Below are 55,636 nucleotides of genomic sequence, written 5' to 3' on the forward strand. Positions count from 1 at the left end.
ATTCGCGGGATCGCGCTAGTGCTGATGCTCGCGAGCGCCACGCTGTTCGTGTTTCACGGCGCAGCGTTCGTTCGACCCATCGCGTATCTCTTCGTGAGTCTCATCTTCACCATTTATGGCGTATCGGTCGCGCACGCGAACGACTGGATCGCTTCGCGTCAACGCGTCGCGGCGAGCGCGGGCCTGCTGCTGACGTTCGCGCTCGGCGGCAGTATCGGCCCGATCGCGGCTTCGTTCACGATGAGCTGCGTGGGTCCGGCCGGACTCTATCTCTTCTCGATGTGCGTGACCGCCGCCCTCCTCGCGCTCGCCTGGCGCAACCTGCGCGTGCGCCGCGATGCCGCATCGCATTGACCAGACCGTACAGTCAGACTGGCTCCATACTCGACTGATTTAAAAGAATAAATTTGAGTCACGCGTGCGTCATGCCGTTTTTGTGACAAACAATGTCGGCTCGATGTTAGCCATATATCCCCACTCCGCACTATCGTTGAGTCCATAGCAGGATCCAAACACAGACACGGCTCTTCAACGAAGGAGCTCAGGAGACATAGTGGAAACCCTTGCCTTCATCTGGGACAACCTGGCGAGCATCGCCAGGATGACCGCCGAACACATCGAGATCGTCGGAGTGGGCGTCGGACTCGCGATCGTTACCGGCGTGCCGCTCGGCATCGTCATCACAATCAACCAGCGCCTCGCGAAGATCGTGCTGTATGTCGCGGCGATCATCATGACAATTCCCTCCGTCGCGCTCTTCGGCCTGATGATTCCCATCCTCTCGGTAATCGGCCAGGGCATCGGCTTTCTGCCGACGGTCATCTCGCTCTTCCTCTATTCGCAACTGCCGATCGTGCGCAACACCTACACCGCGATCACCAACATCGATCCGGCTCTGCGTGAAGCCGCGCGCGGCATGGGCATGACGACCGGCGAGCGTCTGCGCAAAGTCGAGATCCCGATCGCATTGCCGATCATCATGGCCGGCGTGCGCATGGCAGTGGTGATCAACGTGGGCATCGCGGCGATCGCGGCGTATATCGGCGCGGGCGGCCTCGGCAAGCTCATCAGCCGCGGCATTTCGCAGTCGGACCCACGTCAGTTGATCGCCGGCGCGATTCTGGTGAGCGTGCTCGCCATCGCCGCCGATATCGGTCTTTCATGGGTTCAACGCTTCCTCACGCCCAAGGGTCTTCGCGCGCCTTCCCGCGCAGGCAGCCTCGCGCTGCGTCTCTCCGCCATGACGGGCTTTCGCAAACAAACCGGACACGCGCAATAGATCATGATCAAGCTCTCCAACCTTACCAAGCGATATGACGGCGCGGCGAGCCCGGTCGTCGACGGCATCAACATGGAAGTCGGCGCAGGCGAAATCTGCGTGCTGCTCGGGCCGTCGGGATGCGGCAAGACCACGACGCTCAAGATGATCAACCGGCTCGTGCGTCCCACCTCCGGCAAGATCTATCTGGAAGGACGCGACACGGACGAGTTCGAAGTCGTCGAGCTGCGTCGCCGCATCGGTTATGTGATCCAGCAGATCGGGCTCTTTCCGAACATGACGGTCGAGGAAAACATCAGCGTGGTGCCGACGCTGCTCGGCTGGGACAAGGCGAAGGCGCGCCGCCGCGCGGCGGAACTGCTGGAGATCGTGGCGCTCGATCCGGCCACCTATCTCACGCGCTATCCGAAAGACCTGTCGGGCGGTCAGGCGCAACGCGTGGGCGTGGCGCGCGCGCTCGCCACCGATCCGCCCGTCATGCTGATGGACGAACCGTTCGGCGCCATCGATCCGATCAATCGCGAACTGATTCAGGACGAGTTCCTGCGCATTCAGAAGCAGGTGAAGAAGACGATCATGTTCGTGAGCCACGATATCGACGAAGCCGTGAAAATGGCCGACAAGATCGCGATCTTCCGCAACGGTCATCTCGAACAATTCGATTCGCCGGACAACATTCTCGCGCGGCCCGCGACGCCGTTCATCGCAGGCTTCGTCGGCTCGGACCGGGCGCTTAAGCGTCTGCGTCTGCTGCGTGCCCGCGATGCGCTCAGCGCATGTGATTGTCTCGTGCGTGTCGGCGAAGACAGCACGCGCGCCCGGGCGATGATGGAAAAGCACGGCGTCGGACAGATCGTGCTCGTCGACGCCGCCGACAAGCCGCACGGCTATCTCACGATCGACCGCCTGCTGAAAGTCGAAGGCCCGATCACGGCGGCGCACGCGCTCCCCGTGCAGGCCACCGCGAGCCAGAAGGACGACCTGCGCACAGTCGTTTCGACGATGTTCGCGAACGGCGCATCGTGGATGCCCACCGTCGATGACGACGGCCGCTTCGTCGGCTATGTGAGCCAGGAGCGCATCGTCGATATGTTGAAGCTTCCCGCGGGAGAGCACGCATGAAACGCCTCTTGTCAGTCGCGCTGCTTGCACTGAGCACGCAGGCACACGCGGATAGCTGGTGGGAAAGCGTCGTGCAATATCGCAGCGACATCGTCTATCAGGGCGTGCATATGATGATGATGGTCGTGGTGGCGGGCGTGCTCGCGATCATCGTCGCGATTCCGGCGGGCGTCTATCTGAGCCGTCCTTCGCAGAAGCGCGGCGCGGCCATCGTGATGCAGTCGCTCAACGCGGGACAGGCCGTGCCGAAGCTCGCCCTGCTCGCCCTCGCGATGAGCGTGATGGGCATCGGCGCGGTGCCCGCCATCTTCGGGTTGTGGGTCGCGACGCTGCTGCCGATCGCATTGAACACCTACGAAGGCCTGCGCGCGGTGCCGCCCTCGCTGATCGAAGCCGCGACCGGCATGGGCATGACGCCGTGGCAGATTCTCTGGCGCGTCGAACTTCCCAATGCGCTCTACGTGATCTTCGCGGGCATCCGCACGGCACTGGCGATCACGGTCGGCACGGCGCCACTCGCGTTTCTGATCGGCGGCGGCGGGCTCGGCGAGCTGATCTTCACCGGCATCGACCTGAACGATTTCGGCATGCTGCTCGCCGGCGCCGTTCCGACCGCGCTGCTCGCGATTTTCACCGACGCGTTCGTCGGGCAGATGCAGCGCCTGCTCGTTTCGCGCGGCGTGAATCCGCAAACCTGACTCATTAACCTGAATCCGCAAAGAAGAGAGAGGCCATGAAAAAATTATTCGCAGTGTCGTTCGGCATCCTTATTTCCCTGTTTTCGAGTGTTTCGGCAAGCGCCGCATCGGTGGTCGTCGGCGGCAAGAACTTCACGGAGCAGCAGTTGATGGCCGAGATGACCACGCGCTATCTCGAAGCGAAAGGCTTCACCGTGACGAAGAAGGACGGCATGGGCAGCGCCGTGTTGCGTCAGGCGCAGGAGAACGGGCAAGTCGATGTGTACTGGGAATACACCGGCACGTCGCTCATTACCTACAACAAGGTCAACGACCGTCTCTCGCCCGACGATACCTACAAGAAAGTCAAGGAACTCGATGCGGCGAAGGGCCTCGTGTGGCTGAATCCGTCGAAAGCGAACAACACGTACGCGTTCGCGATGAATCAGGACGAAGCGAAGAAGCTCGGCATCGTCACGATGAGCGATCTCGCGAAGGCGATAAAGGACGGCAAGGAACTTACGTTCGCCTGCAACTCCGAGTTCTATGCGCGTCCGGACGGACTGCGCCCGCTGCAGAAGCAATACGGTTTCGAGTTCAGCCAGGGTGATGTGAAGCGCATGGACACGGGCCTCACGTATCAGGCGCTGAAGGATCGTCAGGTGAATGTCGCGCTGGTCTTCGCCACCGATGGCCGCGTGCCCGCGTTCAACTTCGTCCTGCTGAAGGACGACAAGGGGTATTTCCCTTCCTACGCGCTGACGCCGGTGATCCGCAAGGCCACGCTCGACGCGAACCCGACGCTCGGACCGTTGCTCAATGCGCTGTCGGCGAAGCTCGATGCATCCACGATGGCGCGCCTGAATGCGAGCGTCGACGTGCAGAAGAAATCGTTCTCCGATGTGGCGAATCAGTTCCTCAAAGAGTCCGGGCTGATCTGAGCCGCGCGTCTCGCAAAACCAAGGAACGATCTCATGACCACGATCAAGGTGGCGGCCGCGCAAACCGATACGGCGTACGGCGACATGCACGCGAATCTCGCGCGGCATCTCGACCATATCGGCGATGCGAAAAAGCGCGGCGTGCGTCTGCTCGTCTTTCCCGAGCTTTCGCTGCACGGCCATAGCGGCGGCAAGGACGCGCTGCGTCTCGCGATGACGCGCGACGATCCCGCGATCGCCCAGCTTGCGGAAGCGAGCGCTGGGATGCACGTGATGTTCGGCTTCATCGAGGAAGCGCCGGGCGGGCAGTTCTACAACAGCCAGGCGACGGTCGCGAACGGCAAGCTGGTTCACGTGCATCGCAAGACGATGCTCGCCACCTACGGAAAGCTGCGCGACGGTCTCTACTTCGCTGCGGGCGCGAAGCCCGAAAGCTACGAGATCGATGACGAATGGCGCATCGCGACGCCCATCTGCAACGACCTGTGGAATCCGGCGGTCGTGCACGGACTCATGTGCGACGGCGTCACTTTGCTCGCCGCGCCGATCAGCTCGGCGCGCGAGGCAGTGGGCGAAGGCTTCGACAATCCGGCGGGCTGGGACATCAATCTGCGCTTCTACGCGCTCACCTACGGCGTGCCGATCGTGATGGCGAACCGGGTCGGCACCGAGGGCATGATGACCTTCTGGGGCGGCTCGCGCATTCTCGATCCGTTCGGCAAGACCATCGCGCAGGCGCAAGACGAAGAGGAATGCCTCGTCGTCGGCGAACTCGATTACGACGCTGTTCGCCGCGCGCGCTTCCTTCTGCCGACGGTGCGCGACGCGCGCATCTACGCGCAGCGAACCTGAACGAACATACACGACAACCATGCGCGATTTTCTTTTAGACGATGCGGACCGGGCCTTCCGCACCGAAGTCCGCGACTTCCTGCAACGCGAGCTGGCGCCCCGCGCCGCGGATATCGAAGACCGTCAAAGCTGGGATGCGGTCAAGCATGTGGTGCGCGCGCTCGGCGCAGCGGGCTATCTGAAGCTGATGTTTCCCGATCTGTATCAGGGCAAGCTCGAACACCCCGGCCTCACACACGCGACGATCCTTTCCGAAGAAGCGTCCTACATCAACTACGCGTTCGAGACGACCATCGCGACGGCGCTCTCGTGCGCGTATCCGTTGCATCGTCATGCGAGCGAGCGTCTGCGCGATACGTATCTCACGCCGATTCTCGAAGGCACGGCGATCGGCGCGATCTGTGTGACCGAGCCGAACGTGGGCAGCGATTCGGCCGGCATGGAAACGCGCATCGAATTCGATGAAGCGCGCAACGAGTGGGTCATCAACGGTTTCAAGCGGTATATCTCGAATGCGTCGGTCGCGGATGTCTATATCGTGTATGGCCTGACCGATGACGGCATGACTGCGGTCGCCGTGCCGAAGCACGCGCGCGGCATCAGTTTCCCGCGCAACTATACGTTCATGGGGCGGCGCGGCTGCATCGTCGGCGAAGTCAGGTTCGAGGATTGCCGCGTGCCGGCCGATCATCTGCTCGGCGAACGAGGCGGCGGCTTTCGCATCATGCGCGGCATGTTCAACTTCGAGCGCGCGATTCTCGGCGGCTCGGGTCTCGGCGTCGCGCGCAGTGCATTCGATATCGCCACGGCGCACGCGCAGTCGCGCACATCGTTCGGTCAGCCGCTCGGCTGCAAGCAGCTCATCTGGGACAAGATCGCGCAGATGAGCTGGCGCATCGACGCATCGGAACTCATCACGTATCGCGCGACCAAGATGTACGACGCGGGCGCCGACGGCAAGGCGCTGATGAAGGAAGCCGCGATGGCCAAGCTGGTCGCGACCGAAACCGCGAACTACTGCGCGAATGAAACCGTGCAGATTCTCGGCGGCGATGGCATCACGAAGGAATACGGCCGCGCCGAACAGCTCTATCGCGATGCGCGCGCGTTGACCATCGTCGGCGGCACCTCAGAAGTCGCCAAGTATCTGATCGCGGGCCGCGATCTTCCCGACATCCGGATCACTCTCTAGAGAGCACCACCACGCATCATGCTCACGATCACGTCGCTCTTCGAAAACACGGTCGCCAAATATCCGGACCGTACCGCGCTCACCTGCGGCGCCGTTTCACTCACGTATGCGCAATGGAGCGTGCGCGTGCGCCGTCTCGCGCAGGCGCTGTTCGATCTCGGCGTGCGTCAGATGGATCGCGTCGCCATCCTGCAGAAAACCTCCGACGCGACGCCGACCGCCTACATGGCGTGCCAGTTGCTCGGCGCCATCGCGGTGCCGATGAACTTTCGCCTGTCCGCCAACGAAGCCGCGTTCATCCTGCGCGACGCCGGCGCGCGCGCGTTGATCTATGACGATTCGATGCTTCCGGTCGTCGGCAAGATCGAGTATGCGCTGCCGGATCTGCGCACCTATGTGTGCGTCGATAACGGCGCCGACATACCCGCGCATCACCATTCGTTCGAGGCGTTGATCGAACGCGTGCAGCTACTCGATGCACCGCTGCCGCGCCTCGAACCCGGCGATATCTCCGCGCTCGTCTACACGTCCGGCACGACGGGCCGCCCGAAAGGCGCGATCCACACGCACGGCAACGATGTCGCCATCGCGACGAACTGCGTGATGGAGTACAGCCTCACGAGCACCGACGCCGCGCTGCATATCGCGCCGCTTTATCACGTCGGCGGCATGCAGGCGTACTTCGTGCCGCATCTGATGGTCGGCGCGCATAACGTGATCCTGCCGCGCTACGAACCGCTCGCGACCTTGCAGGCGATCGCGCACTACGGCATCACGACGCTCTTCGCCGTGCCGACGCAGATTCAGGACATGCTGTTCCATCCGGACTTCGCCTCGATCGACACGCACAGTCTGCGCATGATCACGACCGGCGGCGCGGCGATTCCGGCAAAGACGATGCAACGCGTGATCGACGAGTTCTGCCCGAACATCTTCAACGGCTACGGCATGACCGAAGCGAGCCTTACGCTGCTGCTGCATCCGCGCGATGCGCTCACGTATCTCGGCTCGTGCGGCAAGCCCACGCTGATCAGCACATGCCGCGTGATCCGCAACGATCCGGAGCGCGTCGTGACGCCCGGCGAGACCGTCGCGGCGGGTGAAGTGGGCCAGTTGATCGTGAAGGGTCCGCAACTCGCATCGGGCTACTGGAACAATCCGGTCGAAACCGACAAGAAGTTCAAGTCGGGCTGGCTCTATACCGGCGATCTCTTCAGCATCGACGAAGCCGGTTACTTCCACTTTCAGGGCCGCGCCGACGACATGATCGTGTCGGGCGGCGAGAACATCTATCCGCGTGAAATCGAAGAGGTGCTGTATCACTGCCCCGGCGTGCAGGAAGCCGCGGTGATCGGCGTTCCCGACGACAAGTGGGGGCAGGCGGTGACGGCGTTCATCGTGCGCAGCGTGGCGACGCTGACGGAAGACGATGTCGTCGCGTTCTGCAAAAGCGGCGACGATCTCGCGCCCTACAAGCGGCCCAAGAAAATCTTCTTCGTCGAGAAACTGCCGCTGAATCCGAGCGGCAAGGTGCTGCGTCACGAACTCGCCGGACCCGTTTATCAAAGCATGCTATCAGGAGCCCCGCAATGAGCGAACCCGTACTGTACGAACAGGACGGCCACGTCGTCACGATGACGCTGAACCGTCCGGAGACGCGCAACGCCATCACCGAACTCGAAGTCGTCGATGCAATCATCGCGTGTCTGGAGCGCGCGCAAGGCGACCTGTCGGTGCGTGCAATCGTGCTGACGGGCTCGGGTCCGGCGTTCTCGTCCGGCGGCAACATCAAGCACATGCGCGATGAAGTCGGCACGTTTTCGGGCACGTCCGCGCATATCCGCGAGAACTATCGGCGCGGCATCCAGCGCATTCCGCGCGCGTTCCATGAACTCGACGTGCCGTGCATCGCGGCGGTCAACGGCCCCGCGCATGGCGCCGGCTGCGATCTCGCGTTGATGTGCGATATCCGCATCGCGGGCGAAAGCGCGCTGTTTGCCGAGAGCTTCGCGAAAGTCGGCATCATTCCCGGCGATGGCGGCGCGTGGCTGCTGCCGCGTGCAGTCGGCCTGTCGCGCGCCAATGAAATGATCTTTACCGGCAAGGCGATCGATGCGAAGCGCGCCGAGCAATGGGGACTCGTGTCGCGCGTCGTGCCCGATGCGGAACTGATGGACACCGCGCTCACGCTCGCGCGCGAGATCGCGAGCAACGCGCCCGATATCCTGCGCATGTCGAAACGCCTCGTGCGCGAGGGGCAACGCATGGACTTGCCGAGTCTGCTGGAACTGTCGGCGGCGTTTCAGGGCATCGCGCATCGCACGGCGGATCATCGCGAGGCGATCGCGGCGACGTTCGAGCGGCGCGCGGCAGTCTATACGGGAGACTGACGGATGGGCACATCCGCCATCGCCTTCATTCATGAACTGACGTTCGACGCGCTGCCTGAACGCGTCATCGAACAAGCCAGATTGTGCGTGCTCGATCTGCTGGGCGTCGCGCTCGCGGGAAGACAGACGGAACTGTCGCGCATCGCGGGCGATCACGCGGCCGAGTTCTTCGCGCCCGCCACGCTGCGCGCGCGCATGCTCTTCGATGGCCGCGCCGCCAGCCCGATCGGCGCCGGTCTCGCAGGCGCGATGACCATCGATAGCTGCGACGGTCACGACGGCCACTCGCAAACCAAAGGACATGTCGGCGTGACCGTGCTGCCGGCGTTGCTCGCGCTCGCCGACATGCGGCCCGGCATGAGCGGCCGCGAGTTTCTCGCGTGCATGGTGCTCGGCTATGAACTCGGTACGCGTGCGGGCATTGCGTTGCACGCGAGCGCCTGCGATTATCATACGTCGGGCGCGTGGAATGCCCTGGCCGCGGCGGCGCTCGCCGCGCGCGTGTTGCCGCTCGACATGCGGCAGACGCGCGAGGCGCTCGGCATCGCCGAGTATCACGGCCCGCGCAGTCAGATGATGCGCTGCATCGATCACCCGACGATGGTGAAGGACGGTTCCGGCTGGGGCTGCATGGCGGGTCTCTCCGCTGCTTTTCTCGCGCAGCGCGGCTTCACGGGCGCGCCGGCGCTCACTATCGAGCAGGACGAAACCCGCAGTCTATGGAGCGATCTCGGCGAGCGCTGGCGCATCATGGAGCAATATTTCAAACCGCAACCGGTCTGCCGATGGGCGCATCCCGCCATCGATGCGGCGCTCGCGCTCAAGTCGAAGCACGGCTTCACGAGCGCGCAGATTCGCGCGGTGAACGTGCGTACGTTTCACCACGCGACGCGTCTCGCGCACGCCGCGCCCGCATCGACGGAAGAGGCGCAATATAGTTTGCTCTTTCCCGTCGCCGTCGCGCTGAAGCACGGCGCGGTGCGTTTCGAGGCGCTTCACGGCGATGCACTGCGCGACAGCGAAGTGCTGCGCCTGAGCCATCTCATTCGCACCGAGGAAGGCGCCGAGTACACGTCGCGTTTTCCGGGCGAGCGCCTGGCCGAAGTGAGCATCGAGCTTGTCGATGGCGAGCGCTTCCACTCTGGCCCGACGCAGGCGCTGGGCGATCCCGACACGCCGCTCGATGAAGCTGCGATCCGCGCCAAGTTCCACGCTTTCGCCGATGCCGCATGCGGCGCGAACATGGCGCATCGACTGGAGCGCACCATCGACGCACTCGACACCGGCGACGTGACGCCCTTGCTCGATCTCGTGCTCGGGTCGATCCGCGTCTAGCGCATGAACGCGAACGACATCCCGCCGACCACGCGCCCGATCAAAACCGGGCGCGCGAGCACATCCATCGTCGGCGATGATGCGGTGACGCAACGCATGGGCTTTTTCCTGGTCCCGCATTTTTCGATGATGGCGCTCAGCTCCGTCACCGAGCCGCTGCGCGCGGCGAATCGCGTGAGCGGCAAGGCGCTGTATAGCTGGCATCTGATGAGCGCGGACGGCGAGCCGGTTTCGTCGAGCTCGGGATTCGCGCTGTTGCCGGACTTCGCGATCACGTCGTCGCCTGAGCTGAGTCATGTGTTCGTCGTCGCGAGCATCGGCGTTTCGAACTATCGCAATGCGCAGGTCTTCGACTTCCTGCGCCGCTATGCCGCGAACGGATCGACGATCGGCGGCATCAGTCTCGGCACGATGATCCTCGCGCGCGCGGGCCTGCTCGACAAGCGCCGCTGCACGATTCACTGGGAAGCGCTCAAGGAACTCGCCGACGAGTTTCCATCGCTCAACGTGAGCCGCGATCTTTATTGCATCGAAGGCGATCGCATGACGTGCAGCGGCGGCACCGCCGCCATCGACATGATGCTCGATCTGATCGCGCGTCAGCACGGGCATCAGCTCGCGGCTGAAGTGGCCGATCAGTTCATCCACACGCGCATGCGCACCGCGCAGGAAAGCCAGAAGATGGCGATTCAATGGCGCTACGGCGTGGAAGACCGGCGCATCGTTCATGCGGTCACGCTGATGGAACAGAACATCGAGCGCCCCATTCCGATGAAGACGATCGCATCGCTCGCCGGCATTTCACCGCGCACTTTCGAGCGCATGTGGATCAAGCATTTCAATGTGCGGCCTTCGCAGTTCTATCTGGAATTGCGGCTGAAGGCGGCGCAAAAGCTGATTCGCGAATCGTCGCTTTCATTGCTCGATGTCGCGATGCAATGCGGCTTCGCGAGCGCATCGCATCTGGGGCGCTGCTACAAGCAATTGTTTTCCAGAACGCCCGGACAGGAACGCGCCGCGAGTGACGCGCGCTGAATGGGTTATCCCGCATCGCCCGCGCTGATCGCCGATTGCATGCTCTTCAATAGCTTCGTCAGATAACGAAGCAAACCGACCGTATCGCCGAATGTCACGAAGCCGGGTTGGACGCCATCGCTGAAAAGCAGCGTGCCGTCCAGCGTATGCTCGACGATCAAGCCCGCGTAGGCCGCATGCGGCATGTATTCGTCGGTGGGAATGCTGAACGTGTTGCCGTTCACCGCGGCATCGCGCACACGCATGAGAAATTGCACTTCGGGCGCGCGCGACGCCGAAAGCCGATGAATATCGAAGTATTCGGCGACCGCGAGAATCGCGTTCGTGCAGGGAACGATCAACGCGAACGCGATGCGCTTGTCGGCGGTGTCGAAGGATGGCCACGACCAGGCCTCCTCCTGCGGCGGATTCTTCATCGGCGTGCCGTCTTCGCTGTGCGTATGTCCTTCCGGATGCGAATGCCGGTGCGCGAGTAGCGACTGCGCCTTGGCGAAATCAGGCGGCGGCGCGCCGCGCTCGATCCAGTCGGACAAGAGGCTTGCGTAGGCCGTCAACGCGGTCAGTTGCGCTTCGATGAAAGCGACGCCGATTCTGCAAGCGTCCGGGTGTTTGCTATCGGGCATGGCGTCTCCTTTTGCTCATTTCCGGCATCTGCAATGCAATCTTTGCGCCCAGTCGAAGTTGGATTTATCGATTGACAGTTAGTTGCGATTCAATTGCGAGAACGTGTTACGCCGCAATGACAATGCTGTGGAAGAAATACTACAGATTGCGTTACGCAAATTTACCAACGCCTGACGACGCGCTATATTGCCAACGCTATAACGCGAAGCAGCGGTCTGGCTGCCTTATCTCGCGAAAGCAGTGACCTCATATCATCACGTCCGACTCGACCTTCAAGCGATTACGCGCGAAGCCGGGATGGCAGCGTTCGCGCTTTGAAAAAGCGTCGAGGCGCTTCCCGAATCGAGCCGCGTCACGCGGACCACACCAAGGAAAAGAAGAATGAAGAAGCACATCGTAGCGGCGGCGGCACTCGGCATGTTTGCCATGTTCAGTGGCGCAGCGCATGCGCAAAGCAGCGTCACGCTGTACGGCATCATCGACGCCGGTATCACGTATGCGAACAAGGTCGCGACGGCCGGTGGCCACGACAGCGTCGTGAAGTACGCCGACGGCGTCGCGCAAGGCAGCCGCTGGGGCCTGCGTGGCACGGAAGATCTGGGCGGCGGTCTCAAGGCGATCTTCGTGCTCGAAAACGGCTTCAACAGCGGCGATGGCACGCTCGGCCAGGGCGGCGCGGAATTCGGCCGTCAGGCGTATGTCGGTGTATCGAAGAATGAGTTCGGCTCGCTGACCTTCGGCCGTCAATACTCGTTCTCGACCGATTATCTCGGCGGCAGCTACACGATGGGCAGCCAGACGCCCGCCGGCAACTACGCGTATCACATCAACGATCTGGATCAACTGACCTCGAGCCGCATCAACAACGCGGTCAAGTTCAGCAGCGCCAATTTCTACGGCGTGACGTTCGGCGCGATGTACGGCTTCTCGAACTCGACGAACTTCGCGGGCTCGCCCACGACCGGAACCGGCGCGACCGCGGTGCAGGGTTCGTCGAGCGCGTACAGCTTCGGTTTGAACTACGCGCAGGGACCGCTCGGCATCGGCGCGGCGTACACCAAGCTGCGTTATCCGAATGCCGCGACGCCGGCGTTCAGCGTGAGCATCGCCAACGTGAACACGCTCGGCCTGCATGATCTGGAAACCTTCGGCGTCGGCGCGCGTTACTCGATCGCCGCCGCAGTGATCTGGGCAAACTGGACGCACACGATGTTCCATCAGATCACGGCCGGATCGTCGACGCTGAACAACTATGAAGTCGGCGGCAAGTATGCGTTCACGCCGGCACTCAGCGCGGGCGTCGGTTACACGTTCTCTGACCTCAGCGGCAACTTCGACGGACGATGGAATCAGTTCAACGGCGTGGTGGACTACGCACTGTCCAAGCGCACCGACGTCTATGTGATTGGCGCGTATCAGAAGGCATCCGGCAGCAACCGCGGCGTGCCGGTGCAGGCGGAAATCGGTTCGGCATCGTCGTTCATCGGCAACGCGGGCGCGAACACGCAGTTCGTGACGCGCGTCGGCCTGCGTCACAAGTTCTGATCGACGTTTGATTCAATGGAAGCGCGATGCCCATAAGGCATCGCGCTTTTTTTATTCCTTCGATGCGCAACGCAGGCTCGCCGCCGCGATCATCGCGCCCGCGTTGCCCGGCGGCGGCGACCCGTTGCGCGGACTAAAAACGGGATCGCCCGCCTCGATCGGCCGCCCTGTCAGCACGCACGTTCCCGCCGTGCGCGCGCATCGCACGCGCCACGTCTGATAGCCGTAGTGTCCCGTGCTCGCATCGCACCATGAGACGGTCAGCGTGCGCGTCGTCGGCGTATCGAGCACGCGCACGATGGGCTGGCTGCATCCGTCCCAGCATCGCGCGATACGGTGCGTGATCTTCGCGCCGGTCCCGCGCGCGCCGATATCGTCCACCGTTCTGAGCCACGCGTCGACGTGCTTGTGCGTCATCGGTCTGTCAGAACGCGTGCCTCACGCCGACGATCGCGCCCAGTTGCCCGATGCCGGCCGCGGGCGTCGTGCCGCCACCGCCCGCGCTCACCGAGTAGCGCGCTTTCGCGCTGTTCCACAAGTACGCGACGTTGCCGTACACCGCTGTCCGCTTCGAGAGGAAATACGTCGCGCGCAGGCTCGCCACCGTCGCGCGCGTGTCGTGTTGCTGAACGATCACGCGATACCCTTCTCCATCGACGACGAACGCCGGCGTCACGTAGTACTGCGCGCCGAGGTAGAAGAGATTCGAGCGCACGCTGCCGCCCGCGCCCTCCGTTTCCACGCGACGTCCGATCCATCCGCCGCCGATCTTCACGCCCATTACGTTCACATAGCCGTTCGCCTGCAGACGCGCGTCCTTGTCGCTGCCCGACGCGATCGCGAAAGGCGGTACGCCGTCGAAAAAATTCGCGGCTGCGCTGGTGCCGCCGTGTTGCTCGTCGTAGGCAGTGGCGATGCCGAAATACGTGCCGTCGTATTTGAGCATCGCGCTCCATTCGCGGCATTGATTGACATCGCCCGGCACGGGGCCGAAGCAGGTGCCCTGCCCCGGCGAGTTGCCGGTGCCCGCGCTGTCGCGCCCGAACGAATACGAAGCGCCGAGCGTCACGCCATGAAACTTGCCCTTGTAGGCGACGGTGTTGTCGCTTCTTCCATTCGGCAGAAACGCATCCAGCGCGCCGATACCGTAGATGTCCGGGCCGAGGATATCGGCATCGGCCATCGCCCAGTAGGTCATCGTGTACTGACGCCCGAACGACAGCGTGCCCCACGGCCCTTCCAGACCGATGAACGACTGTCTGCCGAAGAGCCTCCCGCCTTGTCCCGAATCGCCGGCGCGCACGTTGAATCCGCTTTCGAGCACGAACACGGCCTTGAGCGCGCCGCCGAGATCTTCCACGCCACGCATGCCCCAGCGCGAAGGCACTTCCCCCGTGATGCCCGGCATGCGCACGATGTGATCTCCCGCAGCATTCGCGTGCGACACGTATTCGACGCCCGTGTCCATCAAGCCATACAGCGTGACACTGCTTTGCGCGAATGCGGACGCGCTGAACAACGCCGCGATCGATATCGCGTATCGGCCAAATCTCATGAACTCTCCTGTGTCTCCGTCGATTCGTTCGGATGACGAATCTTATGTCGATGGTTTAAACCATCGCGAAGAGCTTAGGGATCGAGTCTGAAGCCGGCAACGGGGGAGACAGCGAATCTCGCGCCGATGAAAAGCGAGGCAAGGCGTGTTGTTGCGTCGATGCCCGCGATCGGATGCATTCTCTTTTGTTCAGCGGCGCAAATGCCAACAAAAATTGCTGCGCACGCATCACACGCGCTTGTGTGAAATGTATTCAACCCTGTCTTGAACGAAATCGCGACTTGCACGGCGTTCACGTTTGCCTTGCAACAACTTCGCTTCTAACGCGCAAGTCGCTATGGCATCGTGCCTTCATTCGAATCAAGGAGAAGATCGATGGCCCCGACTCAAGCCGCACAAAGCAGCAAGGAAGCGCTCGTCGCGCGATGCCTGCCCTTTCTCGAAGAGGTCAAGGACATGACGACGGACACGAACGTCGAGCAATGGCTCAACACTCGATACGGCATGGATAGCGCGCTATACAACGATCTCGCGCGGCTGATCAGGCTCGGCGTCGAGGAAGGATGGGCGGCGGATGTCGAAATCTCCGGCCCGCGATATCGGCGCGCGCGTCTCGTCGCGCCGTGTCCGGAGACGTTCTTCTTCAGCATCACCGCCGTTCTGATGGACAGCACGGGCAACGAGCAGAGCAATCCGGAAGGCAGCTTCCGCGGCGACTATCACGCGCACCCGTATGGGGAATTCAACATGGTCGTGCCGCTCGATGAAGGCGCGGCGCTCGCGGGTCCAAACGGATGGTGTCATGGCGGCTGGACCGCACCCGCGCCGGGAAGTCATCACTATCCGGAAGCGAAGGGCGGCGCGGTGATCGCGCTGTTCTTTCTACCGGCCGGGCGAATCTCATACGACATCGCGCCGCCGCGATGAGACCTTCGCAAAAATAGAAAACGCCGCGCGGCAGACTGCGCGCGGCGTGTCGTGTTACTTGGCGGATTCCGCCGTCTTGGCCGATTCCGCCGTCTTCGCCGATTCCGCCGTCTTCGCCGATTCCGCTGGCTTCGGAGCCGCAGCGGACCGCGCAAGGCGATTCGCTTCCAGATAGCCGGCGCGTTCCGCATCCGCCGACGATACTTCGCCCGCCTGGCCGCCCGTCAGATCGATTCGAGGCGCGCCCTGCACGAGACAGGTCCAGTAACGGTTGCCACGGCACCAGACCTTGATCGCGCCACGCAATTCCTTCTCGTCGAGGCCGAGTTCCGCCGCATGTTTCACGAGGTCTTCGAAAATACCGACCTTGAGCGGAACCTTGGGCGCGGGATTCTTCGGAAATGCGAGCGGAAACCGCTTTTGCAGCTTGCCGATCGTGTGGACGACCGGATCCACCGGTTTCGATGGCGTCGCCGGCTTTTGCGCTGCCGCCGGCTTCGACGGATTCACCGGCTTTGCCGAGGCCGCCGGCTTTGCCGAGGCCGCCGGCGCGGGACGCCGCCCGCGCGGCGCCTTTTTCTCCGCTGCCTTGCTGGCAGCCTGTTTCTCGAGTTGCTTTTTCAGTCCGGCGAGTTGTTCGAAACCCATCACATCGTGCCCGTAAAAAACGTTGCGGGGATTTTAACAGCCTCCGATGACACCTACTCGCACGGCACCCGGCGGCCTTATCGGACGAGCTTACTCTTCCGATAGGCCGTCAGGGACATGACGCTCACTGTCCGCCACCCGAATAGGCGTTGCAGAACGGCCGCGGGTTGCATCCGAGCGCTGCGCCGCCAGACCACGTCGACGCGTTTCCGCTGGCGCTTTGACCGGCGGCCGCGCCGCCATAAGCGGCGTCGCCGGAAGGCGTCGCGCTCTGCGCGCTCTGCTGGCGCGGCGCGGGGATGGACTGCAAGGTGTCGGTGGTCTCTTCGGCCTGAGCCAGGCTTCCGAGCGTGCAGACGGCCACGAGCGTGGCCGAAACGAGAACGATCTTCATGACTTCCTCCTTCAACGAAGGCTTGCTGCCGATGCGTGTGCGCGGCGTGCGCGCACACTTCAACCATATACCTCGGCGCGTGCGAAGGGTAATGCCTTCATGTCATGCATCCGGGCCGTCGTTTCGAATTCGAGCATGAACGTTCGACATATCGGCGACGAAGACCCGCATTGCATCGTCAATGCGCGAGCGGCTGGGTATCCGCGACTTCGGTCGTCGCGCGAGGACTCGCCACCTGCTTGAGCAGCAATGCGACGCACGATGCCGCGCCCGCCATCGCCACGACGGTGAAGATGCCCGGCAGGCTCATCTGCTGCCGCGAAAGCTCGGCGACCAGAAACGAGCCCGCGATGCCACCGAACCGGCCCACGCCCAGCATCCACGCGACGCCGGTGCCGCGTCCCGAGGTCGGATAGAACGCCGCCGCAAGCGCGGGCATCGAAGCCTGCGCGGTATTCACGAGCGCGCCCGCCACGAAGACCGCGCACACGAGCCAGCCGAGATTGCCGACCGCCTGTCCGATCGCGTACACGCTCACCGCGCCGAGCGCATACGCGCCAGCCACGACGCCGTTCGGATTGAAGCGGTCCATCAGCATGCCGCACAGCACCGTGCCCGCGCCGCCGAGCGGAAAGAGCGCGGAAATCAGCGCCGCGCGCTGTGGGCTCAGGCCCGCATCCTTCAGCAACACCGGCATCCAGTTGATGAGGCCGTAGAAGATCACGAGGCCCATGAAATAGCACAGCCACAGCATCAGCGAACCGAATACATGCGTGCGCGACAGCACGATGCGCGCCCCGCCGCTGCCCGCTTCAGGTCCGGCGGTCTCACGCATCACGAACGTTTCCGCCGCCGCGACGTGCGGCGCGATGCGCGTCAGCACCTTGCGAATGCGCTCGACAGGCTTCTGCTTCGACACCATGTACTGGATCGATTCCGGCAGCGCGAGCACGAGCACCACCGCCAGCAACAACGGCACCGCGCCGCCGAAATGCAGCACGCTGCGCCAGCCGAAGTGCGGAATCATCCAGGCCGCGAGAAAGCCACCGAGTGCCGCGCCCAAAGGAAAGCCGCAGAACATCAGATTGACGATGGTCGCGCGGCGGCCATTCGGGCAGAACTCGCTCATCAACGTGACGGCGTTCGGCATCGCCGCGCCGAGGCCCACACCGGTCACGAAGCGCAGCGCGGTCAACGAAGTAAGATCGCTCGCCTGGCCCGAAGCGAGACACGCCACGCCGAATATGAACACCGCCGCGATCAGCACGCCGCGCCTGCCCCAGCGATCCGCGAGCGGCCCGGACAACAGCGCGCCGCATGCGAGCCCGAAGAGCGCCGCGCTCAGCACGGGCGCGAGCGCCGCGCGGCTCAAATGCCATTCGCCGACGAGCGAAGGCGCAATGAAGCCGATCGCGGCGGTATCGAAACCATCCATCAATACGATCACGAAGCACATCGCGAATACGAGCCATTGATAACGCGAAAACGGCCGTGCGTTGATGAGCGCCTGTACATCGACAACCTTTGTCTCTTCCATAGCATCCTCTCTGATCGACAGGCGCCCAGATTACGAGCGCGCATACCGGCGAACAACCCGGCAAGTTACGAACGCGCGGCGCGCAGCGCGCACCAACGCCTCGCGACGTTGCTCGCGATGTCACCATTTCGAATGAAAAAGCCCTTGTTTCAGGGACTTTCGACGACGTTCACACGCGCGCGCTCAGCAGCGCGCACGCAGTGAATCCTTTGCATGACGATCTTGCATGCCGCGCATCAGCGGCTTCGCACTTGCCGCGATACGTCGATGAGTTGCTGCCTGAGCCATTGCAGCCCGGGGTCGGCATCGTTGCGTTCGTGCCAGACGGCGCGCACGGTCACATCGGGACATGTATAGGGCGTCGCGCACATCTTCAGTTCACCGCTGCGTTCCAGTTCGCGGCCGAGCGACGACGGCACCAGCGCGAGCATGTCGCTATGACGCAGCAGCGCGGGAATCGCGAGCGAATGCGCGACGGCCATGCGCACGCGCGGCACATCGGCGCTATCGGCGAAGCCACGGTTGAGCGCATCGCGATCGAACATCTCCGATTGCCGCGCGAGTCCCCGTTCGACGATGAAGCCGCTCACCGCGCCCTCTTCCTCGCCGCCCTGCGATACCGCAACGAGTGGATAGGTCAGCAGATCCTCTCGCGTGAGCGGCCGCTCCGCGATCGCGTGCTCGCGATGCAGCAGCAGCACGTCGGTCTGCGCCCACACATCGATCGAGCGAAAGCGACGCGGCACATCGGCGAAAATCCCGATCGCGATGTCGATGCGGCCGACATCGATCTGGCCCGCGAGATCGAGGCGCGTCGACGGCCGCACCACGATATCCACGAGCGGCGCTTCCGCGCTCAGACGCTGGCTGAGCCGCCCGAGCAGCAGCGCCGTGATGTAGTCGTTCGCGGCCAGCACGAACGTGCGTCGCGCGATCGCCGGATCGAAGGTGTCGACGCCCAGCGCCGCCTTGATCTGCGCGAGCGCGCCGCGCACCTGTGTCGCCATGGCGAGTGCGCGCACGGTGGGCTCCATGCCGCGCCCGGTACGCACGAAGAGATCGTCGCCGAGCACGTCGCGCATGCGACCGAGCGCATGACTGATCGCCGATTGGCTAAGGTGCAGGCGCTTGCCCGCCAGCGCCAGATTGCGGTCTTCGAAAATGGCGTCGAAGACGCGCAGCAGATTGAGGTCGATACGCTCGGCCGACATCGCGTCACGCCTCGCCGCGCGTCGCGTAGCGTCTGCAACTCGCGCCGAATGACTCGAACAGCGCGCGGGAAAGCGCATCGCTCGAAACCATCGCTTCCGGATGCCATTGCACGCCGAGCGCGAACGGATGCGCTTCGAGCCGTATCGCTTCGATCAGCCCATCCGGCGCGCGCGCCTCGACCGCCAGTTGCGGCGCGAGCTTGGCCACGCCCTGACGATGCAGCGAGTTCACCTGCACGCGCCGCGCGCCGCCCGCGAGCGTCGCCAACGCGCCGTCATCGGCGAGTTCGATTTCATGACGATAGCGATAGCGCGCGAGCAATGCTTCGCGTTTGTCTTCGAGATGATCTTCCGAATGCCCCGACGCATGGATGTCGGGATGCAAGGTGCCGCCGAACGCGACGTTCATCTCCTGAAAGCCGCGGCAGATGCCGAAGAGCGGCATGCCGCGCGCCGCCGCGCCGCGCATCAGTTCCAGCGCGACATGATCGCGGTCGGGATCGACGAGCATGTCCGCGTCGTCCGCGCCGCCGTACAGGCGCGCTTCGACATTCGACGCGCCACCGGGAAACAGCAGGCCGTTCACGCCGTCGAGATAGTCCGCGACCGCTTCGACATCGCGCGATGCCGGAATCAGCACCGGGCTGACTTGCGCGCACGTCATCAATGCGCGGACATAGCTGTGCTTCGCACTATGCAGATCGTATTCGCCGACGAAAAACCGGTCGCACACGACACCGACAAGCGGCTTCATTGCGCCGCTCCTTTCAGATCGAACGCGGGATCTTCCGCTTCGTGCGGCGCCAGCTTGACGCTCTGAGCGAGCAGCTTGCGCGCGAGCATATGCTCCTGCGGACGATTGATGCTGTCCACCGCGATCAACGCATCGCCGCGAAAGTAGAAGATCGAGAACTTCTTCTCGTCGACGGACCCGCGCAACGCATGATGCGTGAAGCCCGAGTGAATGCCCGCCATCTGCAGCTTGAGATCGTATTGATCGGACCAGAACCACGGCACCACGCGATACGGCTGCGGCCGCCCGACGATCGCGAGCGCCGCGACTTTCGCCATGTCGTTTGCGTTCTGCACCGATTCGATGCGGCTCGCGCGCGAGCCGGGTGGCGCCCAGTGCGGCACGAACGCGGCGCAATCGCCCGCGGCGACGATCGCCGGATCGCTCGTGCACGCGCATTCGTCGACGACGATGCCGCCCGCCACCGCCAGGCCGCACTCCGCCGCGAGCTCGGTATTCGGAATCACGCCGATGCCGACCACGACGAGATCGCACGGCAGATGCGTATCGTCATCGAGCACGACGGACACTGCATCGTCGAGCGGCTGTAGCGCGACCACCTTGCGCCCGAATTCGAAGGCGACGCCCTTATCGGCATGCGCGCGCTGCATGAACGCCGACATCCACGGCGACGCGACGCGCGCCAGCAGGCGCGCCTCCGTTTCCACGACCGTCACGTCGATGCCGTGCTGACGCAGCGACGCCGCCGCTTCGAGTCCGATATATCCGCCGCCGATCACCACCGCGCGCCGCGCCGCGCGCGCCGTTTGCGCGAGACGCCGCGCATCGCGCAGATCGCGCAGGTAGTGAACGGCATCGAGCGTCGCGCCGGGACAATCGAGCTTGCGCACGCGCGCGCCGGTGGTGAGCGCGAGATGATCGTAGGCAATACGCGTGCCGTCATGCAGCTCGACTTCACGTTGCGCGCGATCGATATTCGTTGCGCGCATCGACGGCATCCATTCGATTTTCTCTTCATCGAAAAAGGCCTGCGAGCGCAACGGCAAACGCGCTTCGCTGAAGCTTCCGGTGAGAAATCCTTTGGATAGCGGCGGACGCTGATACGGCGCATCGGCCTCGTCGCCGATCAGCACGATGCGTCCGTCGAAGCCGGCTTCGCGCGTGGCCGCCGCGAGCTGAACTCCCGCATACGACGCACCGACGATCACGAGCGTCTGATTCATGGTTTCACCCCTGTCTTTGCGGAATCTGTACGACGAGCCCGTTCATCGCGGCGCTCATCACGAGTTGGCAACTCAGTCGGCTTTCAGGCCGCCGCTCCGCTGCGACGCCATCCAGCAATTCGAGCTCCGATTCGTCGGGCGACGGAAGATCCGCCGTCGACGATGCATCGATATAAACATGACACGTCGCGCAGGACAAGCAGCCGCCGCATTCCGCGTCGATGCCGCGCACGTTGTTGTGAATCGCGGCCTCCATCACGCTGGTGCCGTCGGGCACGTCGATGTCGCGGCGCGTGCCGTCGCGCAAGATGACCGTAACGATAGACATGATATTTCTCCTTGAGTGCGCGCCGTCAGAACGCGTCGAAGTATTCGCGGTGTTCCCACTCGGTGACTTCCAGATTGAAGCGGTCGATTTCCGCCTGCTTCAGCTTGCAGAAGTAGTCGATGAACGCGCTGCCGAAGCCTTCGCGCAGGCATTCGTCGGTGCGCAGCGCGTCGAGCGCATCGCTCAAGGTGCGCGGCAGCGCTTGCGCGTGCGCCTCGTAGGGCGTATCCGCCGAGGGCGGCAATTCGAGCTTGCGCTGCATGCCGTCGAGACCCGAGATCACTTGCGAGGCGAAGTACAGATAAGGATTCGCGGTCGGTTCGCCCACGCGATTCTCGATGCGGCTCGCCGGATCATTCACGCCGCCGAGCACGCGCAGCATCACGCCGCGGTTGTCGCGCCCCCAGCTCGCACGATCCGGCGCGTTCGAATACGGCCGGTAGCGCCGATAGCCGTTGATCGTCGGCGTCGAAAGCGCGGTCGCGCCTTGTGCGTGCGCAAGCAGTCCCGCGAGATAGCGTTGTCCGGCGATCGACAAGGGTTCGGACGCATCGCCGGGCATGAACGCATTCGCGCCATCGCCCGCATGCACGAGCGATTGATGCAGATGCCATCCGCTCGACACGACATTCGGAATGCGCGGACGGCACATGAAGGTCGCGTGATAGCCGTTACGCTGGCAGATCTGCTTCACCGCGCTGCGAAAAAGCACCATGTCGTCCGCGCTCTTGATGCCCTTGGCCGGCGCGAACGTGAACTCGAACTGGCTCGGACCGTATTCGACTTCGAGCGAACGCACGCCCAGACCGAGCGCGTCGACATTGCGCCGGAGGAGTTCCATCACGTCGTCGACGGCGTCGTAGCGCAACTCCGTCAGATACTGATAACCATGCGACAGCAGTTCGACATCGGGCGGCAAGCCGGGTTGTCCCGAATGCTCGGGCTTCATGTGCGGATCGGTGACCTTGAAGACATGAAACTCCACTTCGAGGCCCGACACGAAGTCATAACCGTGATTCGATAGCCGGTCGAGCGCGCGCCGGAAAAGCTGTCGCGTGCTGAACGGCACCGGCAAGCCGTTGGCGAAATGCACGTCGCACAGCACCCATCCCGTATGCGGCGCCCACGGCAGCACGCGAAACGTGTCCGGGTCGGCGACCATCAGCGTGTCGCATGCGCCCTGCATCTCGGGCATGTCGAAGCCGCCGCCCGCCGTGAACACCGGAAACACCGTGCGATGCGAAGTGTCCTTGGCGAAGAGCGTCGTCGTCAGCGTGACGCCGCTTTTCATCGCCTTGATCGCTTCGTCGACGACGAGCGTCTTGCCGCGCAACAGGCCGTGCTGATCGGGAAACGAGAAGCGTACGACCTTCACATCGCCCTGTTTCAAACGTTCGACGAGTCCGGCATACGCGGCGTGCTGCGTGTCCGTCCACAAACCATGAGTTTCTACGAAAGACATGTGTGTTCCGCGCGGCAGCATCGGCGCCGCGCGCTCCATTCGGGTTGCGGGTCGGTTCGTTCAGGCTTTCGGCGCGGGCCACGGTGCATTCACGCGGCGCTTCACGTCGGACTCTTTCCAGTATTCGTCCCAGCGGTCCGCGGGCCCGATGCCGTCGATCGAGGCGGGACCGGTCAGATGCGCGGCCTGTTGTTCATCGATCAGCATCAGCGTCGGCTCGCCCGCCTGCGTCTTCTCGATTGCATCGACGAGCAGGCGTCGATACGCGATGATTCCCTTGTCGGTCGTGCCCAGATGCTCGCGCGTGCGGTCCTGGATCGCGCCCTGCGATTCGACGGCCCATTGATCGTGCACGTTGATGTCGAAGCCCATGCCCGTATAGGTTTCGCTCAACTGCTCGCGCGGATCGAAGCCGTAGTTGTTGCGTTTGTTCTTGCGCGAGGTGTAATCGGGCAGTTCATACAGTTCGAGCCGTTGCTCGCGCATCTGCGCCTTGTCGGTCGGCGCGCCGAAACTCGTGAAGATCGCGTACCAGTAGCAGTTCTCGTCGTCGACGGGCACGTGCCATTGCGTGATCGTCATCTCCGAGCTCATCGGAATGACGAACGCTTGCGGGAACACGACGTTGGTCACGCGCACATGCGTATGCGCTTCGTCGAGCGGGCGCTTTGCGATGAGACGCAGGCCATAGTCCGCCGGGCTCACCAGAATCTCGGGCGATTCGAATTCGCGCAACACCCTGGTGATCGGCATGTTCGAATCCGCCGACGCGCCGCGAAACTGCTTGCCGTAGCTTTCGCTCACGTCTTCGTCCTCGAAGAAGCGATGCAGAAACGATGCGTGCGCGGGATCGATGCCCACTTCGAGCGCCTGCAACCAGTTGCATTCGAACAGGCCTTTGAACGCGAACGTGTACGCATCGGGCGCGGCGAAGCAATCGAAGTTCGGAAACGCGGGCGGCGCGTCCTTGCCGATGTAACCGAACAGAATCCCGGCCTTCTCGACGATCGGATACGCCGACTGGCGCACCTTATTGCAGAGCGTGCTGCCGACAGGCTCGCCCGGCGTCGAGAGACACCGTCCGCTGGCGTCGAAGAGCCAGCCGTGGAATGCGCAACGCAGGCCGCCGTCTTCGAGACGCCCCGCCGCGAGATCCGCGCCGCGATGCGGGCAGTCGCGATCCAGCATGCCGTAGCGGCCTTGTTCGTCCCTGAACACGACGAAATCCTGCCCCATCAGGCGCACGGCTTTCACGGGACGCTCGGCGGGCAATTCATCGACGAGCGCGACGGGCTGCCAGTACCGGCGCAGCAACTGGCCGGCGGGCGTGCCCTTGCCGACGCGGGTGATCGTTTCGTTTTGCTGCGAACTCATCATGGCGGTGTCTCCGGTTCGTTGAATTCAAACGGCGGTTGATTGCATGCAACGCGCCGTGTTCTTGGGACGGAGATTAGCCAAAAGAACGCATATGTACAAATGATGTATGCAGCATGCTCGTGCTGTTATCTGGAAAAGGAGATCCTTGATTCGTATATCTTATTGATTTATATACATTTTACTTTATAAATCAGGTTTACCCTTAGAATCAGCATCTCCCTATATTTCGCCATGTTGCATACATTCAAAAACATAAACGCTTACCGCTGCTCAAATCTCGCGCGCAGCAGCACGTCTTTCGCCTAGAATCACCCACAGCGGCGACCGGAGAGAAAGCAATGGAATCCCAGCAAGAACGCGTATTGGTCTATCTGCGCGACCTGATCCTGAAAGGCGAATTCGCGCCCGGCGAGCGCCTGGGCGAAGTCGCACTCGCCGAACGGCTGAAAGCATCGCGCACACCGGTGCGGCTCGCGCTCACGACGCTGGAGCAGGAAGGTCTGGTCGAGCCATCGCCGGCGGGCGGCTATGTGATGCGGCGCATCACGGCCGCCGAAATCGGCGATGCCATTGCGGTGCGCGGTCATCTCGAAGGCATGGCGGCGCGTCTGGTCGCGGAGCACGGCGTGCCGCGCCAGCTATCGAATGCGCTAGCCGAATGCCTGCGCGCGGGCGACCGGCTGCTCGCGAAATCCGAACTCGATCTCGACGACTACGCCGCCTACACCGACATGAACAATCGCTTCCACAAGCTGATTGTCGAAGGGTCGGGCAACGCGGCGCTGATGCGCGCCATCGACATGAACAATCGCCTTCCGTTCGCCGCAGCGAGCGCGATGTTGCCGATGCAATCGGCCATCGAAGAAGGACGGCAATGGCTCTTCATGGCGCATCAACAGCACCACAGTCTGGTGGATGCGCTGGAACGCGGCGAAGGCACGCGCGCGCAGGCGCTCGCCACGGAGCACGTGCAGATCGCGCAGAAGAATCTGGCGTATGCGCTGGAACGCCCGGAAGTGTGCGTGAAGCTCGCGCCCGCGTTGCAACTGGTCGCGGAAGCGGTTTTATAAGGGTTTCGAAGCGGGTTTCGAAGCGGCGCGCTCATAGCGCGCGAGGAACATGTCGGCGGCCGCTTCCGCCACTTTCTTCTGTTCATTCTTCGAAAGCGGCGGCTGGCCCATCGTCACCTGCGGCCAGAACGCGAAACCCTTCACGATGCCATGCAACTGCTGCCCGGCGAAGACCGGGTCCGCGACCACGAGACGGCCATCGGCGGCGGCTTTTCTGATCCACGCCGTGACGTCTTCCTCACGCTCGCCGATACGCGCCACCATGTCCCGCGCGCGCTCCGGCGAATGTATCCCCGCCGCGATCGCCACGCGCGCGAGCGACAGAAAAGCCTCGTCGGTCATCAAACGCAGCTTGCGCGTGAGCAGCGCGAGCAATTGCGCGCGCAAGGGTTCATCGGCGCTATAGACGGGTGAATCGCCGGTTTCACTCGCGTCCCAGAGACGATGCAGGATCGCGGCGAACAACGCCTCCTTGCTCTCGAAATGGTTGTAGACCGTGCGTTTCGATACGCCCGCGCGCGCGGCGATGCGGTCCATGCTGGTCGCGTCGTAGCCGGCCGCGATGAACTCCTCCACAGCCGCGCTCACGATCGCGGCGCGCTTGCGGTCGGTCAGGCGCTGGGGCAGGTCGTTGATGTCGTTTGAATCCATCCCCAGATTTTACACTGGCTGGTTTACTTTTTTCTCGAAATTAAACTACACTGTGCAGTCTACTTTCAGATCCGGGATGACGCCCCATGACTTCGTTCGCCGCTCGCATCAGCCGTGCCCTGGGTATCGCCGCAGCCAAGCGCTCACGCGTGATGTCGAGCGCGTCGCCGCAACACGACGGCGAACGCTTTCGCAACGTGAAGCCGCGTCCTGTCGAGGGCATCGGCAAAACTTTGCGCATCGTGTGGAACATGCTTTTCAAGAAGCCGCGAAACACGGTGCCGGCGCAGGCGCCTAGCGTCGACGCACTCACGCGCGCGCAACTCGACGCCGCGCCCGATCGCAGCCTTTACCGCCTCGGCCATTCGACGATGCTGTTCAAGCTGCGCGGCGAATACTTTCTGACCGACCCGGTCTTCGGCGAGCGCGCGTCGCCGTTCAAACGCATCGGGCCGAAGCGTTTTCACGCGCCGCCCATTGCACTCGATGATCTGCCGCCGTTGCGCGCCGTGATCCTGTCGCACGATCACTACGATCATCTCGATCGTGACACCGTGCTCGCGCTCGCCGCGACGACGCAGATGTTTCTGACGCCGCTCGGCGTCGGCGACCGGTTGATCGAATGGGGCATCGATGCATCGAAGGTGCGTCAGCTCGACTGGTGGCAAAGCGCGCAGCTCGACGGCCTCTCGTTCACCGCGACGCCCGCGCAGCATTTTTCCGGCCGCAGTCTGCTCGACGGCAACAGCACGCTGTGGGCGTCGTGGGTCATCATCGATGATGACGTGCGCGTGTTCTTCAGCGGCGACACCGGCTATTTCGACGGCTTCAGAACGATCGGCGAACGCCTCGGACCGTTCGACGTCACGCTGGTCGAAACCGGCGCCTACGATGCGCAATGGCCCTACGTGCACATGCAGCCCGAGGAAACCGTGCAGGCGCACATCGACTTGCGCGGCCGCTGGCTCGTGCCGATTCACAACGGCACCTTCGATCTGGCGCTGCATCCGTGGCAGGAGCCGTTCGAGCGCGTGACGGGGCTTGCGCTCGCGCGCGGTGTCGCGGTTACGACGCCGCGTATGGGCGAGCGGCTGAATCTCGAAGCGCCGCATCGCGGAGAACGGTGGTGGCGTGCAGTCGCCGATGCAAAGCCGGCTGTGTCTTCGTGGCGCCTGTGTGCGTCGCGGGTGGACGGGGCGGAATAGCGCGACTTGCGCGTCGTTTACGCCTTCCCCTCTCTGAGCCGCGCCCGGTGCGCGGCCACCTTCGCGCGATTCCCGCAAATCGCCATGCTGCACCAGCGGCGCGCGTGCCCACGCGTGTGATCCGCAAACAGCAACGTGCACGACGGCCCTTCGCACGCCTTTACGTAAGTAAAGTCCTCTTCGCAGACGAGTTTCGCGAGCGCTTCGACGATCGGCATCAACAGCGATTCGGCCGTCGGCCAGCGACGCTGCATGCCATACGCGAAACCGCTCGCCGCGTTTGCATCGGCGACGATCACACCGTGTTGTTCATCGCGCTGCAACACGCGATTCAGCGCATCGAGTTCGCTCAAATCCTTCGCCGATAGCGGCCTTCCCTTCCTCTTTTGCACGAATGCGCGAAACCATTCGCGCAAGCCGCGCGCCTTCGCCGCGACTTCATCCAGTTCAGCCGGCGCGACGTGCGAACGCATGTGCGCAAGCACTTCGACGGGCACGAGCCGCGCCTGTTCCAGCCATGACAGCAAACCTTCGCCGTCGCCGATCCAGTCGACGGGTTCATCGACCGGCGTCGCAATCGAATTCAGGAAGTCGAGGCCGGGCGCATCGGCCAGGAACATCGCCGGGATGGAGCGGTAGTCCATTTTTGAGTTCAGCCGTGTTTCTTCGATGACTTCATCGTAACCGCTAAAAAACCACTTGACAAGTTACATGATCGATTTGTAACCTTCTCAACACACTTTTAACGGTTACACGGAGAGACAGTCATGCCCTCTATCGCTCATCGTCATATCGACGTCGACGGCTTCAACGTGTTCTATCGCGAGGCCGGTCCGGCAGACGCGCCGAAGCTGCTTCTGTTGCACGGATTTCCGAGTTCCAGCCACATGTTCCGCGACCTGATTCCGCTGTTGTCGGAACGGTTTCATATCGTCGCGCCCGACCTGCCCGGTTTCGGCCTTTCCGATATGCCGAGCCGCGACGCGTTCCCATACACGTTCGAGAACATCGCGAACGTGATCGATCGCTTCACCGAAGTCATCGGTTTCGATCGCTATGCGGTCTATGTCTTCGATTACGGCGCGCCTACTGGTTTTCGTCTTGCGCTGAAGCATCCCGAACGCATCACGGCGATCGTTTCGCAAAACGGCAATGCCTACGAAGAAGGACTGAGCGACGGCTGGAATCCGATCCGCGCGTACTGGCAGGCGCCGACGCAAGCGAACCGCGACGCATTGCGCGCGTTCCTCACGAAGGACACGACGAAGTGGCAATACACGCACGGCGTGCCCGACGTGTCCGCGATTTCACCCGATGGCTATGCGCTCGACGACTACTACCTGAACCGTCCGGGCGCGCATGACGTGCAACTCGATCTGTTCTACGACTATCGCAACAACGTCGCGCTGTATCCGGCGTTCCAGGCTTATTTCCGCGAGCATCAGCCGAAGTTGCTCGCAGTGTGGGGCAAGCACGATCCGTTCTTCCTGCCGCCGGGCGCAGAAGCCTTCAGGCGCGATATCCCGAATGCGGACGTGCGCTTCTTCGACACGGGCCACTTCGCGCTCGAAACGCACGCGGCGCAGATCGCGGCAGCCATCACCGAATTCCTCGCTCACTGAAACGCGGATCCATCAAGGAGAACATCATGCGTGCAATCGTCCTCGAAAAGTTCGGCGGACTCGACAGCCTCGTCTATACGGAGATTCCGGAGCCGGAACCGTTGGAAGGACATGTCGTCATCGAGATCAAGGCGTTCGGCATCAACCACGCCGAAATGCACATGCGGCGCGGTGAATGGGCCGAAGCCGCGAAGGTCAGCGGCATCGAATGCGTGGGTATCGTGAAGTCGTGTCCGGGCGGCGAGTTTGCCGTCGGTGCGAAAGTGGCCGCGCTGATGGGCGGGCTCGGGCGCACCATCAACGGAAGTTATGCGCAATTCACGCGCGCGCCGGTCTCGAACGTGGCGCTGATCGAATCGGACTTGCCGTGGGCCGAGTTGGCCGCGATTCCCGAAACCTATGCGACAGCGTGGACGTGCCTGTTTCGCAACCTTGAAATCGAGCAAGGCCAGACGGTCGTGATTCGCGGCGCGACGTCGTCGTTCGGTCAGGCGGCCGTGAATCTCGCGGTGAACGCGGGCGTGAAGGTCATCGCGACGACGCGTAATCGCGCGCGCATCGCGAAGCTCGAAGCGCTGGGCGTATCGCGTGTCGAACTCGAAGGACCGGATCTGAGCGCGCGCATCGCTGAAGTGAAAGAGATCGATGCCGTGCTCGATCTCGTCGGCAACAGCACGATTCTCGATTCACTCGCGATGCTGCGTCGCGGTGGCCGCGCGTGTCTCGCGGGCTGGCTCGGCGGCCTCGCGCCCATCGCGGACTTCAATCCGCTCTTGCAGATGTCGAGCGGCGTGCATCTGACCTTCTTCGGCAGCTTTGTGTTCGGTACGCCGGGCTTCCCGCTCTCCGATGTGCCTTTGCAAGCAATCGCGGCAGACATCGCCGCGGGCCGCTTCGACGCGAAGCCGTCACGTGTGTTTTCCTTCGATGACATTCGCGAAGCGCATCGCGTGATGGAAGCGAATGAAGCAAACGGAAAGATGGTCGTCGTTCACTGAAAACGGGAGAAAGGATATGTCCAAGAAAGTAGCGATCGTCACGGGTGCGAGTCAGGGCATCGGACGTTCGACCGCGATCCGTCTCGCAAGCGATTTCGATTCGCTCGTGCTCGTCGCGCGCAATCGCGCGAATCTCGATGAAACCGCGCGAATGGCGGAACAAGCCGGCGCCAGCACGCTCGCGATCGATATCGATCTGGCGCTGCCCGAAGCCGCGCAGGAAGTCGTCGATCGAGCGCTCGCCGCGTTCGGTCCCATCGACGCGCTGCTCAATATCGCGGGCGCTGTGCCGCAAATCGATCTGTTCGACATGACCGACGAACAATGGGACGCAGGCTTCGCGCTGAAGCTGCATGGCGCGCGGAGGCTGACGGTCGCGGCGTGGCCTTCGTTGAAGGAAACATCGGGATCGGTCGTGTTGATGTCGGGCAATTCGGCGCTGTTTCCCAAGGCGCCGTATGCGGCGGTCGGCACGATCAACGCGGCGATCGTCGCATTGGCGAAGGCGTTTTCCGATCGCGGCATCGCGGACGGCGTGCAAGTGAATAGCGTATTGCCCGGTCCCGTGATGACGGGACGACGCCGCTCGTATCTCGAACATTGGGCGCCGCTGCATGACATGAGCGTCGAGGAAGCGACCGCGCGCTTTCCCGCTGAAGCCGGCATCGCGCGTTACGGCAAGCCGGAAGAGATCGCCGAGTTGATGGCGTTTCTCGTCTCGCCCGCCGCGAAGTGGATGACGGGCAGCACGCTGCGAATGGACGGCGGCGAAGTGAAATCCGTGTGATAACGGTCTTGCGTAGACGCAAAGGTTCCGCACGCTGAACCCTTGCAAACTCTGCGCATTCCTCGTATGGTCGGCGCGTTGCACGATTCTCCTCGACGACCGACCATGCGCATCGCCCCGCTTCCTCCGCTGCAATGTCTCATCGCCTTCGAAGCCGCCGTGCGTCATGCGAGCTTCACGAAGGCCGCCGCCGAACTGCATCTCACGCAAAGCGCGATCAGCCGCCAGATCCAGCAACTCGAAGAATTTCTCGGTCGCTCGCTGTTCGTGCGCGAGCACCGCGCGTTGCGGCTCACGCTCGCGGGCGAGCAGTACGCGAGCCAGGTGCAGACGATTCTCGCGCATTGCGCCGAAGCCACGCACGATGTGATGAAGCATCACGGCGACATGGCGCTGACGATCGCGTGCTCGTCCGGCGTTGCCGTGCTGTGGCTCACGCCGCAATTGCCGCGCTTTCGCGCCGCGCATCCGAACGTGAACCTTCGGCTCATCGTGCGCGATGGCCTCGCGACGATGACGGCCGCCGAGTTCGATGTCGGCGTCTACTACGTTCGTCAGGAACTCGCCTCGCATTTCAGCGCGCGGCGTCTGTATGACGAAGAAGTCTTTCCGGTTTGCGCGCCCGCGTATCTCGCGGGCCGCTCGCTGAGGCTCGCGGATCTCGCGCACGAAACGCTGCTCGTGCTCGAAGACGGCCAGCGGCAGTGGATGTCATGGTCCGAACTCTTTCGGCAGAACGGCCTGGATATGCCGAAGTCGCCGCGCACGATCACGATCAATCACTATCCGCAGCTGGTGCAGATGGCGATACTCGGTCAGGGCGTCGCGCTCGGCTGGAAACACATGATCGATCCATGCATCGACGAAGGGCTGCTCGTACGCGTGACGCGCGAATCGGCGAGTCATGGCGGCGGCTACTATGTCATCACGCCGAGCGACCGTGCGCAGAATCAGGCCGCGCGGATCTTCACGCGCTGGCTCTTCGAACAGGCCGGATGATCCGTTCGCATGCGTCCAGCGCATGCATGCATGCGAATCTTTCGTTTCAGAAACAAATCTCCCCGTACTTAGCATGTCGTCATGCAAGGGAGACTTATTTCTGGAGGAGGATCGTCCGATGCAAGGAACACTGTCACCCGCCACGCCGCACGCGCCCGCTCTCGGGACGCAGCGGCGGCGCGCCATCATCGCCACGGTGCTCGGCAACGGGCTCGAATGGTTCGACTTCACCGTCTATAGCTTCTTCGCGGTCACCATCGCGAAGCTGTTCTTTCCCACCGGCAACGAGCTGACCTCGGTGCTGCTCACCGTGGCGACCTTCGGTGTCGGCTTCTTCATGCGGCCCGTGGGCGGCATCGTGCTCGGCGTCTATGCCGACAAGGTCGGACGCAAGGCCGCGCTTTCGCTCACCATTCTGCTGATGGCGTTCGGCACCGCGCTCATCGGCATCGCGCCGACGTTTGAACAGGCCGGCCTCTTCGCGCCGCTCGTCATCGTCGTCGCGCGGCTGTTACAGGGCTTCTCCGCAGGCGGAGAAATGGGCGGCGCCACGGCCTTTCTCACCGAATACGCACCGCCCGAAAAGCGCGCGTTCTATTCGAGCTGGATTCAATCGAGCATCGGCTTTGCCGTGCTGCTCGGCGCGGCCACCGGCGCATTCGTGACCTCGTCGCTCGACGCTGCCGCACTCAATAGCTGGGGCTGGCGCGTGCCGTTCCTGCTCGGGATCATCGTCGGTCCGGTCGGGTATTACATCCGCAGCCATATCGAGGAAACGCCCGCGTTCGCCGCCGTCAGCGACGAAGCAAAGGCGAAGTCGCCGCTCGCCGAAGTGCTGTCGAACTTCCCGCGCGAAACCTTCGCGAGCTTTTCGATGGTGATTCTCTGGACCGTCTGCACCTACGTGCTGCTCTTCTATATGCCGACGTACTCCGTGCGCACGCTGCATCTGCCGCAATCGACGGGCCTCGTCGCCGGCATGATGGGCGGCGTCATGATCATGTGTTTCTCGCCGGTGATCGGCACGCTCGCCGACCGTTACGGCCGTCGCCCCTTCCTCTCCGGCGCCGCGCTCGCGATCCTCGTGCTCGCCTGGCCGATGTTCGCGTGGATCAACGCCGCGCCCGGCCTCGCCTCGCTGCTCGTGTTTCAGGCGGTGTTCGGCGTGCTGATCGCGGCTTACACCGGTCCGATTCTCGCCGCGTTCGCCGAGCTGTTCCCGACCAAGGTGCTTTCGACCGGCCTGTCCGTCGCGTACAACTTCGCCGTGACGATCTTCGGCGGCTTCGCGCCGTTCCTCATCACCTGGCTCATCGCGAAGACCGGCAGCAACATGGCGCCTGCGATCTACGTGATGATCGCCGCGGCGATCAGCTTCGCGGGCACGCGCTTCATCAAGGACGCCGCGCAGCGCGTCTGAGTCAAACAACGAGGTAATTGCAATGACCACTATCGTCATCCAGGGCGGCAACGTGCTCGATCTCGAGCGCGGCGAGTTGCTCGAACATCATCATGTCGTGATCGAGGGCGAGCGCATCGTCGAAGTGACGGACCGTCCCGTCGATATGCCGAACGCGCGCGTGATCGATGCGAAGGGCAAGACCGTGATGCCCGGTTTCATCGACTGTCACGTTCACGTGCTCGCATCCAACGCGAATCTCGGCGCGAACGCGGCGCAGCCGAACATTCTCGCGGCCATTCGCTCGCTGCCGATTCTCGCGGCGATGCTCTCGCGCGGCTTCACGAGCGTGCGCGACGCGGGCGGCGCCGACTGGGCGCTGATGCAGGCGGTCGAAACCGGCCTCGTGCCGGGGCCGCGCATTTTCCCGTCGGGCAAGGCGCTGTCGCAGACGGGCGGCCACGGCGATTTCCGTCCGCGCAACGATCTGCTGGAACCGTGCTCATGCTGCTTTCGCGCCGGTGCGATCGCGCGCGTGGTCGATGGCGTGGATGCCGTGCGTCTCGCCGTGCGCGAGGAAATCCAGAAGGGCGCGACGCAGATCAAGATCATGGCGTCGGGCGGCGTCGCTTCGCCGACTGATCCGATCAACAACACGCAATACTCGGAGGACGAGATTCGCGCGATCGTCGCGGAAGCCGAAGCCGCGAACACCTACGTGATGGCCCATGCGTACACGGGCCGCGCGATCGCGCGCGCGGTGCGTTGCGGCGTGCGCACGATCGAGCACGGCAATCTCGTCGATGAAGCCGCCGCAAGCCTGATGCGCGAACACGGCGCGTTCGTGGTGCCGACGCTCGTCACCTACGATGCCCTCGCGAAGCACGGCGCGCAATACGGCCTGCCGCCCGAGTCGGTGGCGAAGGTCGCATCCGTGCAGCGGGCCGGACGCGAATCGCTCGAAATCTACGCGCGCGCCGGCGTGCCGATGGGTTTCGGCTCGGACCTCCTCGGCGAGATGCACGAGTTTCAGTCGGGCGAATTCCGCATTCGCGCGGACGTGCTCGGCAATCTGGAAGCGCTGCGCTCCGCGACGACGATCGCGGCGGACATCGTCGGCATGAAGGGCAAGCTCGGCACGATCGCGGCGGGTGCAACCGCGGACGTGCTGATCGTCGATGGCAATCCGCTGAAGGATATCGAGGCAGTGTCGGGCAATGGCGAGCGCATCGAAGTCGTGCTTCAGGCGGGCAAGGTCGTCAAGTCCTGAGCGTATCCACGCAAGCCCGCAGTTGCTCGACGAGCGACGCGGGCAATTCGATGCCCTCGCGCGCCGACTGCGCGGCCACGTCATGGCGCCGATAACCCGGCAGGCGCACGCCTTCATCGGCGAGCATCAGTTCGATCAATGTCTCGATGCGTTCGAGATACGCGTCGTTGCCCGCGAGCGCGCCCGGATCGATGATCCAGAACAGATGGCCCACGCGCGAGCGCTTGCCTTCGGCCGTCAGGAACGATCCCGCTTCCGCGCCGAACTGCGCGCCTGCCAGCGCCGCCGCGAGCAGTTCCACCATCAACGCCAGCATTGCGCCCTTCGCGCCGCCGAAGGGCAGCATCATGCCGTTCAACGCGGCATGCGCGTCGGTGGTCGGCTCGCCGTCGGCGGTCGTGGCCCAGCCTTCGGGAATCGGCTTGCCGTCGCGCGCGGCGACCATGATCTTGCCGCGCGCCACTTGCGACAAGGACAGATCGATCATCAGCGGCTTGCCGTTCACGCGCGGGAATACGGCGGCAATCGGATTCGTGCCGAACAGCGGTCGCGAGCCGCCCCATGCGGGCATCGAGCCGGGCGCGTTGCTGAACGCGAGACCGACGAGCCCCGCTTCGCCCACGGCTTCGAGGTGATACGCGCCCGCGCCGAAATGATGACTGCGCGTGATGCTCGCCGCCGCCGTGCCGAACGTGCGCGCGCGTTCGATGCCTGTGGCGATCGCGAGCTCGCACGCGGCGAACGCGAGGCCATCGGCGGCATCGACGAGAAACGCCGCGCCCTTGTCGCGCACGATGTGCGGTACCGCGGCCGGATCGACGCGGCCGTTGCGCAATTGCGCGAGATACATCGGCAGGCGCGCGACGCCGTGTGATGCGAGCCCGTGTGTGTCGGCATAGACGAGCGCTTTCGCGGTGGCTTCGGCGGTTGCTTCGGTTGAACCCGCTGCGAGCAATGCGCTGTGTGCAATGCGATGAAGCGCCTCGGGGGTCAGTGTTTCGTGATTCATGTCCAAAGTATCCTGATGCCCGTGAGACGACAGTGTAGCGGTACTCGTATAGCCAGAAAACGGTAGAGTATGGGCTCACCCGGTCGTGCATCGTTTTTCGTGAGGTCACACATGAAACTCGCATTCAAGGCATTGCTGCTCGTCTCGCTCGCAAGTCCGCTCTATTGCGCGGCTCAATCGAAAGGATGCGATGCGAAGCGCAGTTCGATCGAACAGGAAATCGCGTATGCGCGCGCGCATGGCAATGCGAATCGCGTGGACGGGCTGGAAACGGCGCTCGCGCGTCTGAATGCCAATTGCACGGATGAGTCGCTCAAGAGCGAGGCCCAGCGCAAGGTCGCGGCGGCGCAAAAGAAACTCGACGAACGTCAGCACGATCTTCAGAAAGCGAAAAGCGAAGGCAAGAGCGCGAAGAAGATCGCGGAGCGGCAACACAAGGTCGATGAAGCCCATGCGGACCTGGAGCGTGCACAAACCGAAGCAAACGAGTAAGGTTATCGGCTTCTGTCCATTCGATTCATTGCACGATGCAGCCCACCGATTCCGACTTCTTCACGCTTCTCGACGAAAGCTATACACGTTTGCTGGGAACGTCGCTGGTTCCCGATCGAGACATGAGTTCCGCCGAAGCCGCGCGCTGGCTCTATGAAGACGCGCCCTTCGGCATTCTCGCGCACGACACGCAGGCCGATCCTGTTTTCGTCTATGGCAATCTGCGCGCGCAACGGCTGTTCGGCTATACGTGGAACGAATTGACGGCGTTGCCCTCGCGACTCTCTGCGGAAGCGCCCGAACGCAGTGAACGTCAGGCGTTTCTCGAACAGGTGACGCGTGATGGGTATGTCGATGGTTATCGGGGCGTTCGCGTCAGGAAGACGGGCGAGAGATTCTGGATCGAGCGCGCGACTGTGTGGCAGTTGTTTGATCGCGATGGCGTGTATCGCGGGCAGGCGGCGATGATTCCTCACGTGAGTGATATTGCCTGAGGCTTGGCAACGAGCTTGCGAATCACATCGACGAGCGCAATCGTCCCCTTGACGGTCTCTTCACGACGGCTTTCAAAATCGATCCAACCTTCGTTGAAGCCGTCGAGCATCAGGATGCGCGGCATCGGGTTCTTCATGCCCTGACTCACGAATAGCGCCTGCCACGTTTCGCGCGGAACCGCCTCCACTCGTACCGGCTTGCCAAGCACCTCCGCGAATGCCGCAGCGATATCGTTCGGACTCACACGTCCCGGGCCCTCTAGTTCGACGACACGCATCTCCGTCCAGTCTTCCTGCATCAGCCTTGCTGCAACTCCGCCGATATCGTCGGTAGCAACCATCGGAATCGCGCGATCGAGCGGCTGCAGAAACGACTGCACGACGCCTTCGCCACGCGCGGCGTCGACATCCCATGCGCAGTTCTCCATGAACCAACCAGGACGCAGGAACGTGACAGGTATCGATTGCCGGCGAAGCGCATCTTCCAGCAGCGTGCGCTGCGTCAGCAAATTGGTCTGTGCGGCCTGAGCACCAATCGTCGACAGGCAAACGATCTTGCGCGGCTTCGCACGCGCCAGCGCCGCGATGATCGCATCGATGACTTCACGCGCTTCCGGAAAATCCGGTGCGGGATCGAACTCCGGCGGCGGAAGAATGAACACGGCTTCGGCGCCTTCGAAGGCATCCGCGAGCGAGCCGATATCGGTCATGTTCGCGAGCGCGACATCGCATCCCCGCGCCGACCACGCCACCCCTTTTTTCTCATCGCGCACGACGGCGCGCACGGGCTTGCCCGCTTCCAGCAGCGCATTCGCGAGCGCGCCGCCGACTTGTCCAGTGATTCCAGTGATGACGTACATGGTCCGGCTCCTTATGCAATCCGTTTGACTTCGATGGATCGCATGTTAGGGCTCGGACGCTTCGAGAAAAATGGCTTGCCGGTTATGGCATCGATGACACGGTGTCATCGATGCCGCTCAACGCCCCGGTCCGCTCTGTTCGATACAACTCAGCACGAGCGTGCTGTTTGCATCCGCTCCGGGACTCAGCATCGCGGTATGGAATTCGCTGTCCGTGCAGCGCCAGTCGACTCGCAGATCTTTTCTGCAAGCGCGAACGGCATCGCCGCCACGCGTTCGCGTCGGCACATATGCGCAGGTATCGCGGCCATCGCACTGGCGCGTCAGATCGCGCGTGGCGTTGCCGCTCGCGGCGCCGCAGTTCGCACCATACGTGCCGGTTACGACCATGATCGATCGTGCGTCCGCGCCCGACACGCCCGCCAGCATGACGAATCCCGCCATCGCGCAGGTCCGCCGAAAGCTATCCATGTGCATGGCGTCCTCCTTCCGAAACACGCCCGATAGCTTCAATAGTACGCTCAGCTTTGCGAACGCTTGAGCCGCATCGACACTGAAAACCGCTCGGCCGGATGCACGGTGACCGACACTTCGAAGGTCGCGCCGGTCGCATCGAGATAGCGGCGCACGATTTCCAGCGCCGCCGTGCCCGCCTCCACGCGCAGGCGCTTCGCCATGTCGGCGCTGACCGTAATCGCCCGCACATCCTGCTGAATCTCGTCGATGCTGCGGCCATAGCGCGTCTCGATCAGCGAGCTGATGAGCGTATCCGGATTCTCCTTCGCGGCTTGCGCGATGTCCTCGTATTCCGGATCGATATACACGTCGGTCCAGCCGACAGGCGGGCTGTCCTTGTCGCCATCGATACGCAGACTCGACACGCGCAGCCACAGCGCGCCCTGCGCGCAGCGCAAGGTCTTCGCGAGCTTAGCCGTCGCCTCGATCTGCTGCGTCGACTGCACGAGGCGCAAATGCTCCGAGCCGAACTGCACGAGATCGTCGACGGACGCGAGCGACGGACGAAAGTCGTTGCGCGGCTGCATCGACTCGACGCGCGTGCCGGCGTTCTTGCGCCGCGACACAAGCCCCATTTGCTGCAACTCGTGCAACGCGGCGCGCACGGTGTGCCGGCTCGTCTGGTACTGGTCGCGCAGTTCCAGTTCGGTCGGCAGATAGGAGCCGACAGGAAAGCGTCCTGACGCGATCCCCTCGGTCAGTTCGCGTGCGATATCGGCGAAATGCGGTCTGTTCATTGCTGCGATGTTGGTGATTTTCGGTGGTCAGGGTAAATCATAGCTTGCCCGATATGTTCGAACATATTAATCTGCATATGTCCGGACATATTGCGCGTCCTTCTTCACCGGCTTTCCGCATTCCCGAGAGGTCTTCATGACGAGTTCCGTTTCCCCCCTGGCCAGCACCGTGTTCGATTCCGTGCTGTTCCGCGATGCGTTCGGCACCGCGAAAATGCGTGCGATCTTTTCCGATTACGCGCTGGTGCAGCGTTACATCGATGTCGAAGTGGCGCTCGCGAAGGCCGAGGCGCGCGCCGGCGTCATTCCCGCCGAGGCCGCCGAGGTGATCGCGCGCGAATCGAAGATCGAGCGCATCGACTTCGATCACATGCGCGAGGAAACGGATATCGTCGGCTATCCGATCCTGCCGCTCGTGCATCAGATGGTGAAGATGTGCGGTGACGCCGGACGCTATGTTCACTGGGGCGCGACGACTCAGGACATCATGGATACGGCCGTCGCGCTGCAAGTGCGCGATGCGCTCGCTTCGATCGACGGCGATATCCGCGAATTGCGCGCGATTCTCGCGAACCTCGCGAAGAAGCATCGCGATACGCCGATGGCCGGCCGCACGCACTTGCAGCAGGCGCTGCCTGTGACCTTCGGCTACAAGGTCGCGATCTGGCTCGCGATGTTCGATCGTCATCAGGAACGTATCGCGCAGATGCGCGAACGCGTGGCCGTCGTCGAATTCGCGGGCGCGGCGGGCACGCTGGCATCGCTCGGCGAGACGGGCTTCGCGGTGCAGAAGGCGCTCGCCGAAGAACTGAAGCTCGGCGTGCCGGCGACGACATGGCACGTCGCGCGCGATGGCTTCGCCGAAGCGGTCAACCTGCTCGCGCTCGTCACGGGTTCGCTCGGCAAGATCGCCATCGACATCATGATCATGGCGTCCACCGAATTCGCGGAAGTGTACGAGCCGTTCGTGAAGGGTCGCGGCGCGAGCAGCACGATGCCGCAGAAACGCAATCCGATTTCGAGCGAACTCATGCTGGCGGCGGCCAAGGCGGTGCGCCAGCACGCGGGCCTGATGGTCGATGCGATGATCCAGGACTTCGAGCGCGCCACCGGCCCGTGGCATGCCGAATGGATCGCGATTCCGGAGAGCTTCATCCTCACGTCGGGCGCGCTGCATCAGGCGAAGTTCGCGCTCGGCGGACTGATCGTCGACGAAGCGCGCATGAAGCACAACCTCGGCATCAGCCGCGGCCTGATCGTCGCGGAAGCGGTGATGATGGGCATGGCGCCTTACACCGGGCGTCAGCAGGCACATGACATCGTGTACGACGCGTGCCGCACCGTGAACGAACACGGCGGCACGCTCGCCGAAGCACTCGCCGCATTGCCCGAAGTGACGAAACACTTCGACCGCGCCGCGATCGACCGCATGACCGACCCCGCGAACTATCTCGGCGTCGCGCCGCAGATGGTCGACCGGGCTATCGCGTTGTCGAGCGAAATCTGATTACAGAACATCATGGAGGAGCATGCGATGCAAAACGAACACGCATCACACGACGACGCGACCGTCGCACCGCCGAAGAAGCTGCCGTGGTATCGCAAGCTCGGCATGCAGGTGCTTTTGTCGCTCGTGATCGGCATTGCGGTCGGTCTCGTTTTTCCGAAGTTCGGCGCGCAACTGAAAGTGCTCGGCGATATCTTTCTCGCGCTCATCAAGGCCGGTGTCGCGCCGCTCGTGTTTCTCACGATCGTGCACGGCATCGCGTCGGCGGGAGACGTGAAGAGCGCGGGGCGCGTCGGCTGGCGCTCGATCGTCTACTTCGAAGTCGTGTCGACGCTTGCGCTCGCGTTCGGCCTGCTCGCGGGCAATCTGCTGCAAACGGGCAAGGCGATGACATCGGTCACGGTCGGCGCCGTTCCCGCGACGGCCGCCAAAGCCGCGCCGCAAGGCTTTACCGAGTTCGTCATGCACGTGGTGCCGGACAACTTCATCGGCGCGTTCGCGAAGGGCGAATTGCTGCAAGTGGTCGTGCTCGCGGTGATGGTCGGTATCGGCATTCTCGCGATTCCCGAGCGCCGCCGCGTGCGCATCAACGAAGGGCTCGATCTCATCTCCGAAGTGCTGTTCTCGTTCATCAACCTTGTGATGAAACTTGCGCCGCTGGGCACGTTCGGCGCGGTCGCGTATTCGGTGGGCAGCAACGGCACGGCGGTGCTGATCGCACTCGCGCAACTCGTGCTGAGCTTCTATGCGGTGGTCGTGCTGTTCATCGTCGTGGTGATGGGCGTGATCGCGAAGCTCGCGGGCTTCAGTCTGTGGCGCTTCCTGCGCTATATCAAGGACGAGATCTTTATCGTGCTCGGCACGGCGTCGTCGGAAAGCGCGCTGCCGCGCCTCCTGATCAAGCTCGAACGGCTCGGCTGCGCGAAGCAGACCGTCGGGCTCGTGCTGCCGACCGGTTACGCGTTCAATCTCGACGGCACGTCGATCTTCATGTCGATGGGCGTGATGTTCATCGCGCATGCATATGGCGTGCCGATCACGATCGAGCATCAGATCGGCATTCTGCTGCTGATGCTGCTCACGTCGAAAGGCGCGGCCACGGTCTCGGGCGGATCGTTCGTTGTGTTCGCGGCGACCGTCACGTCGACGGGCATCCTTCCCGTCGAAGGACTCGCGCTGATCTTCGGCGTGTACCGCTTCATGTCGATGGCCATCGCGACGTGCAACACGATTGGCAACAGTCTCGCGACGGTGGTCATCGCGAAGTGGTCGCGCACCTTCGATGCGGCGATCAGCGAGCGTCATCTCTATCCCGAGCGTTTTCCGGAGACCGCGCAAGCCGATGAGCGCCTCGCGGACGGCAATCTTCTGCCCGAGGACATGAACGACGCGAATCCGCATCCCGAAGGCATTTCGCTGAGAAGCGCGGGCACGCGCTGATCGCAGCACGATACATCTTGCAGCGCGGCAATCGCCGCGCTTTTTTTTCACTTCGCCTATCATCGGAGAACCGCGCATCGAACGCATCGCGGGTTTGGATCGTCATCCGGATCGGAGGTCGCATGCCACCGCTACGCGCAATCCATCTGCTGCAAACGAAGGAAGGTTCGCGCCTGCACGGCCCCGAACTCGATCACTGGCGCCGCTGGGGACCGTATCTGAGCGAGCGTCAATGGGGCACCGTGCGCGAGGATTACAGCGAATACGGCACCGCATGGGATTACTTTCCGCACGACCATGCGCGCAGCCGCATGTATCGCTGGGGCGAGGACGGCATCGCGGGATTCGGCAACGATCCGCTCGACTGGTGCGTGTCGCCCGCGTTGTGGAACGGGCGCGATCCGATCATCAAGGAACGGCTCTTCGGCCTGACCAACGAGCAAGGCAATCACGGCGAGGATGTGAAGGAGCTGTACTTCTATCTCGACGGCACGCCGACGCATTCGTACATGAAGATGCTGTACAAGTATCCGCACGCCGCGTATCCGTATCAGCATCTGATCGACGAGAACCGGCGGCGCGGGCCCGAGCTTCCCGAATACGAAATCCTCGACACCGGCGTGTTCGATAACGATCGATACTTCGACGTCTGCATCGAATATGCGAAGCACGGGCCGGATGACATCGTGATGCGCGTGACGGTCGAAAATCGCGCGGACGAGGCCGCCACGCTTCACGTTCTGCCGCAGTTCTGGGCGCGCAACCGCTGGTCGTGGTCGAGCAAATGGGGCAGGCCGTCGCTGACACTGGAACAGGACGCGCGCGAAGGCACGCGCGTGGTCGCGCACAATCCCTCGCAGGGCACGACGATCGTCACGGCCTCGGCGGATGTTCCCATCGAATGGATCTTCTGCGAAAACGAAACGAACGTTCGTCGCATCTTCGGTATCGAGGGTGCGGGACCGTTCAAGGACGGCTTCAACGACTATCTCGTCGAAGGCGACGATAAAGCCATCCGGCGCGATCGCGGCACACGCTGCGCCGCGCACGCGTGCCTGCAACTCGGTCCGCATGAAACTGCCGTGATGTATCTGCGCTGGAGACCCGCGTCGGTATCGAATGCGCCGCCGCTCGACATGCAGCAGCTTTTCGCGCGCCGCGAAGCGGAAGCCGACGAGTTCTATGCGACGCTGCAACACGATATCGACGATGCCGATGCGCGCCTCGTGCAGCGCCAGGCGCTCGCCGGGATGCTGTGGTCGAAGCAGTACTACCAGTTCGACGTCACGCGCTGGCACGACGGCGATCCGGGCCAGCCCACGCCGCCGAAAGGACGCAGACGCGGCCGCAACGCGGACTGGCGGCACATGTGCAACGGCGACATCGTATCGATGCCGGACAAATGGGAGTACCCGTGGTACGCGTCGTGGGATCTGGCGTTTCATGCGGTTGCTTTCGCGACCATCGATCCCGACTTCGCGAAGAAGCAGTTGTCGCTGCTCGTGAAAGAGCGCTACATGCATCCGAACGGACAATTGCCCGCGTATGAATGGGCGTTCGGCGATGCGAATCCGCCCGTGCACGCATGGGCGACATGGCGCGTATTCGAACTCGATCGCGAGATGACGGGCATCGGCGATCACGCGTTTCTCGAAGTGATGTTCCACAAGCTGCTGCTCAACTTCGCGTGGTGGGTGAACCGCAAGGACGCCGACGACCGCAACATCTTTCAGGGCGGCTTTCTCGGGCTCGATAACATCGGCATCTTCGATCGGTCGCAACCGCTGCCGACGGGCGGCCGGATCGACCAGGCCGATGGCACCGCATGGATGGCTTCGTATGCGCTCGATCTGATGCAGATCGGCCTCGAACTCGCGATGACGAACGAGTCGTATGTCGAGATCGCGGTGAAGTTCTTCGAGCACTTTCTGTATATCGCGGAAGCGGTCAGTTGCGGCGAAGGCTGCAACACCGGGCTATGGGACAGCAAGGACGAATTCTTCTATGACGTGCTGCATCTTCCGGACGGTGCGCGCGTGCCGATGCGGATTCGTTCGATCGTCGGACTGATTCCGCTCTTCGCCGTGCATGTGCTCGAAGAGCGCGTGTACGGCGATCTGCCGGGACTGCGCGAACGGCTCGTGTGGTTTCTGGATCATCGGCCGAATCTCGCGAAACTCGTGTCGCGCTGGACGGAGCCTGGCAAGGGCAATACGACATTGCTTTCGCTATTGCGCGGACATCGCATGAAAGCGCTTCTGCGCCGCACGCTCGATCAGAGTGAGTTCCTTTCCGACTATGGAATTCGGGCGTTGTCGCGCGTGCATTGTGAAGCGCCCTATGTCTTCGATCACGATGGCGTGCACGTCTGCATCCGATACTTGCCTGCGGAATCGGACACGCGAGTGTTCGGCGGCAATTCGAACTGGCGCGGGCCGATCTGGATGCCGGTCAATTACCTGCTGATCGAATCGCTGTACGAGTTTCATCGCTACTACGGCGATGAGTTTCGCGTCGAGCATCCGACGGGATCGGGAGAAACGCACTCGCTGAGCGAAATCGCCGACGATCTTTCGCGGCGCATCACGACGCTATTCTTGAAAGATGCGGACGGCAAACGTCCTGTGATGGCCGCGTATCCGCAGTTGCAGGCCGATCCGCGTTCGCGCGATCTCATCCTTTTTCACGAGTATTTTCATGGCGACAATGGACGCGGCGTTGGCGCATCGCATCAGACGGGCTGGAGCGGGCTTGTGGCGCTGCTGTTGCAGCCGCGGTTGATGAAGCTCTCGCATGTGGGCCCCGAAGCGCCTGTGATGGCGGTGCGTTTGCATGAGGAGGCTGCGGCGATGGCGCGTTAGGGTTCTGGCTGTCGATTCGCCTACGACCGTCGACACGCTCGCCTATACTTGATCTTGTCACTTCATTGTCCCCAGAGAACCGGAGGACGTCATCATGTTCAAGCATCTGCTGGTACCCACAGACGGCTCCGCGCTGTCAGAAGCGGCATTGCGCATGGCGGTCGCGCTCGCCAAGGAAAACAACGCGCGCATCACGGGTCTTTATATGGTGCGGCCGTTTCATATGACCGTTTACAGCGCCGAAATGGTGGGCTCGGATCAGGCTGATCTTCAATCCGTCGACAGGGCGCGCGCCGAACAATATCTCGAGAACATGCGAAGCATCGCGACTGCGGCCGGCGTGGAATGCGATACCGAAGCGCCTACCGGCGCGCATCCCTACGAAGCGATCCTCGATACCGCGAAGGCGCGCCACTGCGACCTCATCGTGATGGCGTCGCACGGACATGGCGGCATTCGCGGGCTATTGCTCGGCAGCGAAACGCAGAAGGTGCTGACGCATAGTCACTTGCCGATTCTGGTGGTGAGGCCGCCGGAGTAAGCCTGAGAGCCTACCTCTCCAGATTCCCAAAACACACATACTTCGATTCCAGATACTCCTCGACCCCCGACGACGCCCCCTCGCGCCCCATCCCCGATTCCTTGATACCGCCGAACGGCGCAACCTCATTGAACACGAGGCTATCGTTCACGCCAACGACGCCGCACTCCAGCGCCTCCATCACGCGAAACGCGCGGCTGATATCCGCCGTGTAGAAGTACGCCGCAAGCCCGGTGCGCGTATCGTTCGCGAGCGTGATCACGTCGTCTTCGTCCCTGAAGCGCAGCACGCTCGCAATCGGCCCGAGCACTTCGTCGCCGCACACGCTCATCGACGGATCGACGCCGGTCAGCACCGTCGGCCTGAAAAAGTTCGAGCCGGGCGCCAGGCGCGAGCCGCCCGCCGCGATCGTCGCGCCGAGCTTCACGGCTTCGTCGATGAGACTTTCGACGCGCGTCACCGCCGCCTCGCCGATCAGCGGACCGATCTGCGCGCCTTCGTCCAGGCCATTGCTCACCTTGAGCAACGCGACCTTCGAAACGAGCTTCGCGACAAAGGTTTCGTAGACGTCTTCATGCACGAAGAAACGGTTCGCGCACATCGCGGCCTGACCCGAATGACGGAAACGCGCATCGAGCGCGCCTTTGACGGCAAGGTCGATGTCCGCATCGCCAAACACGATGAAAGGACAATTCGCGCCCAACTCCAGCGACATCTTCTTGACCGTGGGTGCGCACAAGGTCATCAGCCGCTTGCCTTCGTCGATCGAACCGGTGAACGACACCTTGCGCACATCGCGATTCGCGAGCAGCGTGCTTCTGATCGGCTCGCCCTCGCCCGTCAGCACGGACAGCACGCCGCGCGGCAAGCCGGCGTTTTCGCCGAGCACGCAAAGCGCGAGCGCTGAAAACGGCGTCTGCGGATCGGGATGATGAATGACCGTGCAGCCCGCCGCGAGCGCGGCGCCGACGCGTCGCGCGACCATCGAGGAGGGAAACGTCCATGACGTGATCGCGCCACACACGCCGATCGGCTGATGCAGCACGCGGATGCGCTGATTGCGCCGCGGCGCAGGAATGTTGTCGCCGTAGATGCGGCGCGCTTCTTCCGCGAACCAGTCGAGGTAATTCGCCGCCTGCGTGATTTCCGAGCGCGCTTCGTGCAGCGGCTTGCCCTGCTCGCTGCACAGGATGATGGCGAGATCGTCGCGATGAAGCTCGACGAGGCGTCCCCACTCACGCAGTACCGATGCCCGCTCGCGGCTGCTCCAGCTGCGCCAGTCCTGCAACGCGGCGTTCGCGCATTCGACAGCTTCGGCCACCTGCTCCGCCGTGACTTGCGGCACGCTGCCGATGATCTCGCCATTCGCCGGATTGGCGACAGGCACGCGCGGCAGCGACGTGTTGTCGACCCACGCGCCGCCGATATACGCCGATTGCTCGAAAAGACTGGGGCACTGCAGTTCCATGGCTCGCTCCAATGCGTGTGGCGCTTCGTGCATACAGTTGCATCGAGCTTAACGCATTTTTTCGGCCATTCGATAACGCGGGGCTGTGTTGTCGTATCAGTGCAGCGGCATGTCGCGCCGGCGATGTATTCATCGCAAAACGACCGGTCGGTCGATCGAAAGCGCTTACGCGGCGGCACGCCGATGCGCGCCGCCGCGTCAACATCACATCAATGGCTCGCGCCTTCCACCGCGCCGATGCCCGTCTCCGAACGCACCGTCTGCGCTTCGAACCCGGCCTTGTCGATGCGTGCGCGCGCGGAACGGTCGGTCACCGAGAACAGCCAGATGCCGGCGAAGCCGATCGCCATCGAGAACAGCGCGGGCGATGCGTACGGGAACGGTGCGCTCGCGTAGTGGAACACGTCGACCCACACGGCTTTCGAGAGCACCGTCATCACGACCGCCGAAAGCAGGCCGAGGAAACCGCCGATCGCCGCGCCGCGCGTCGTGCAGCCGCGCCACAACACGGACATGAAAAGCACCGGGAAATTGGCCGACGCCGCCACCGCGAACGCGAGCGACACCATGAACGCGATGTTCTGCTTCTCGAACACGATGCCGAGCACGACCGCCACGATACCGAGCACGATCGTCGTGATACGCGACACCTTCAGCTCGCTCTTGCTCGACGCCTTGCCCTTCTTGAACACGGTCGCATACAGATCGTGCGACACCGCCGATGCACCCGCGAGCGTCAGGCCTGCGACCACCGCGAGAATGGTTGCAAACGCGACCGCCGAGATGAAGCCGAGGAACACGTTGCCGCCGACCGCGCTCGCCAAATGCACCGCCGCCATGTTCGTGCCGCCGAGCAGCTTGCCGCCTGCGTCCTTGAACATCGGATTGGTGCTCACCAGCACGATCGCACCGAAGCCGATGATGAAGGTGAGAATGTAGAAGTAGCCGATCCACGTCGTCGCCCAGAACACCGACTTGCGCGCTTCCTTCGCGTTCGGCACGGTGAAGAAGCGCATCAGGATGTGCGGCAGGCCGGCCGTGCCGAACATCAGCGCGATGCCGAAGGAGATCGCGGAGATCGGGTCCTTGATGAAATTGCCCGGGCCCATAATCGACTCTTTCTTCTCGTGTACTTCGACGGCCTTGGCGAACAGCGCTTCGGGGCTGAAGTGGAACTGCCACAGCACCATGAACGCCATGAACGATGCGCCCGCGAGCAGCAGACAGGCCTTGATGATCTGCACCCAGGTGGTCGCGGTCATGCCGCCGAACAGCACGTACACCATCATCAGCGCGCCGACGATCACCACCGCGATCCAGTATTCGAGGCCGAACAGCAGCTTGATGAGCTGTCCCGCGCCGACCATCTGCGCGATCAGGTAGAACGCCACGACCACGAGCGTGCCCGACGCCGCGAACGCGCGAATGGGCGTCTGCTTGAAGCGGTACGCGGCGACATCGGCGAAGGTGAAGCGGCCGAGATTGCGCAGGCGCTCCGCCATCAGGAACGTGATGATCGGCCAGCCCACCAGAAAGCCGATCGAATAGATCAGGCCGTCATAGCCGTTGCTGTAGACCGCGGCCGAAATGCCGAGAAACGAGGCCGCCGACATGAAGTCGCCCGCGATCGCGAGACCGTTCTGGAAACCGGTGATGCCGCCGCCCGCCGTGTAGAAATCGGCCGCCGAGCGCGTCTTCTTCGCGGCCCATTTGGTGATGAACAGTGTCGCGATCACGAACGCGATGAACATGCAGATCGCCGTCCAGTTGGTCGCCTGCTTGACCGCCTGACCGAGATCGCCGCCCGCGGCGAAGGCACTGGCGGATGCGCCGAAGAGCGCGCCCGCCGCGAGGAAACGTTGCGACTTCATGCGGCCTCCCGCTTGATCTTGTCGGTGAGTTCGTCGTACGTGCTGTTGGCGTGGCGCACGTAGAGACCCGTGATGACGACCGTGAAGACGATCACGAACAGGCCGATGGGCATGCCCCAGGTCATCACGCCTGCGCCCATTTTCGCGGAGAGCAGTTCCTTGTTGAACGCGATCAGCAGCACGTAGCCGTAATACACGATCAATACGAGCGCGGTGAGCGTCCAGCCGAGCTTCGAGCGTTTTCGCACCAGTTCGCCGTACGCGGCGCTCGATTTGATTTTTTCTACTACCTTGAGATCCATTTGTGTCTCCTGCGTGAATGGCGCTGGAGACTAAGGTAAAAGCGTCCGCTTACCCGTTTCTTACGCGAGGCACTTTCTTTCGACGGGGTTTACGCGAAGCATCGAGCTCAGCCTGAGCCGTGGAGTCAGGCCCATGCTTTGAAAAACAGGGCCATTTCAGACTATTCATATTTCTCGCGGATCGCCTGTCTGCAACACTGAGCGGACCAGTGTTCGTCTGGATATTCGTATCGCAATCGTCCTGCGGCGCTTTGGACATGACTCGCACGCCTTCGCGCTAGGCCTTTCGGAAAACTCATCATTCATGCCACATCAATCCGACATGCGGTTCACGTCGCCCATGCGCTACAGCCACGGCATCGTCACCGCCTTCGAGCAGGGCACGGCGAACTACATCATCGATGTGGGCGACCACGTCGATTACACCGTACAAGGGCATCACAAACTCAGAGCCGCCCAAAGTCCATGGACACCGGCCCGGGCAACCACCTCTCGCTCAACGGCTCGCCCAAAGCCGGCCAAGCGGTGGCCAGACGGCGCCTGCCCGCGCAATCCGTTCCCCTATGGCAAAGGAGTCGCCTGATGCTCAGCAGCGCGGAATCCGCGCGACCAGATTGGTCGCGCCACGTCGTGCAGGAAGTCGCGGAGCCCGCCTTTGCAGAACTGCAGAAAGCAGCACGTCCGTGGCTATGGCTTGACGGCGCGGCCAGCGACACGCTGGAAGCCGAAGTCATGGCAATCACGCACCGCTTTGACCACCGCTGGGTGTGGCGTGGCACAGAACGGGAATACCAGGGTCCCGGCTATCGGCAGGGACCATTGCTTGTCCCTCTGGACACAGCGCTATTCGATCATTTCCTGACCCATTGGGCAGTTCCGGGAATTGGGCTTGTCTTGCTCAGTGAAGCGGATGAATCGACTCTCATAACTCATCTGCAAGCACTGCATCAGATCATCGCTGCCGATGGTGGACCGCTGCGCTTCAGCCTTGCAGCCCGGCGCCCACTTGAAGAACTCTGTGAAGCATTACCGCCGCACCGCTTGGCTGAACTGCTCGGGCCTATAAAGACACTGTCGTGGGCTGCCGAAGCAGTCGCGCCCGCGATGTGGTTGCGGATCGAGGCGCCGGCGAACTACACCTCGTCATTTGTCCCGGCTCACGCCTTTACGCTGACCACCAGCGACGAGGCGAAACTGGATCGCGCCAGTATGGCGTGGTTCATGCGCGATACCGTCCGTCGCCTGCGCGAGAACTACCCGAGTCAAGCAAATCTGATCGACACCGATGAGTGCGCTCAACATCTCGCTCTGTTTGCCGATGAGGCGCGCAGACTCGAACTGCGTCTCGAAAGAGACGTCCGCCAATACTTGGCGCTTCGGCTCGTATATCCGCAAGAGTCCTTCGAGCGAGACGCTGTTCTCCGTGCGAGTTTGATGAAACTCGATGTCTCGGCTCGTCAACGCATGATGGACCTCGAAGATCGTCTGCAACAAACCATGATCCACAAGAATCAGAATCCCCATGGCTGATAACTTCAAGAAAGCCCTGCAACCACCCCATCCTGGTGAGAAGCAGGTAGGCAAAGCCATCTCTCCGCCGCCGTGCCAACGTGGCATACCTATCTATCCGCTGCGCTATGGCATCACGGATCATCCACTGGATACCAAGCTCTTCCCGAAGCTGACCACCGCAGGATACCCTGCGTTGCAGGGTGGCAAAGCCTATGGTTTGCGCGTGCTGCGTCCCGGTTGCTATGTGTACCTTTGCTATATGAAGGACGGGCGCATGTGGACGCAACACTATCGGGTTACGGCAGATGTTCGCTTTGCGCCAATCTGGTGGACCGAAGCCGATGACAAGGATGCCGCACCGGGACGACTCGCCACGCCCGACGAGACGGTTGCCCAGCCATGGCTACTCGCACCGGAAGAGAAAACTGCTACCACGGTCTATCTTCTGGTGACCGATACCGTCCTCACTCACCGCACCCTCTATAAGATTGAAACCAATCAAGGCGGTCTGCGTGACAAGCTCGCGACGCAGGTCAAGCCGGCTGGCGGTGACCAGCAGGCGCATACCTTCCGGGCAATTCTCGCGGGCAACGCTACGGTCGAACTGATTAAACCTGCGATCTCCGGTACGCCTTATGGGTATAGCTGGAGCGAAGTGAAGCCGGAGAAGGAAATGGCCGATAACAACCGGATAGTCGGCGGAATGTACACGATGCTTTTGCCGCGCAAAGACGTGATACCGCTCGCCGTGGCGTTGCAAGACACCATTGGCATTGCCAGCGAGCTTGGCTATCTTTGCTCGTTGGCCGTGAAGGATAAAGACGCCTTTCAAACGCAGAACAAGCACAAGTTACAAAGCGCTGCCCTTATCGATACCTACTTCAAGCAAGCGGAAGCATCGCCCGATGGCAAGAGCCAGGACGGTCTGGATGCGATCCGAAGACAGAAGAACATGGTGGATCTGAATGGCGCACGTGCATTCAAGTCGACCCACGATCAGAAACTGAAAAATTTCGATCCTCCTATCAGGAAGACCGGTGCCGATGTCGTGGCCTGGATGCGCCTTCTCGACGATTCCAAATTGCTCGGCACCGCACTCCGATCATTCGATTTATCGTGTGTCCGTAACGCGATGGACTACGAAATCGCGGTGCTCAATTGCATTGGCGCTTCGGTTCACACCGACGACGGACTCCATGAACTCGCCAAACTGATCAGGGCGGAGCCCAAACTCAGCCCTTTGTGGAAAGCACTGGGAGCCGGCGACGAGCCGCTGATGGATCGTCTGAACCGTTACCTCATCATCTCCCGAGCGGTATTCGGCGCTGCGGACAAGTATGTGGAGGAACGAGCGGCGACGGCGGCCACCAATATCCTGGCCGGCATGGTGCAGCACTTCGTGGCGACAGCGCCCGTGAACGAAGCCAGAATTCAGATTCTGCGTCTGCGCCATGTCAGCGCGCGGCGCTTCAATATCACGCTCGGATACACAGAGATTTCCGCCGAGCAGTTCGCTCACTATGCGATGGAAATGCAAGGCTATCTGGTGATGGGCCCAGATGTGTTCGCTCGCTGGAAGTTGGAGATGAGCCAAGTCCCCGGAAGAACGCCCGGCAGCGTGGAGACGCAAGGAAGCCAGCGCATTGAGGTGTGGGAATGGGAGACCATCGGCACGGCTGCGGTGCAAGGAGCGGCGCATGGTCATGCTGAACCCATTCCGGCTATTGGCAATCCGTTGCTGCGTAATCTCAAGCGCGTGCGTGATATAGCCGTTGTCAAGGCCGCGCCGTTGCGTACACCGGCGGGAGTTGGGTTTACTGGTATCGGAGGGGCGTTGGCGGTGTGGACAATGCGGGGAGCGGTGAAGGATCTGAGCAAGGAACTGAATGGGACCAACGCAGTATCCGGATTCGGCGCTCTTGCTGGATTGGCTGGATCTGCAATTGAAGTGACCACCCTTGCCCTCTCCATGTTCATGGCGCGCAAGGGGAACGAAATTCTCGCCACAACCATCGCCACCGTTGGCTTCAAATGGGGTACCACGTATGCGGGTGGTGCTGCCGCAGCCATTATGGCCGTGGCCGATACCATCCGTGCCGTCAATGCCTCCAACGACGGAAATGCCGAACAGGCCAGTTGGTATCTGGGTTCGGCTCTCGCAGGCGGTGTAGTGGCGGTAGCTACGTTTGCCGGCGGCCAAGCTGTACTGACCACGCTCGCCGCTGGTGGCGGCGAAGCCGTGGCTGTGCTGGGCTTCACCCCCGTCGGCTGGCTTGTGATCGCCGTGCTGGCCACGGCGGTTGTCATCTATTGCTCCGTGAAAGCCGGCAGCAGCCAACAGTCCCCTGTTGAAATCTGGCTTGCACATAGCGCGTGGGGTGCGGCGGTCAGACACTTCAGCCTCAGTCAGGAAATGGAGGCGTGGCACAGCCTGCATTTCCGGCCCCAAATCACCACCAAGTGGGAGGCTGCCTATGGCAACAGTGGCACTTTGCGTCTGCGCTGTACTTTGCCTGGCGATGGTAATGGTGATTTTCGAGCGGTCCTTCGCGCCAGCTTGCATGGCCAACCTCTTCAGAGGGTCGATGCCGAAACGGCAGGCAAAGCGACGGGTGCCTTCAATCTGAATCTCGACAAACAATTCGTGGTGGGACGTTTGAGCAGTGACTATGGCGCAGAGCGAGGCTGGCAAATCGGCATGCATCATGAAGCTCAAGTGGAAGTGAGCTATCTCTATCGCCCCGATCCCCAAAAGATGCCTGACCTTGGACTGGAGCAACCCGACATGCCCAAGCCACTGATTTTCACACGCGACGGCGCTGCAGACGAGAGTCGGTTGGCTCCGGTGAGGGCACCAGCATGAGCATAGCCAGCAGCGAAAATGTTAAGCGCCTGCCGCCCGGCCTGTTCGCGGGCGCCACACGCTTGCAACACAACACGCTTACCGGCGAGGAAGCGGTCGCCACGCCGTGGGAGATCGGCCAGATTCTGGGCGTCCGGCGGATCAATGACCAATGCGTGGAATTGCAGACCGCAGACAGCACGGGAAATCGTGAACTGGCTGCCGGATGGGTGGGACGATCAATGGAGATCGGAATCTTCGGATCGCTATTCTGGCTAAGCTTCCTGAGCGGTCGCAGCGCTCTCGTGATGGCCTTAATCTCGCCTTTGATTTTCACCGTCATCGGACTTTTGGTCTACCTTTTCAGCGGCGCCCGACGCAACCGCGGTACCTTCATTCGCCTGCATCGCGGTACGCGCAAGCTCTATTACGTTGCCCCTGGGCAGGAGGAGTTGCTAACGCTGGACTTTGATCGTCTCGTACCGATGGCGGGCTTCATGCCGCTGCTCGCTTCAGGGGTCTACACCACGCGTCATCCGCTGTTTCTGGTGGGACTGGATACCATTGCCACGCCGCCCTGCGAGCGCTGCATCGTCTGCGGCAATCTCGGCTGGCGAGACGATGGGCAATCGGCCAAGCAACTATGGGACTATCTGCAACGCTTCATGGAAGATGGACCACACGGCCTCACCCCTCCTCCGCCCGTACCGAGACGCGATACGCGCACCCAGGCATTCACCCGGCAGTTTCACGAGTGGTCTGCAAAATTCCGCGAGGACTTGCCCACGGCCAAATCGCGCTGGCGCTCGCCCTGGCTTGTCTTCTGGAAGGTCTTCTGGCTCATCGCGATGGTCTTTCCCGACAGTCTGGCCGATTGGCTGCAATACAACGTTCCGTACACGCGCTTTCCCAAACAGATCGATGAACTGTGCGACATGCCGTCACCGCGAGTAGATAACCGCGGAATTGATGAGTAAGGGCATCCGCCGCTATCCGCCCAATCGCCGATCGATCGTGCGCCCGGGCAAGGTCGCGGCGCTATCGTCCTTGAGGGCGACGCCCGTCAGCTTGCGCTGACGCGCCTCGTTCAACAGCCAGGCGAGTTTGAACGCGGCCGCGTCGTAAGCAAGTCCTTCAGGGCGCACGTTCGATATGCAATTGCGCTCTGCATCGCTGCGGCCCCGAACGGGATCGTACGTGACATAGACGCCGAGGCTCGCGGGCGAACTCAGCCCCGGCCGCTCGCCTATCAGCACGGCCACCAGGCTCGGCTTCAAGATCGCGCCGATGCCATCGCCGAGCGCCACGCGCGCCTGTGTCCCGATGACCACGGGACCGATGCGCCATCCTTCGAGCCGCGCCATCGTCCTTTCGATGAGCGGTATCGCATGCGTCGATGCAGCGCTGGACGACAGTCCGTCAGCGATGACGAACACGAGGTCTGCGTGCTTCGTGTGGGATTCGAGACGCGCCGCACTTTCGTCGCTCAGACGCCGCCCGAGATCCGGACAGCGCAAATAAACATCGCGCGAGGGCGCCGCACTTTCGACTGTGGCGATGTCGAATCCCTTCGATAGCAACGCGCTTCGCAACGCGTCGACATCGAGCGGCCGATGCACCGCGTCGCGCGCCTGCGCATGCGCGAGATTGAACGCGAGCAGCGGCGCGGTCGGCAGACTGCTGCCCGCGCGGCCCAGCGCGATGCGGGCATCGGTGAAACGCCTCAACGCGTCCCATGGATTGGCGCTGACGCTCATCATGCCCTCATCCAGTCGGTCAACGCGGGCCAATGCGCGCGCTCCTGCAGCATCCCGCGCCCGTTCGTGATCTGGATCGCGCGCAACCACGCTTCGAATTCCGGCGCGCGCTTCAGTCCAAGCACTTCGCGCACATAGAGCGCATCGTGAAACGACGTGCTCTGATAGTTCAGCATCACATCGTCCGCGCCGGGCACGCCCATGATGAAGTTCACGTTCGCCGCGCCGAGCAGCGTGAGCAGATTGTCCATGTCGTCCTGATCGGCTTGCGCGTGATTCGTGTAGCAGACGTCGCAACCCATCGGCACGCCGAGCAGCTTCGCGCAGAAATGATCTTCGAGACCCGCGCGAATGATCTGCTTGCCATCGTAGAGATATTCCGGGCCGATGAAGCCGACCACCGTATTCACGAGAAACGGATTGAATTTGCGCGCCACTGCATACGCGCGCGCTTCGCAAGTCTGCTGGTCCACGTCGTAGTGGGCATTCGCCGACAACGCACTGCCCTGCCCCGTCTCGAAGTACATGAGATTCTCGCCGACTGTCCCGCGCTGCAACGACAAACCCGCTTCATACGCCTCCTGCAACAACGCAAGCGATATCCCGAACGATGCATTCGCCTTCTGCGTGCCCGCGATCGACTGGAACACCAGATCGACGGGCGCGCCCTGTTCGATCGCCGCGAGCGTGTTGGTCACGTGCGTGAGCACGCAAGTCTGCGTCGGCACGTCGTAGCGTTCGCGGAACGCATCCATCATCGCGAGCAGCTTGCCGATGGCCTGCGGCGAGTCCGATGCGGGATTGATGCCGATCATCGCGTCGCCACAGCCGTACATGAGGCCGTCGATCATCGATGCGGCGATGCCCTGCACATCGTCGGTCGGATGATTCGGCTGCAGGCGCACCGACATGTGTCCCGGCAAGCCAACCGTGTTCCGGAAGCGCGTGACGACCGGCCGCTTCTTCGCGGCGAGGATGAGATCCTGATTGCGCATCAGCTTCGATACGGCCGCGACCA

General features: G+C 62.6%; 54 protein-coding genes (2 of these 54 cut by a window edge). 31 read left to right on the forward strand and 23 right to left on the reverse strand.

Annotated features, from left to right (window positions below; all coding sequences use genetic code 11):
- The 11 genes from AWB80_RS27615 to AWB80_RS27665 all read left to right on the forward strand — a co-directional run.
- Window positions 1–354: the end of an MFS transporter gene (locus tag AWB80_RS27615; RefSeq protein WP_160147476.1), read on the forward strand. 906 nt of this gene lie to the left of the window's left edge; only the last 354 of its 1,260 coding nucleotides appear in the window; its start codon lies beyond the left edge, outside the window; its stop codon occupies window positions 352–354.
- A gap of 199 nt (window positions 355–553) precedes the next feature.
- A complete protein-coding gene (locus tag AWB80_RS27620) occupies window positions 554–1,279 on the forward strand; it encodes an ABC transporter permease (RefSeq protein ID WP_061177852.1) in 726 nt (241 codons plus the stop codon).
- A 3-nt stretch (window positions 1,280–1,282) separates the two neighbouring features.
- Window positions 1,283–2,401 carry an ABC transporter ATP-binding protein gene (locus AWB80_RS27625; RefSeq protein WP_061177853.1) on the forward strand — a complete coding sequence of 373 codons (1,119 nt, stop codon included), beginning with the start codon at window positions 1,283–1,285 and terminating at the stop codon, window positions 2,399–2,401.
- Window positions 2,398–3,099, forward strand: coding sequence for an ABC transporter permease (locus tag AWB80_RS27630; RefSeq protein WP_061177854.1), 702 nt, complete (start codon window positions 2,398–2,400; stop codon window positions 3,097–3,099). The genes AWB80_RS27625 and AWB80_RS27630 overlap by 4 nt, the downstream gene beginning before the upstream one ends.
- A 35-nt stretch (window positions 3,100–3,134) precedes the next feature.
- Window positions 3,135–4,019, forward strand: a complete 885-nt coding sequence (locus AWB80_RS27635; protein ID WP_061177855.1) for a glycine betaine ABC transporter substrate-binding protein — start codon at window positions 3,135–3,137, stop codon at window positions 4,017–4,019.
- Window positions 4,020–4,052: 33 nt separating this feature from the next.
- On the forward strand, window positions 4,053–4,871 hold the full coding sequence (locus tag AWB80_RS27640; protein ID WP_061177856.1) for a nitrilase-related carbon-nitrogen hydrolase: 819 nt from the start codon (window positions 4,053–4,055) through the stop codon (window positions 4,869–4,871).
- A gap of 19 nt (window positions 4,872–4,890) precedes the next feature.
- Entirely contained in the window at window positions 4,891–6,063 is a 1,173-nt protein-coding gene (locus AWB80_RS27645) for an acyl-CoA dehydrogenase family protein (RefSeq protein ID WP_061177857.1), read from the forward strand.
- Window positions 6,064–6,081: 18 nt separating this feature from the next.
- Window positions 6,082–7,656, forward strand: coding sequence for a class I adenylate-forming enzyme family protein (locus AWB80_RS27650; protein ID WP_061177858.1), 1,575 nt, complete (start codon window positions 6,082–6,084; stop codon window positions 7,654–7,656).
- Window positions 7,653–8,453, forward strand: coding sequence for a crotonase/enoyl-CoA hydratase family protein (locus AWB80_RS27655; RefSeq protein WP_061177859.1), 801 nt, complete (start codon window positions 7,653–7,655; stop codon window positions 8,451–8,453). Before AWB80_RS27650 ends, AWB80_RS27655 begins: the two co-directional genes overlap by 4 nt.
- Window positions 8,454–8,456: 3 nt before the next feature.
- Window positions 8,457–9,788 carry an MmgE/PrpD family protein gene (locus tag AWB80_RS27660; protein WP_061177860.1) on the forward strand — a complete coding sequence of 444 codons (1,332 nt, stop codon included), beginning with the start codon at window positions 8,457–8,459 and terminating at the stop codon, window positions 9,786–9,788.
- Between the two features lie 3 nt (window positions 9,789–9,791).
- Window positions 9,792–10,823, forward strand: coding sequence for a GlxA family transcriptional regulator (locus AWB80_RS27665; protein WP_061177861.1), 1,032 nt, complete (start codon window positions 9,792–9,794; stop codon window positions 10,821–10,823).
- 5 nt (window positions 10,824–10,828) lie between these two features.
- On the opposite strand, the gene AWB80_RS27670 is transcribed toward AWB80_RS27665, so the two are convergent.
- Entirely contained in the window at window positions 10,829–11,446 is a 618-nt protein-coding gene (locus tag AWB80_RS27670; RefSeq protein ID WP_061177862.1) for a hypothetical protein, read from the reverse strand.
- 382 nt (window positions 11,447–11,828) lie between these two features.
- Between AWB80_RS27670 and AWB80_RS27675 the strand changes: the two genes are divergently transcribed.
- On the forward strand, window positions 11,829–12,992 hold the full coding sequence (locus AWB80_RS27675; protein ID WP_061177863.1) for a porin: 1,164 nt from the start codon (window positions 11,829–11,831) through the stop codon (window positions 12,990–12,992).
- Window positions 12,993–13,043: 51 nt separating this feature from the next.
- Here the strand turns inward: AWB80_RS27675 and AWB80_RS27680 are convergent, their stop codons facing one another.
- Window positions 13,044–13,409, reverse strand: coding sequence for a DUF3331 domain-containing protein (locus tag AWB80_RS27680; protein ID WP_061177864.1), 366 nt, complete (start codon window positions 13,407–13,409; stop codon window positions 13,044–13,046).
- 7 nt (window positions 13,410–13,416) lie between these two features.
- Window positions 13,417–14,547, reverse strand: coding sequence for a porin (locus tag AWB80_RS27685; RefSeq protein WP_061177865.1), 1,131 nt, complete (start codon window positions 14,545–14,547; stop codon window positions 13,417–13,419).
- A 375-nt stretch (window positions 14,548–14,922) separates the two neighbouring features.
- Here AWB80_RS27685 and AWB80_RS27690 point away from each other — a divergent pair, with 375 nt between their 5' ends.
- Window positions 14,923–15,474, forward strand: a complete 552-nt coding sequence (locus AWB80_RS27690; protein WP_061177866.1) for a 4-hydroxylaminobenzoate lyase — start codon at window positions 14,923–14,925, stop codon at window positions 15,472–15,474.
- Between the two features lie 54 nt (window positions 15,475–15,528).
- On the opposite strand, the gene AWB80_RS27695 is transcribed toward AWB80_RS27690, so the two are convergent.
- The 9 genes from AWB80_RS27695 to AWB80_RS27735 form a co-directional block, all read right to left on the reverse strand.
- Entirely contained in the window at window positions 15,529–16,122 is a 594-nt protein-coding gene (locus tag AWB80_RS27695; RefSeq protein ID WP_061177867.1) for a ProQ/FinO family protein, read from the reverse strand.
- A gap of 124 nt (window positions 16,123–16,246) precedes the next feature.
- On the reverse strand, window positions 16,247–16,516 hold the full coding sequence (locus AWB80_RS27700) for a hypothetical protein (protein WP_143328148.1): 270 nt from the start codon (window positions 16,514–16,516) through the stop codon (window positions 16,247–16,249).
- Window positions 16,517–16,694: 178 nt separating this feature from the next.
- Entirely contained in the window at window positions 16,695–18,053 is a 1,359-nt protein-coding gene (locus AWB80_RS27705; protein ID WP_061177869.1) for an MFS transporter, read from the reverse strand.
- A 236-nt stretch (window positions 18,054–18,289) separates the two neighbouring features.
- Complete coding sequence (locus AWB80_RS27710) at window positions 18,290–19,264, reverse strand: LysR family transcriptional regulator (protein ID WP_061177870.1); 975 nt, start codon at window positions 19,262–19,264, stop codon at window positions 18,290–18,292.
- A gap of 4 nt (window positions 19,265–19,268) precedes the next feature.
- On the reverse strand, window positions 19,269–20,018 hold the full coding sequence (locus AWB80_RS27715; RefSeq protein WP_061177871.1) for a gamma-glutamyl-gamma-aminobutyrate hydrolase family protein: 750 nt from the start codon (window positions 20,016–20,018) through the stop codon (window positions 19,269–19,271).
- Window positions 20,015–21,241 (reverse strand): NAD(P)/FAD-dependent oxidoreductase, encoded by a 1,227-nt coding sequence (locus AWB80_RS27720; RefSeq protein ID WP_087131644.1) that lies wholly within the window; start codon window positions 21,239–21,241, stop codon window positions 20,015–20,017. Before AWB80_RS27720 ends, AWB80_RS27715 begins: the two co-directional genes overlap by 4 nt.
- A gap of 4 nt (window positions 21,242–21,245) precedes the next feature.
- Entirely contained in the window at window positions 21,246–21,569 is a 324-nt protein-coding gene (locus AWB80_RS27725; protein WP_061177872.1) for a 2Fe-2S iron-sulfur cluster-binding protein, read from the reverse strand.
- A 25-nt stretch (window positions 21,570–21,594) separates the two neighbouring features.
- Window positions 21,595–23,031, reverse strand: coding sequence for a glutamine synthetase family protein (locus AWB80_RS27730; protein WP_061177912.1), 1,437 nt, complete (start codon window positions 23,029–23,031; stop codon window positions 21,595–21,597).
- 60 nt (window positions 23,032–23,091) lie between these two features.
- Window positions 23,092–24,408 carry an aromatic ring-hydroxylating dioxygenase subunit alpha gene (locus AWB80_RS27735; protein ID WP_061177873.1) on the reverse strand — a complete coding sequence of 439 codons (1,317 nt, stop codon included), beginning with the start codon at window positions 24,406–24,408 and terminating at the stop codon, window positions 23,092–23,094.
- Window positions 24,409–24,746: 338 nt separating this feature from the next.
- On the opposite strand from AWB80_RS27735, the gene AWB80_RS27740 reads away from it, so the two are divergent.
- Complete coding sequence (locus AWB80_RS27740) at window positions 24,747–25,478, forward strand: GntR family transcriptional regulator (protein WP_061177874.1); 732 nt, start codon at window positions 24,747–24,749, stop codon at window positions 25,476–25,478.
- Here AWB80_RS27740 and AWB80_RS27745 read toward each other — a convergent pair.
- Window positions 25,473–26,129: a TetR/AcrR family transcriptional regulator gene (locus AWB80_RS27745; protein ID WP_061177875.1), complete on the reverse strand. Its 657-nt coding sequence runs from the start codon at window positions 26,127–26,129 to the stop codon at window positions 25,473–25,475. The two genes, AWB80_RS27740 and AWB80_RS27745, sit on opposite strands and share 6 nt — an antisense overlap.
- An 86-nt stretch (window positions 26,130–26,215) precedes the next feature.
- Here AWB80_RS27745 and AWB80_RS27750 point away from each other — a divergent pair, with 86 nt between their 5' ends.
- Window positions 26,216–27,334 (forward strand): MBL fold metallo-hydrolase, encoded by a 1,119-nt coding sequence (locus tag AWB80_RS27750; protein ID WP_061177876.1) that lies wholly within the window; start codon window positions 26,216–26,218, stop codon window positions 27,332–27,334.
- Window positions 27,335–27,351: 17 nt separating this feature from the next.
- Here the strand turns inward: AWB80_RS27750 and AWB80_RS27755 are convergent, their stop codons facing one another.
- Complete coding sequence (locus tag AWB80_RS27755; protein WP_061177877.1) at window positions 27,352–27,978, reverse strand: CGNR zinc finger domain-containing protein; 627 nt, start codon at window positions 27,976–27,978, stop codon at window positions 27,352–27,354.
- Between the two features lie 123 nt (window positions 27,979–28,101).
- Between AWB80_RS27755 and AWB80_RS27760 the strand changes: the two genes are divergently transcribed.
- The 6 genes from AWB80_RS27760 (at window position 28,102) to AWB80_RS27785 (ending at window position 34,409) form a co-directional block, all read left to right on the forward strand.
- Window positions 28,102–28,956, forward strand: coding sequence for an alpha/beta fold hydrolase (locus AWB80_RS27760; RefSeq protein WP_061177878.1), 855 nt, complete (start codon window positions 28,102–28,104; stop codon window positions 28,954–28,956).
- 26 nt (window positions 28,957–28,982) lie between these two features.
- Window positions 28,983–29,954 (forward strand): zinc-binding alcohol dehydrogenase family protein, encoded by a 972-nt coding sequence (locus AWB80_RS27765; protein ID WP_061177879.1) that lies wholly within the window; start codon window positions 28,983–28,985, stop codon window positions 29,952–29,954.
- A 16-nt stretch (window positions 29,955–29,970) separates the two neighbouring features.
- The gene (locus AWB80_RS27770; RefSeq protein ID WP_061177880.1) at window positions 29,971–30,741 is read left to right on the forward strand and encodes an SDR family oxidoreductase; all 771 of its coding nucleotides are present in this window, start codon (window positions 29,971–29,973) and stop codon (window positions 30,739–30,741) included.
- A gap of 105 nt (window positions 30,742–30,846) precedes the next feature.
- Window positions 30,847–31,740 carry a LysR substrate-binding domain-containing protein gene (locus AWB80_RS27775; RefSeq protein ID WP_061177881.1) on the forward strand — a complete coding sequence of 298 codons (894 nt, stop codon included), beginning with the start codon at window positions 30,847–30,849 and terminating at the stop codon, window positions 31,738–31,740.
- 118 nt (window positions 31,741–31,858) lie between these two features.
- Window positions 31,859–33,160 carry an MFS transporter gene (locus tag AWB80_RS27780; RefSeq protein ID WP_061177913.1) on the forward strand — a complete coding sequence of 434 codons (1,302 nt, stop codon included), beginning with the start codon at window positions 31,859–31,861 and terminating at the stop codon, window positions 33,158–33,160.
- A gap of 22 nt (window positions 33,161–33,182) precedes the next feature.
- Window positions 33,183–34,409 carry a metal-dependent hydrolase family protein gene (locus AWB80_RS27785; RefSeq protein ID WP_061177882.1) on the forward strand — a complete coding sequence of 409 codons (1,227 nt, stop codon included), beginning with the start codon at window positions 33,183–33,185 and terminating at the stop codon, window positions 34,407–34,409.
- Here AWB80_RS27785 and AWB80_RS27790 read toward each other — a convergent pair.
- A complete protein-coding gene (locus AWB80_RS27790; RefSeq protein WP_061177883.1) occupies window positions 34,399–35,418 on the reverse strand; it encodes an Ldh family oxidoreductase in 1,020 nt (339 codons plus the stop codon). The two genes, AWB80_RS27785 and AWB80_RS27790, sit on opposite strands and share 11 nt — an antisense overlap.
- 111 nt (window positions 35,419–35,529) lie before the next feature.
- Here AWB80_RS27790 and AWB80_RS27795 point away from each other — a divergent pair, with 111 nt between their 5' ends.
- Both AWB80_RS27795 and AWB80_RS27800 read left to right on the forward strand, forming a co-directional pair.
- Complete coding sequence (locus tag AWB80_RS27795; protein ID WP_061177884.1) at window positions 35,530–35,910, forward strand: DUF1090 domain-containing protein; 381 nt, start codon at window positions 35,530–35,532, stop codon at window positions 35,908–35,910.
- Between the two features lie 35 nt (window positions 35,911–35,945).
- Window positions 35,946–36,404 (forward strand): MEKHLA domain-containing protein, encoded by a 459-nt coding sequence (locus AWB80_RS27800; RefSeq protein WP_061177885.1) that lies wholly within the window; start codon window positions 35,946–35,948, stop codon window positions 36,402–36,404.
- Here the strand turns inward: AWB80_RS27800 and AWB80_RS27805 are convergent.
- The 3 genes from AWB80_RS27805 to AWB80_RS27815 form a co-directional block, all read right to left on the reverse strand.
- On the reverse strand, window positions 36,383–37,264 hold the full coding sequence (locus tag AWB80_RS27805; RefSeq protein ID WP_061177886.1) for an NmrA family NAD(P)-binding protein: 882 nt from the start codon (window positions 37,262–37,264) through the stop codon (window positions 36,383–36,385). The two genes, AWB80_RS27800 and AWB80_RS27805, sit on opposite strands and share 22 nt — an antisense overlap.
- A gap of 117 nt (window positions 37,265–37,381) precedes the next feature.
- Window positions 37,382–37,735, reverse strand: coding sequence for a hypothetical protein (locus AWB80_RS27810; RefSeq protein ID WP_244206761.1), 354 nt, complete (start codon window positions 37,733–37,735; stop codon window positions 37,382–37,384).
- Between the two features lie 50 nt (window positions 37,736–37,785).
- On the reverse strand, window positions 37,786–38,517 hold the full coding sequence (locus AWB80_RS27815) for a GntR family transcriptional regulator (RefSeq protein ID WP_061177887.1): 732 nt from the start codon (window positions 38,515–38,517) through the stop codon (window positions 37,786–37,788).
- Between the two features lie 136 nt (window positions 38,518–38,653).
- Here AWB80_RS27815 and AWB80_RS27820 point away from each other — a divergent pair, with 136 nt between their 5' ends.
- The 4 genes from AWB80_RS27820 (at window position 38,654) to AWB80_RS27835 (ending at window position 44,866) form a co-directional block, all read left to right on the forward strand.
- The gene (locus tag AWB80_RS27820; RefSeq protein WP_061177888.1) at window positions 38,654–40,024 is read left to right on the forward strand and encodes a class-II fumarase/aspartase family protein; all 1,371 of its coding nucleotides are present in this window, start codon (window positions 38,654–38,656) and stop codon (window positions 40,022–40,024) included.
- Window positions 40,025–40,051: 27 nt separating this feature from the next.
- Window positions 40,052–41,464, forward strand: coding sequence for a cation:dicarboxylate symporter family transporter (locus AWB80_RS27825; RefSeq protein ID WP_061177915.1), 1,413 nt, complete (start codon window positions 40,052–40,054; stop codon window positions 41,462–41,464).
- 122 nt (window positions 41,465–41,586) lie between these two features.
- Entirely contained in the window at window positions 41,587–44,325 is a 2,739-nt protein-coding gene (locus AWB80_RS27830; RefSeq protein ID WP_061177889.1) for an MGH1-like glycoside hydrolase domain-containing protein, read from the forward strand.
- Between the two features lie 94 nt (window positions 44,326–44,419).
- Window positions 44,420–44,866, forward strand: coding sequence for a universal stress protein (locus AWB80_RS27835; protein ID WP_061177890.1), 447 nt, complete (start codon window positions 44,420–44,422; stop codon window positions 44,864–44,866).
- A gap of 10 nt (window positions 44,867–44,876) precedes the next feature.
- On the opposite strand, the gene AWB80_RS27840 is transcribed toward AWB80_RS27835, so the two are convergent.
- The 3 genes from AWB80_RS27840 to AWB80_RS27850 form a co-directional block, all read right to left on the reverse strand.
- Entirely contained in the window at window positions 44,877–46,334 is a 1,458-nt protein-coding gene (locus AWB80_RS27840; protein ID WP_061177891.1) for an NAD-dependent succinate-semialdehyde dehydrogenase, read from the reverse strand.
- Window positions 46,335–46,543: 209 nt separating this feature from the next.
- Window positions 46,544–48,205, reverse strand: a complete 1,662-nt coding sequence (locus tag AWB80_RS27845) for a cation acetate symporter (protein WP_061177892.1) — start codon at window positions 48,203–48,205, stop codon at window positions 46,544–46,546.
- Window positions 48,202–48,507, reverse strand: coding sequence for a DUF485 domain-containing protein (locus tag AWB80_RS27850; protein ID WP_061177893.1), 306 nt, complete (start codon window positions 48,505–48,507; stop codon window positions 48,202–48,204). Before AWB80_RS27850 ends, AWB80_RS27845 begins: the two co-directional genes overlap by 4 nt.
- A gap of 304 nt (window positions 48,508–48,811) precedes the next feature.
- Here AWB80_RS27850 and AWB80_RS44095 point away from each other — a divergent pair, with 304 nt between their 5' ends.
- From AWB80_RS44095 to AWB80_RS27865, 4 genes are read left to right on the forward strand one after another with little or no spacing between them, the layout of a single operon-like run.
- Window positions 48,812–49,090 carry a hypothetical protein gene (locus AWB80_RS44095; protein ID WP_160147477.1) on the forward strand — a complete coding sequence of 93 codons (279 nt, stop codon included), beginning with the start codon at window positions 48,812–48,814 and terminating at the stop codon, window positions 49,088–49,090.
- Complete coding sequence (locus AWB80_RS27855) at window positions 49,090–50,037, forward strand: DUF4123 domain-containing protein (RefSeq protein ID WP_160147478.1); 948 nt, start codon at window positions 49,090–49,092, stop codon at window positions 50,035–50,037. Before AWB80_RS44095 ends, AWB80_RS27855 begins: the two co-directional genes overlap by 1 nt.
- Window positions 50,030–52,882 (forward strand): toxin VasX, encoded by a 2,853-nt coding sequence (locus AWB80_RS27860; protein WP_061177895.1) that lies wholly within the window; start codon window positions 50,030–50,032, stop codon window positions 52,880–52,882. The genes AWB80_RS27855 and AWB80_RS27860 overlap by 8 nt, the downstream gene beginning before the upstream one ends.
- Window positions 52,879–53,838, forward strand: coding sequence for a hypothetical protein (locus AWB80_RS27865; protein WP_061177896.1), 960 nt, complete (start codon window positions 52,879–52,881; stop codon window positions 53,836–53,838). The genes AWB80_RS27860 and AWB80_RS27865 overlap by 4 nt, the downstream gene beginning before the upstream one ends.
- 12 nt (window positions 53,839–53,850) lie before the next feature.
- Here the strand turns inward: AWB80_RS27865 and eutC are convergent, their stop codons facing one another.
- A complete protein-coding gene (gene eutC, locus AWB80_RS27870) occupies window positions 53,851–54,618 on the reverse strand; it encodes an ethanolamine ammonia-lyase subunit EutC (RefSeq protein WP_061177916.1) in 768 nt (255 codons plus the stop codon).
- A protein-coding gene (locus tag AWB80_RS27875) for an ethanolamine ammonia-lyase subunit EutB (RefSeq protein ID WP_061177897.1) crosses the window boundary here: on the reverse strand, window positions 54,618–55,636 show its 3' portion. It continues 361 nt past the right edge of the window; only the last 1,019 of its 1,380 coding nucleotides appear in the window; its start codon lies beyond the right edge, outside the window — the gene reads right to left on this strand; the stop codon is at window positions 54,618–54,620. Before AWB80_RS27875 ends, eutC begins: the two co-directional genes overlap by 1 nt.

It is taken from the genome of Caballeronia pedi (assembly GCF_001544915.2).
Classification (GTDB): domain Bacteria; phylum Pseudomonadota; class Gammaproteobacteria; order Burkholderiales; family Burkholderiaceae; genus Caballeronia; species Caballeronia pedi.

What these genes read in the sequence shown, in the direction of transcription:
- AWB80_RS27625 (WP_061177853.1), top strand. Translation starts at nt 1,283, where the DNA reads ATGATCAAGCTCTCCAACCTTACCAAGCGATATGACGGCGCGGCGAGC.
- AWB80_RS27630 (WP_061177854.1), top strand. Translation starts at nt 2,398, where the DNA reads ATGAAACGCCTCTTGTCAGTCGCGCTGCTTGCACTGAGCACGCAGGCA.
- AWB80_RS27635 (WP_061177855.1), top strand. Translation starts at nt 3,135, where the DNA reads ATGAAAAAATTATTCGCAGTGTCGTTCGGCATCCTTATTTCCCTGTTT.
- AWB80_RS27640 (WP_061177856.1), top strand. Translation starts at nt 4,053, where the DNA reads ATGACCACGATCAAGGTGGCGGCCGCGCAAACCGATACGGCGTACGGC.
- AWB80_RS27645 (WP_061177857.1), top strand. Translation starts at nt 4,891, where the DNA reads ATGCGCGATTTTCTTTTAGACGATGCGGACCGGGCCTTCCGCACCGAA.
- AWB80_RS27650 (WP_061177858.1), top strand. Translation starts at nt 6,082, where the DNA reads ATGCTCACGATCACGTCGCTCTTCGAAAACACGGTCGCCAAATATCCG.
- AWB80_RS27655 (WP_061177859.1), top strand. Translation starts at nt 7,653, where the DNA reads ATGAGCGAACCCGTACTGTACGAACAGGACGGCCACGTCGTCACGATG.
- AWB80_RS27660 (WP_061177860.1), top strand. Translation starts at nt 8,457, where the DNA reads ATGGGCACATCCGCCATCGCCTTCATTCATGAACTGACGTTCGACGCG.
- AWB80_RS27665 (WP_061177861.1), top strand. Translation starts at nt 9,792, where the DNA reads ATGAACGCGAACGACATCCCGCCGACCACGCGCCCGATCAAAACCGGG.
- AWB80_RS27670 (WP_061177862.1), bottom strand. Translation starts at nt 11,446, where the DNA reads ATGCCCGATAGCAAACACCCGGACGCTTGCAGAATCGGCGTCGCTTTC.
- AWB80_RS27675 (WP_061177863.1), top strand. Translation starts at nt 11,829, where the DNA reads ATGAAGAAGCACATCGTAGCGGCGGCGGCACTCGGCATGTTTGCCATG.
- AWB80_RS27680 (WP_061177864.1), bottom strand. Translation starts at nt 13,409, where the DNA reads ATGACGCACAAGCACGTCGACGCGTGGCTCAGAACGGTGGACGATATC.
- AWB80_RS27685 (WP_061177865.1), bottom strand. Translation starts at nt 14,547, where the DNA reads ATGAGATTTGGCCGATACGCGATATCGATCGCGGCGTTGTTCAGCGCG.
- AWB80_RS27690 (WP_061177866.1), top strand. Translation starts at nt 14,923, where the DNA reads ATGGCCCCGACTCAAGCCGCACAAAGCAGCAAGGAAGCGCTCGTCGCG.
- AWB80_RS27695 (WP_061177867.1), bottom strand. Translation starts at nt 16,122, where the DNA reads ATGGGTTTCGAACAACTCGCCGGACTGAAAAAGCAACTCGAGAAACAG.
- AWB80_RS27700 (WP_143328148.1), bottom strand. Translation starts at nt 16,516, where the DNA reads ATGAAGATCGTTCTCGTTTCGGCCACGCTCGTGGCCGTCTGCACGCTC.
- AWB80_RS27705 (WP_061177869.1), bottom strand. Translation starts at nt 18,053, where the DNA reads ATGGAAGAGACAAAGGTTGTCGATGTACAGGCGCTCATCAACGCACGG.
- AWB80_RS27710 (WP_061177870.1), bottom strand. Translation starts at nt 19,264, where the DNA reads ATGTCGGCCGAGCGTATCGACCTCAATCTGCTGCGCGTCTTCGACGCC.
- AWB80_RS27715 (WP_061177871.1), bottom strand. Translation starts at nt 20,018, where the DNA reads ATGAAGCCGCTTGTCGGTGTCGTGTGCGACCGGTTTTTCGTCGGCGAA.
- AWB80_RS27720 (WP_087131644.1), bottom strand. Translation starts at nt 21,241, where the DNA reads ATGAATCAGACGCTCGTGATCGTCGGTGCGTCGTATGCGGGAGTTCAG.
- AWB80_RS27725 (WP_061177872.1), bottom strand. Translation starts at nt 21,569, where the DNA reads ATGTCTATCGTTACGGTCATCTTGCGCGACGGCACGCGCCGCGACATC.
- AWB80_RS27730 (WP_061177912.1), bottom strand. Translation starts at nt 23,031, where the DNA reads ATGTCTTTCGTAGAAACTCATGGTTTGTGGACGGACACGCAGCACGCC.
- AWB80_RS27735 (WP_061177873.1), bottom strand. Translation starts at nt 24,408, where the DNA reads ATGATGAGTTCGCAGCAAAACGAAACGATCACCCGCGTCGGCAAGGGC.
- AWB80_RS27740 (WP_061177874.1), top strand. Translation starts at nt 24,747, where the DNA reads ATGGAATCCCAGCAAGAACGCGTATTGGTCTATCTGCGCGACCTGATC.
- AWB80_RS27745 (WP_061177875.1), bottom strand. Translation starts at nt 26,129, where the DNA reads ATGGATTCAAACGACATCAACGACCTGCCCCAGCGCCTGACCGACCGC.
- AWB80_RS27750 (WP_061177876.1), top strand. Translation starts at nt 26,216, where the DNA reads ATGACTTCGTTCGCCGCTCGCATCAGCCGTGCCCTGGGTATCGCCGCA.
- AWB80_RS27755 (WP_061177877.1), bottom strand. Translation starts at nt 27,978, where the DNA reads ATGGACTACCGCTCCATCCCGGCGATGTTCCTGGCCGATGCGCCCGGC.
- AWB80_RS27760 (WP_061177878.1), top strand. Translation starts at nt 28,102, where the DNA reads ATGCCCTCTATCGCTCATCGTCATATCGACGTCGACGGCTTCAACGTG.
- AWB80_RS27765 (WP_061177879.1), top strand. Translation starts at nt 28,983, where the DNA reads ATGCGTGCAATCGTCCTCGAAAAGTTCGGCGGACTCGACAGCCTCGTC.
- AWB80_RS27770 (WP_061177880.1), top strand. Translation starts at nt 29,971, where the DNA reads ATGTCCAAGAAAGTAGCGATCGTCACGGGTGCGAGTCAGGGCATCGGA.
- AWB80_RS27775 (WP_061177881.1), top strand. Translation starts at nt 30,847, where the DNA reads ATGCGCATCGCCCCGCTTCCTCCGCTGCAATGTCTCATCGCCTTCGAA.
- AWB80_RS27780 (WP_061177913.1), top strand. Translation starts at nt 31,859, where the DNA reads ATGCAAGGAACACTGTCACCCGCCACGCCGCACGCGCCCGCTCTCGGG.
- AWB80_RS27785 (WP_061177882.1), top strand. Translation starts at nt 33,183, where the DNA reads ATGACCACTATCGTCATCCAGGGCGGCAACGTGCTCGATCTCGAGCGC.
- AWB80_RS27790 (WP_061177883.1), bottom strand. Translation starts at nt 35,418, where the DNA reads ATGAATCACGAAACACTGACCCCCGAGGCGCTTCATCGCATTGCACAC.
- AWB80_RS27795 (WP_061177884.1), top strand. Translation starts at nt 35,530, where the DNA reads ATGAAACTCGCATTCAAGGCATTGCTGCTCGTCTCGCTCGCAAGTCCG.
- AWB80_RS27800 (WP_061177885.1), top strand. Translation starts at nt 35,946, where the DNA reads ATGCAGCCCACCGATTCCGACTTCTTCACGCTTCTCGACGAAAGCTAT.
- AWB80_RS27805 (WP_061177886.1), bottom strand. Translation starts at nt 37,264, where the DNA reads ATGTACGTCATCACTGGAATCACTGGACAAGTCGGCGGCGCGCTCGCG.
- AWB80_RS27810 (WP_244206761.1), bottom strand. Translation starts at nt 37,735, where the DNA reads ATGGATAGCTTTCGGCGGACCTGCGCGATGGCGGGATTCGTCATGCTG.
- AWB80_RS27815 (WP_061177887.1), bottom strand. Translation starts at nt 38,517, where the DNA reads ATGAACAGACCGCATTTCGCCGATATCGCACGCGAACTGACCGAGGGG.
- AWB80_RS27820 (WP_061177888.1), top strand. Translation starts at nt 38,654, where the DNA reads ATGACGAGTTCCGTTTCCCCCCTGGCCAGCACCGTGTTCGATTCCGTG.
- AWB80_RS27825 (WP_061177915.1), top strand. Translation starts at nt 40,052, where the DNA reads ATGCAAAACGAACACGCATCACACGACGACGCGACCGTCGCACCGCCG.
- AWB80_RS27830 (WP_061177889.1), top strand. Translation starts at nt 41,587, where the DNA reads ATGCCACCGCTACGCGCAATCCATCTGCTGCAAACGAAGGAAGGTTCG.
- AWB80_RS27835 (WP_061177890.1), top strand. Translation starts at nt 44,420, where the DNA reads ATGTTCAAGCATCTGCTGGTACCCACAGACGGCTCCGCGCTGTCAGAA.
- AWB80_RS27840 (WP_061177891.1), bottom strand. Translation starts at nt 46,334, where the DNA reads ATGGAACTGCAGTGCCCCAGTCTTTTCGAGCAATCGGCGTATATCGGC.
- AWB80_RS27845 (WP_061177892.1), bottom strand. Translation starts at nt 48,205, where the DNA reads ATGAAGTCGCAACGTTTCCTCGCGGCGGGCGCGCTCTTCGGCGCATCC.
- AWB80_RS27850 (WP_061177893.1), bottom strand. Translation starts at nt 48,507, where the DNA reads ATGGATCTCAAGGTAGTAGAAAAAATCAAATCGAGCGCCGCGTACGGC.
- AWB80_RS44095 (WP_160147477.1), top strand. Translation starts at nt 48,812, where the DNA reads ATGCCACATCAATCCGACATGCGGTTCACGTCGCCCATGCGCTACAGC.
- AWB80_RS27855 (WP_160147478.1), top strand. Translation starts at nt 49,090, where the DNA reads ATGCTCAGCAGCGCGGAATCCGCGCGACCAGATTGGTCGCGCCACGTC.
- AWB80_RS27860 (WP_061177895.1), top strand. Translation starts at nt 50,030, where the DNA reads ATGGCTGATAACTTCAAGAAAGCCCTGCAACCACCCCATCCTGGTGAG.
- AWB80_RS27865 (WP_061177896.1), top strand. Translation starts at nt 52,879, where the DNA reads ATGAGCATAGCCAGCAGCGAAAATGTTAAGCGCCTGCCGCCCGGCCTG.
- eutC (WP_061177916.1), bottom strand. Translation starts at nt 54,618, where the DNA reads ATGAGCGTCAGCGCCAATCCATGGGACGCGTTGAGGCGTTTCACCGAT.